Below are 57,671 nucleotides of genomic sequence, written 5' to 3' on the forward strand. Positions count from 1 at the left end.
ACGACAGTTGCAAGAGCTAAGAAGCCCGTACACAATCGTTTCCATGTCTTTTTCATAAATCTAATGCTCCTTTCATTTTAGGTAATAAAATAGCCGTCCAATAAGAACGGCTGGAAATAGAAAAGGAACGTCATTTTAGGCGTTCCATAGTCTATGAAATATTCAATTTTTTGTTGTTTCAATACGGATGTGCTGTACCATATCTTTGCATATCTAAGAAAACTTGCGTATCAAGGCTCATTCTTTAGTAGTAAATAAGTAGTAAATTGATGTGTTTGTTTTCTTGAAAATGCTGATAGATACTGTGTTTTAGCGGATAATCAGATTTTTATTGTGTTTTTATATAATAAAAAATGTAATTTTCTATCATATAAAAACAGCGTCACAGAAACGATTTAAATATCATTCCTGTGACGCTGTTTTTTATTATTGAAATTAAATCTCATATTTTGCTCTATGCAGCTGTCCGATTAGTTGCTTGAGCTGCTTGAATCACTGGAGCTCTTTGAATCGCTGGACTTCTTGGCAACCTGAACGCAGTTCTTTCCAAGCCATTCTTTTACTATATTCTTCAGTGCCGCATCTTTCAGATCCTGCTCTTCAAATGCTTTCTTGAGCGCATCTACATTAGAGCTGTATCCATAACTCTTGGCAATTGCTTTCAGCTCTTTATTGTAGTCTTTCTTGCTCATCTTGATGTTCTCTTTGTCTGCGATCGCTTCTGTTACCATGTTCTGCTTCATCGTATCTTTAACAGCAGCTTTTACCTGTTTGTTGAATTCTTCTTCTGTCATACCCATCTGCTGCTCAAGGAACTTGCTATAATCCATGTTGTAAGCTTTTGCATACTGTTTGTACTGGCTGATCCATGCGTTTTCCATCTTCTTCTGTTCTTTCTCGTCATACTTTTTCACTTTTGTATTAGACAGAACTTTCTCCCATGCGCCACTCTCAACAGATTCTGTATATGTATCCTGTGCTTCCTGCTCCAGTTTTTTCTTTACTTCTTTCTTATACTCTGCAACTGTCTTGGATTTACTTGAAACTTTCTTAACAAATGCATCGTTCAGTTCCGGTGTCTTGGACTCTGTGATTGCTTTTACCTTAATTGTAAAACTAACTTTCTTACCTGCAAGCTCTTCGGAATAGTTCTTTGGGAATTTTCCATTCCATACGAACTTGTCCCCAACTTTGTGTCCGATGATACTGTCTTCAAATCCCTCGATAAATGTGTTAGATCCGATCTTTAACTTCTGGTTATTTGCAGATCCGTTGTCGAATTTCTTGCCATTCATCTTACCAACGAAGTCGATTGTAACGGTGTCACCTTTCTTAACTGCACGATTCTTGATCGTCTTTGTCTTCGCATTAGACTCCCGGACAGAATCAATGAAACTTGTCACGTCCTTATCCGTTACATCGTCAGCTTTGTCTACCTCATCAATTTCCACACCCTTGTATTGTGAAATCTTCAAGTTGTCATTCTCGATTCCTTTACTGCTCTGACATCCTGACAACAGAAGAGATGCCGTCATAATTCCTGTTAATAATACTGCTGCTTTCTTTTTCATAGTTCACCTCGAAAATATATTTACGCATTCGCACATGCGAACCCATAGCCTTATTATGTTATACCACATTCTCCCCCTTATGCCTACCCTTTTCACATTTATTTCACAGAACACGCTATGTTGGCGGGCATTATCCTGTCGAATTAAAGCACCGGAGACAACAGCCTGCAGAACTGCTCTTTGAAGCGGATCAAAAGCGTTCTCTGCTCGTAAGATTTCTTTGTCACAAGAGAGCTTTTTGTCATATCATTTTCAAATGCGTCTTCCAACTGTTTTGTTGTCCTTGCACTATAGATTACTGCATTTACTTCAAAATTCAGTGCAAAGCTACGGATATCCATATTGGCAGTTCCCATGCAGGTGACAAGGCCGTCGATACACAGGCATTTGCTATGCAGGAATCCATTGTCATAAGTAAAACATCGCACGCCCGCCTCCACCATCTCACCGATATAAGAATAAGTCGCCCAGTATACAAATGGGTGATCCGGCTTACACGGGATCATCACGCGCACGTCAATTCCGGATTTTGCTGCGATAATAAGCGCGTCCCGGATATCATCATCTGGTATGAAATACGGCGTTTGTATAAAAATATTTTTTCTTGCCATATGGATCAGGCGCAAATAATTGTTACGGATCTCCTGACTATGCGAGTCCGGTCCGCTGGAAATGATCTGCACCGGATCACGCCCGTTCCGGATATAAGTCGGCAGTTCAAACAAATGATCCTCCAGAAAAATATTATCTCTCGCTGCATAATTCCAGTCCAGTGCAAAACGGACTGCAAGCGAAGTGACCGCCGCTCCTTCGATACAAATGTGGGTATCTCTCCAGTATCCGAATTTCTCATCTTTTCCCAGATACTCTCTTCCAATATTAAATCCGCCGACAAAGCCGATTCTTCCATCGATCACTGCAATCTTCCGGTGGTTTCGGTAATTCACACGAAGCTGCAGTTTTCCTAATACTGCCGGGAAAAATTCTGCCACCTGAATGCCGGCTTTTTCCAGACGATCCCAATCGCTGTTCTTCATTCCACGACATCCCATACTGTCAAAAAGGACTCGGATCTCCACACCCTGTCTAGCTTTTCTTAAAAGTACTTCCTCAATTTCCTGCCAGAGTTCATCATTCCTGATGATATAATACTGCAAATGAATATAATTTCTCGCATGATCCATCTCGGATAACAGTGCATCAAATTTCTCCCTTCCGTCTGTATACACACGGATATCGTTATTATCGGTAAGCACCGCCTCCCCTTCATTCAGATTATAGAGAATCAGGCTCTTAAAACGCTCCAGTTCCGGATCACGGAGTTTCAACTTCCGCCGATAGATCGATTCTTCCTGCCTTCGCACCGCATGTTTGATCTCGCCCTCAATTTCTTTCATCTTGAACATCCGGTCTTTATGGAAATTCTGCCCTAATACAAGGTAGAGAATAAATCCAAGTCCCGGCAGAAAATAAAGCAGCAGAAGCCATGCCCATACGGTCGTCGGATCCCGTCTTTGAAAGAAAATAATCAGAATTGAAAATACGAGATTGATGATAAATAAATGATCCATCAGCCATAAATATGCTTCACTGATCATATGACCTGCCGCAATAAACATTCTAAACACCTCCCCTGTTGTGTAAGTTCCCTGCTAAAATCTCAAATCTCTTGCACTTGCGTCAAAAGAATGATACAATGTACTTCGTGAAAAACAGATTTTAGGAGGTTCGCTGTGAGTAAATTAACGATTGTCTTATTAGTGATCTTAGTCGTTTTAATCATTGCATGCATTGCATTATATTTCCTCGGGAAAAGAGCTGAGAAGAAGCAGGCCGAACAGCAGGAACAGTTAGATGCTGTTAAGCAGACCGTATCCATGCTGGTTATTGATAAAGGTCGTATTCGTCTCAAAGATGCAGGTTTCCCGCCGATCGTACTGGAGAACACGCCGAAGTATCTTCGCCGTTCCAAAGTACCGGTTGTTAAAGCAAAGGTTGGACCGAAGGTAATGACTCTGATGTGCGATGCTCAGGTTTATCCTACAATCCCTGTTAAGAAAGAAGTAAAAGCCACAGTCAGTGGTATTTACATTACAGGTGTCAAAGGACTTCGTGGTCCGCTTGAAACACCGGAAAAGAAAAAGGGATTCTTCGCAAGACTGAGAAACAAGTAAAATGAAAATGATTTTATAAAAAGGACAGGCTTTTACCGACCTGTCCTTTTTATTTTGCTTTTACACACATCTTAATCTCACTGTCGGCAACTTTATCGCCATTAATATCCAGCTCATAATTTATCCGGATATTGATCCGGTCGTCGGATTCTTCTACTTTCAGATCCTTTGTATATATGCCAAGGAGAAGCTCACCATACGGCGTCTCATACGGAGTCATATGGATCTTGTCTTTTTCAAATACCATATGCGTGCCTGAAAGACCGCTCTTTAATATCTCAAGCTGATCTTCCCCGGATATCCGTATCTTGTTCTTAATACTTCCCGGCATACCTTCCACAACTTCTTCATATATAATGTAATGCTTATTATTCTTGAGATAATAAGCAGCCGGGGTGATGACTTCGATTGGCTCGTTGTCATCCTCCCGACCGGAAAATTCATCATAATGAAGACCGGAAATTGTTAATAATACATCCTTCGTCATCATTCTTATCTCATTCTCTTACAGCGCAAGCTGTTTTGCAATGTCATACTGATACTGCGGGATACTCTTATGCATTCCAAGTGCTTCATCAATATCGAAATCAATGTACTCACCATGTTTGTAACCAACGACACGGTTTGACTTTCCTTCCAGCAAAAGGTCTACTGCTTTTGAACCCATAATAGAAGCATACACTCTGTCTTTACATGTCGGGCTTCCACCACGCTGCATGTGTCCCAGAACAGTTGCTCTTGTTTCCATACCGGTTGCTTCTTCGATTCTCTTCGCCATATTGATAGAATCTCCGATACCTTCTGCATTGATGATGATATAGTTCTTCTTGCCACGTTTTCTGCTCTCCTGAATGTCTTTGATGATTGCTGCTTCATCAAAGTCATGCTCTTCCGGCATCAGGATCTTCTCAGCTCCGTTGGCAATACCGCACCAGAGTGCCAGATATCCGGCATCTCTTCCCATAACCTCGATAATAGAACATCTCTCATGGGAAGTAGAAGTATCACGTACTTTATCAATTGCTTCCATTGCAGTATTAACTGCTGTATCAAATCCGATTGTATACTCGGTACATGCGATATCCAGGTCGATTGTTCCTGGGAGTCCGATCGTATTGATTCCTAAGTTTGCAAGCTTCTGTGCTCCTGCAAAGGAACCGTCTCCACCGATTACAACCAGTCCGTCAATTCCATATTTTTTGCAGATAGCTGCTGCTTTCTGCTGTCCTTCTTCTGTACGCATCTCTTTACAGCGTGCTGTCTGGAGAATTGTTCCTCCACGCTCGATAATGTCTGATACGTCTCTGGCTGACAGGTCAATAATTTCCTCGTTCATAAGACCCTGGTAACCTTTTCTGATTCCTCTGACTTTCAGGCCTTTACCCAATGCTGTTCTTACTACTGCACGGATTGCCGCATTCATTCCCGGTGCATCTCCACCACTGGTAAGAACACCAATCGTACGTATTGTTTTGTCTGCCATGATCATCCCTCCATCATTTATCCTTACTTATTTTAATATAATTTATCCATCCGTGCACCATTTTACATGAATTATCAAATGTTTTCAATGTTTTTTTCGATTACTTTCACGCAAGAGTCGCCAAGATAGTTCATAAGCCTGCTTAATAAGCCAGTTTCAACCTGTACATTCCGGTTCCTTCCAAGCCGTTTTACAACACGTTCTTTCTTGCAGTAAATGACAACTTCGTCTCTTCCGTCAGAGTTTCCGATCAGGTCATAGAGCATCTGTTCCTGTGCAAGAAATGTATCTTTGTCTGCATATTGGAGCCACAGTTCTTTGCGTGTCTGGGAAAATGGAACTACCGATTCGCAGATCAGTTTGCTCGGTGCGTCATCTTCTTCCGATACGCGTCCGCGGATAAATACTTTATTTTCTTCCTGCAGATATTCTTTGTATTTTTCATAATCTCTCGGAAATACGACTACTTCCACTGTTCCGAGCAGATCTTCCAGTGTCAGGATCGCCATCGTTTTATTGGTCTTCGTATACTTAATGGCAAGCGTCGCGATAATTCCTCCGATGATCTCTTTTGCGCCATCATGTACTTTCGCTGCACCGGTTTCTTTATCAAGCTGGAAGTCCAACGTCGTTTTGGAAATACTCTTTCTCCATTTTTCTTCGTATTCTTCCATCGGATGTCCAGTCAGATAAACACCCAGCACTTCTTTTTCAAATGCAAGCCTTGTCTCTTTTTCATATTCTCCGACCTTCGGCAATGGAATATCAAATTCTGCTTTCTGGTCATCGTCCACCATATCAAACAGCGAAAGCTGTCCTGCCATGGAATATTTGCGTTCCTGGTTCACCTGATCCACAATCTGCACATAAATGATCATGAACTGTTTTCTCGTGCCTCCAAGCCCGTCAAATGCACCGGATTTGATAAAACTTTCGATCGTACGTTTATTCACTTCTTTTCCGGAAAGGCGCTCGATAAAATCTTTCAGTGTCTTAAATTTTCCGCGTTCATTCCGCTCTCTTACGATTGATTCAATGACCGGACGACCGATACTCTTAATCGCCGCAAGGCCATAACGGATTTTTCCATCCTGTACCGAAAAGTTACCGACACCTTCATTGATATCCGGTGGCAGGATCTCGATTCCCATTTGACGACAGCTATAAATATATTCTGCAACCTTCGGCGGATTATCGATCATAGACGTCATAAGCGCCGCCATGAACTCTACCGAATAATAATATTTTAACCAGGCTGTCTGATAAGACACAACTGCGTAAGCCGCCGCATGTGACTTGTTAAATGCATATTTGGCGAAATCAATCATCTCATCATAGATCTTATTTGCCGTCTTCTCGTCAATTCCATTTGCGATACAGCCCGGCACACCGCCTTCTTCGTCTCCGTAGACAAATGCCTGCCGTTCTTTCTGCATCACGTCCCCTTTTTTCTTGGACATGGCACGGCGCAGAAGATCGCTTCGTCCCAGTGTAAATCCGGCAAGATCACGTACGATCTGCATAACCTGTTCCTGATATACGATACAGCCGTAAGTCGGCGCAAGGATCGGCTCCAGCTGCGGGCAGTCGTAAGTGATCGACTCCGGATGGTTCTTTCCCTTAATATACTGTGGAATGAAGTCCATCGGTCCCGGACGGTACAGCGAGATACCGGCGATAATGTCTTCCAGATTCTGTGGTTTCAGTTCCTTCATGAACCCTTTCATACCGCCACTTTCCAACTGGAATATACCATCTGTCTCGCCGCTTCCGATGTAATCCAGTACTTTTTTATCGTTATAATCAATCGCATTGATGTCAATCTCTTTGCCGGAACTCTTTTCTGCCAGGCGCACTGCATCCTGAATAACAGTCAGCGTCCGGAGACCGAGGAAATCCATTTTCAGAAGTCCCAGCTCTTCCAGCGTTGTCATTGTAAACTGTGTGACAACCGAACCATCCGAACCTACCGAAAGCGGCACGTATTCTTCTACTGCTTTCTGACTGATCACGACACCGGCTGCATGCATGGACGTATGTCTCGGAAGTCCTTCCAGACGCATGGACATATCGATCAGCTCTTTTACCTGCGGATCGTTATCGTAAGCTTTTTTGAAATCCGGACTGGACTGTAATGCTTTCCCCAGTGTAATATTCAGTTCTTTCGGGATCATTTTGGCGATTCCATCTACAAATGCATAAGGAAGGTCCATAACACGCCCTACATCACGGATAACGCCGCGCGCCGCCATTGTACCGAACGTTACGATCTGCACCACCCGGTCAGTTCCATATTTCCGCACAACATAATCAATGACTTCCTGTCTTCGTTCAAAGCAAAAGTCCACGTCAATATCCGGCATAGATACACGTTCCGGATTCAGGAAACGCTCAAACAGGAGCTGATACCGGAGCGGATCAATACTTGTAATACCTAGACAGTAGGATACAATACTTCCGGCTGCCGAACCTCGTCCCGGTCCAACACTGATGCCATGGTCTCTTGCATATTTGATAAAATCCCATACAATCAAGAAATAATCTACATAACCCATACGTTTAATAACGCCAAGCTCGTATTCCAGACGTTCACGGATCTTCGGATCATCTCCCGGATACCGTCTTTCCAGTCCTTCATAACATAATTTATTCAGATACTCCCAGGAAGTAAAACCATCCGGCACATCATATTTCGGCAGCTTCTTCTCACCAAATACAATCTCCACATTGCAGCGGTCCGCAATCTTCTGTGTATTATCGATTGCTTCCTGTGCATATGGAAATAATTTTCGCATCTCTTCTTCGGACTTGATGTAATACTGCCCGCCTTCATAACGCATACGGTCTTCATCTGCCAACTTCTTGCCAGTCTGGATACAGAGCAGGATGTCATGTGGCTTCACATCGTCTGCGTAAGTATAGTGGATATCATTCGTTGCCACCAGTTCAATTCCTGTCTCCTGCGACATACGAAGCAGCGACTGGTTTACCAGTTTCTGCTCCTCCATTCCGTGATCCTGCAGTTCCAGAAAGAAATTTCCTTCTCCGAAAATATCTTTGTACCGGCACGCTACAGCCTTTGCCTCACCATACATTCCCCGGAGAATATTCTTCTGCACTTCTCCTGCAAGGCAAGCACTCAAAGCAATGATTCCCTCATGGTATTGCTCCAATAGTTCCATATCGACACGCGGTTTATAATAGTAGCCTTCTGTAAATCCTCTGGATACGATCTTCATTAAGTTGTAATAACCGGTCTCATTTTCTGCCAGAAGTACGAGATGATAATATCTGTCATCATTATTGCCAACTGCCTCTTTATCAAAACGGGAGCCGGGCGCAACATACACTTCACATCCAAGGATTGGCTTGATCCCTGCTGCCTTTGCCGCACGATAAAAATCGATCACGCCGAACATAACTCCATGATCCGTGATCGCCACACTGTTCATTCCCAGTTCCTTCACTCTGGAAACACATTCTTTGATTTTATTGGAACCATCCAGCAGACTGAACTCCGTATGGACATGCAGATGCGCAAAACTCATAATCTATTCCGACTCCTTTTTATTTTATAATTTATGTATTCTTATATTTCTTCATTTTGTTAAGATACCATACGAATTGTTCCATAAAACCACTCATGTGCCTGCACATAGTGGTTTCAGGCTTTTGCCCCTGGTATCTCGAATATTATACCACATTTCCACCCATGATAGCGTTTTTTGTTATCCCGAACTAAATTTTTCATAATCATAATCTGCATAACATTAGTGCACGTTGTAACGTCAGCTTTCTCTGAAGCCTATACACGCAAGAAGGCAGATAGCATATCCTGCCATCTGCCTTCTCATATCTCTTTGCGACCTGATTCTAATTAGTTGTTCATCATGAATTTGATCAGTCTGTCTGTATCTTCCGGCTCATAAGCGATGATCTCAAGCTCCGGGATCTCTCCGCCGGAGAAGATGTTTGCCATAGAAACATACTGAGATAATTTAGATTTCAGGTTCAGTCTGTCTCCTTCTCCTGTTACTAATTCAACTCTTCCTGAACAATCGTCAACTGTCTTAAAAAATGCGTCGATGTCTTTGATATTCTGTACTTTCATTCTATTGCTCTCCTTCCATTATTCACGCTTGATAAGCTCTTTTCTTTTTCTCACGCTACTAATTATACCTTATTTTTTTAGGATTTCAAGAACCTATTTTTTCGAAAGTTCAATTCCATTCTCCTTAATTTGTATCTTATGCTCTTTAAATAATCTGCCAACTGCTCTTTTGAATGCATTTTTACTAATTCCAAAAGTTTCCTTGATTTTTTCAGGATCAGATTTGTCAGTAAATGGAATACTTCCACCATTTTTTTCTACATAGTCCAGAATCATGACTGCATCATCATCCATCTGCTCAAACGCTTTCTTTCTGACACTTAGATCTAGTTTTCCGTCTTCGTGCACTTTTGTTACGCGACACTCGACTTCCATGCCGACTTTCAGATTGCCGTACGCTTCTCTCTTCGGGATCAGCGCAGAATATTTATCATCTACTGCGACAAACGCGCCAAAGTTATCACTGATCTCGTAAATGCGTCCTTTCACTTCTGCGTCTTTCTCGTATGGCGCATCTGTGCGGAGCTTATCATACACTTTCATCGTTGCGCACAGTCTTCCGCTCTTGTCCACATACAGAGCGACTAATACTTTGTCTTTCTTGGAGACTTTTGCTGTCTGCTCGCGGAACGGAAGCAGGAGGTCTTTTTCCAGACCCCAGTCCAGAAATGCACCGATTCTCGCTGTGTCAGCGACTTCCAGTACCTTCACTTCTCCCATCATCAGCTTTGGTATGCGGGTGGTTGCAATGATACGGTCGGATGAATCTTTGTATAAGAATACTTCGATCGGATCTCCGACTTCAATACCGGCAGGCACTTCTTTCTTCGGAAGCAGAACCTTCTCATCTTTTGTTCCGAGATATACACCGAAATCTACGATTTTTACTACCATTAAACTTCTTCTTTTTCCTAATTCATTCTGTAAATTCATCTTTTTCTCCTATTAGCTGAATTCAACGGTCGCAAAGATCCGATCCGACTCATCACAAAGCTCCACTACCGTTCTTGTTTCCTCTGCTGCCACTTTCGGCACAATGATATCTCCATACACTGCCGAATTTTTATATTCTACACGAACCTGCCTGATATCCCCGGTATGTTCGATATATTCCATTGCCATCTGTACATACTGACAGTTATTCACATGTTCGTTCGTATCGATATGATATTTTCGCACTGCAAACGGCTCTTTTTTCACCGCACTCTCTGGAAGTTTTATCTTCCTTGGCTGATAATCCATCTCCAGTGGCTCTCCGCTTCCGTACGGCTCTACTTCTTCTGCGGACGGCCGCACCGGGCGTCCTTTTTTCATATCCATATATGCCCAGACAGAATTGGCATATGCAAGTTTCTTTCCTTCTGCATCTGTCATGCAGAAATTACGCTTTCCCAACATGCTTTTAAATTCTGTCGCCCATGTCGCTATATTAATCTCCTGCGCAAGCCGCGGATATTCTTCGATCACGACCTGCCAGTAAGTTAGTACCCAGGCTCTGTTATGTTCCGCAAAATAGTCCACGCCAAGTCCGATACTTTCCGACTGGAATGTACTGCAGTCCTGGAAATAGTTGATAATCCCCGGTAAGGTAATACGGCCGGTATGATCGACTTCGCTGAACCGCACCTTGCTGTCAAATGTATAATGATTATTCTGCTGCACTTGCCACATAGCTCCTTTCCATTGTGATCACTGCATGATACCGGTCATTTTTTTCCCGGAGTCTGCGAGCAAACTCTTCTCTTAAGTCATTTTGTTTCTCTTTATCATATTCGTAAGGAATCACCATATCAAAGATCAGGTTCTTATGATCCCTACCTCCTACTACCCTGAAATCATGGATGCTGACACGCTTGTCCATCTCTTTTATAATCTCTTCGGCATCTTTTTTGATCGCCAGCACTTTTTTATCTTCTGTTTCAACCGGATCCATATGGATCACAAGGAAAAGTCCCATCTTCTCCATGGCTTCTCGCTCAATCCGGTCAATGACGGTATGAGATTCTTCAATATCCACATTATTCGGCACTTCCGCATGGATTGATGCCATACTCTTTGCCGGTCCGTAATTATGTACGATCAAATCGTGGCTGCCAACTACACCGTCATATTTTTCCACAAAATTCGTGATCTGTAAATAGACTTTCGGATCTACTGCCTGACCGATCAATGGCTCCAGCGTATCTTTTGCGATACCGACACCTGCCCACATAACGACAAGGGATACACCCAGACCTATAAATCCGTCGATATTATACCCGGTCAGCTTTAAAAATACAACTGAAAATATCGTTGCCGATGTCGTAATGACATCGCCGATCGCATCTGCCGACACCGCCATCATCACTTTGGAATCTATCCTTTTTCCCAATTTCTTATTAAAATAGCTCATCCACAACTTGACCGCAACGGACAGGATCAATACGACGACCGAAAATAACTGGAATCGCATTTCCTGTGGATGTCTTATTTTAGAAATGGCATCTTTAAAAAATGTAAATCCGACTTCCAGCACAAGAAATGCGACGACCAGCGCCGCAATATATTCCACTCTTCCATGTCCGAACGGATGCTCTTCATCTGCCGGTCTCTCTGCAATCTTCACTCCAACCAGACTGATGATGGATGAACCTGCATCCGACAGGTTATTAAATGCATCTGCCATAATGGAAATACTGTGCAGGAAAAATCCAATACACCATTTCAGTCCGAATAAAAAAAGATTGCAAAAGATGCCCGTGACACTCGCCAGCACTCCATATGCTGTCCGCACAGACACCTTTTCCACATCTTCATAATTTTCTACAAAATGTCTAATCAGAAACTCTGTCATGACATTTCCTCCTCTATCTGTCTGCCAGCCACCGGTTCAGCTTCTCACCGAAAAAATAGCTTTTTAACCGGAACTTTTCCGGCTTCGTCACCAGTTCATACGCATCTGCATCCAGCATTTCTCTTAAGTTCTCTCTGCCTTTTTCATCCGGTGTTACACAGACCGCCTCTGTAAAACACATGCTCGGATACAACACACACCACCAGTTATGCCCTGTGGCTTTCCCAAGTCTTATCTCTAATGCCCGGTACCATCCCTTCGGGAAGCAGATATTTCCATAGTATTTCTCCGGGAAATAGACATCTGTCAGCACTGCCTTCGCACGGTAATTTACACCCGCTTTTTTAAGCACCCGGTTTACTTCCTGCTCAAATTCCGGCAAATACTCCCTCACAAGTCGCTCTGCCTCTGCTCTTGATACTTCCTGTTCCATGCTGTCAGCATCTGCAGATGTATCTTTATTTCCATCGCTTTTCAGTAACCGGCTTCTGTATACAAGCACGGCATCCCGGACCTGCCTTTTCACTTTCTGGTCTTCGTTGCTGTCGCTGTTCGCCAGAACATGAAATCTCAATACTTCTTTTGCAAGTTTTTCCTGCGTCTTATCAATTGCTCTCTGCGCCCTGATTTCTTCACAGTCACACAACACATAAAATAAAAGACATGCGGCGCAGACGCTCAGTATAACACAGACTGCCTTCTGAATTCTATAAGTTTTTATATTTATATATCTCACCTGTTCTATGTACTCCTTTCTTTTATTGGGAGTCTTCACATTTCACAGGAATTTATACAAATATTTTCAAATCCTTTTAAACTTTTTTTGTGTGAATAACATTGATCACGGTTGCAACCTGATTGTCGATATGTTCGCACATGATGCGGGTTGCTTCTTCTTTATTTCTCTTTGAAATATTATCGATCAGTTCTTCATGCTCTGCGATAAGCTGCGGATATGCTTCTTCTTTTTTCAGATATTCCACCCGGTAACGATACATCTGCTCACGCAGATTGTTAAGCAGCAGAATCAGCTTCTGATTATCTGTTGCCGTATAAATAACATCGTGAAATGCCACATCCGCTTCCGCGATCTTTGTTACATCCTGATCATCCAGTGTATCTTTAAATCGCTCTGCTACCCGTTTCAGTTCCTCGATCTCTTCCTCTGTGATCTTCTCACACGCAAGCTGTACGGATAATTCTTCCAGCGCTTTTCTTACTTCCAGTACATCGCGCAGACTCTTCTCTGTAATGTCTGCAACTTCGGCACCTTTTCGCGGCACCATATTTACCAGACCTTCCAGCTCCAGCTTTCTAAGCGCCTCACGGATCGGTGTACGGCTGACGCCAAGCTTATTTGCGAGCTGGATCTCCATCAGACGCTCGCCCGGTTTCAGCTCTCCGCGCAGAATTGCCTGTCTTAATGTATTAAATACAACATCACGCAGAGGCAGATATTCATTCATTGTCACATTAAATTTCGGTTCTTTCATCTTTTTCTCCTTGCATTGTGTATATTCGTCACATAAACCTGTTTTGTCAGTCTCGCATCCCGGATCGCATCGGCAGCTTTTCTTGCCGTTGCTTTCTCTTCAAAGATTCCAAATACAGTTGGTCCGCTTCCGCTCATCATAGCGTTCAGCGCGCCCTCTTTTATCATCATTTTCTTAATCTGGTCGATCACCGGATAAGCATCCACAGTTACACGCTCCAGTACATTGCCCATGCTGCCTGCAACTTTCTTCAGATCTCCGGCTTTTAATCCTGCTAAAATACCGTCGATATCCGGATGATCTTCGATTTCGTGAGAATCCAGTTTCTCATAGACCATCTTCGTCGATACACTTATTGCCGGTTTTGCAATAAGAACATAGCATTTCGGCATCGGGGATAATGGCGTCAGAATCTCTCCGATTCCTTCTGCCAGCACGGTTCCGCGCATAATACAGTACGGAACATCTGCACCGAGCTTAACACCTCGTTCCATCAGTTCTTTCTGACTCAGGCCAAGTGAAAACATCCGGTTCATTCCAAAAAGAACTGCTGCCGCATTTGAGCTTCCGCCTGCCATGCCTGCTGCCACCGGAATGTGTTTATCCAATTGTATGGAAACACCTTCTTCTATATGAAATTCGTCCATCAGCATCTGTGCAGCCTGATAAGCCAGATTATTCTCATTTACCGGAAGATAATAGAGATTCGTCTCAAGTCTGATCCCCGGTGTCTTACTCTTCTTCATAATAATACGGTCATAGAGATAAACGGTCTGCATAACCATACGCACGTCATGGTAGCCATTCTCCCGTCTTCCCAGCACATCCAGACCAAGATTAATTTTTCCAAGTGCTTTCAGTTCTAATCTGTCCATCTTTTGTTCTCCTTGTACTTTTTACCCTATACCTTGTATCTTGTATACAATTTACCTACAGTATACTTAAACTTTCCTTAAAAATCAATATTTTATCCCCAGATTTCAGTCCATTCTTTTCACAGTCATTCATCTCGAGAATCCTCTCTCCGGTTGTGCCGTAACGCTTTGCGAGATCCCAGAGTGTATCTCCTTCTTTTACGATGTAGCCTACGATTCCCGGCTGTTTTTCCAGTTTTTCTGCATCAAACGGGAGGCAGATCATTTCCTGCGGGCAGCGTATTTTCACTTCTTCTTTCAGGAATCCATGAAATGCAAGTACTGCTTTTACTTCTACTTCTGCATTTCCAAGCAGTCCGACATTTAACTGTTCGATGCACCACGTCAGATCCACCTGCATCCGATCATTCGTCTCATTACTTTCCAGAAATGCAGTAAACGGAACCATTCCCTGCCATACATCAAACGGGATTTCATCGTCTGATTTGATATAAAGAAACTGGATATGCAATACACCTTCCACTTCGATTCCTTTCTCTGTAATCTGTGTACTCTCCACTTCCACTCTTCCTGTGCTGTGGCAAATCTGTAAAATATCTTCTTTAATCTCCGGAAGTGTCAGCTTCTCTGTCACTTTACATTTGGTATGATTCTGCATCAGTAATTTTTCGCACGGACAGTCCTTATATTTGATCTCACACTCACCATCCAGCGCATAGGCATCCTCCAGCACATCCATTTCTACTTCTTCATAAACGATCAGCCGCATATCCAGCGTTGCTTCCACGCCAAGAATTCTTACTTCTCCTTCCTCGTCCATGCGCGATTCCACTGCCACATCTGTAAATACCGGATACAATTGGTGATACATGGAATCTTTTGCTCCATAACACGGAATCTTTCCTTCATATGCCACCGTCTGCTCTATCCAGTCCAGCCTTCCATCCGGCGATTCATAAAAACAGAACACAAGCATTTCACCCTGCAACAGAAGTACTTCCTCCCCAATCCTTGTGTCCAGTTTTCCCGGAGTGACTTCGGTCCACAGTAATGTGCCGATATTTTCTTTTGTCCCGCCAATCTGTACTTCTTCTTTGATCCGGTATGTATCACGCTTCATCGTATGCATTTTCAGAAGTGTCTCCTGTCTCTTCTTTCTGCACAGTCCATCTGCGTATTCGCTGCCTTCTTCCCCCCGTCTTCCTTCTCTGTAAATATCGCTTGTCAGATGTTCTTCTTTCTGCTGTTCCGAACAAACCTGTAATTCTACGAGTGCTTTGATTCCGAGCTTTCTTGAATGGATCACCGTTACGGTAAGTTCCGTCTGTGAACTCTTGATAAACAAACTGCCCTCCGGCACTTTCTCTGCATAAACCAGCTCCTCAAATGGAAATCTTCCTTCCAGAGATGACAGCCGTTTCTCAGAGTCATCCGTCACATAAAGCATGCGAAACTGTATCTTTCCGCTGATCCGTATGTAATTGTCCACAATTTTCTGCTCTTCGATGCGCAATGTACCTTCATTCAGGATCACACGCTGCACATCACTTTTGGCATCCGGCACGTTATAGTCCTGATCCACATAAAACTGATCTACAATCGTTTTTCCCTGGCTGTATCCCCTAAATTCCTGCGTCTCGCATGTCAGAGTTTCATAATCTTTTTGCTCCATTTTGACAACCTCACTTTCCTGTTATTTGCTGTTGCACCATAAAAATATCCATCATATATTTATGATACCCACGGATTGTTCCGTGCTGCGCATATGGCTGCAGACCTGCCCCCCTGGTATCATTCAAATACCACCATCTTCCCGCCTGCTTTCATTTTCACCACGCAGTACGGATAGGTCTCCTTCTTTTTTCTTACGGTTCCTCTTTTCGGACCGACAAGCTCTGTCTGAAAGAAAATTGTATTGGAAGTTTCTTCTATCTTTACAACCTTCACCCGGTAACCGTCCTGCCTTTTTCTTCCATACCCGCAGAACAGATACAGACTGCCCTGATCTTCGTATGTCAGGGTAAATGGTTCCTGTTTCTTTTCTTCAATCCATTTCTTACATTCTTCCGGTATTTCCTCTCTCCGGACATTTTCATATACGGCTTTTCTTTTCTGCGTGTCATCCACTTTCCGGATTGAACAGCCACACAATATCCACAAACAGAGAACAAGTCCTGCACACAACAACCACTTCCGCATACACTCACCCTGCAATTTCTCTTTAATATCATACACAGTGAACCTATGAAAAATACCAATTTTAGTGTATACTTATAAAAGTGTTGCCACAAAAATGTGCTTTTGTACATTCACACAAACAGCTGAATTTTATTGAAACAGACTAAGGAGTACTTAATTATGAAACAATACAGACGACAGGCGGGTGTTCTTCTGCATCCGACATCACTTCCTTCTCCATATGGGATCGGAGATCTTGGACATACGGCATACCGTTTTGTTGATTTTCTGGAAGCCGCCGGACAGAAACTCTGGCAGATCCTTCCACTGACACATACAGGTTTCGGAGATTCTCCGTATCAGAGTTTCTCTGCCTTCGCCGGGCAGCCGCTTCTTATAAGCCCAGATCATTTGAAAGAGCTGGGACTTTTATTCGACCATGAACTGAAAGATGCACCTGCCGGAGACAGCGCACAGGTAGACTACGGAACGGTCATTCCGTGGAAACACAGCATTTTCCGCCTTGCATACAACCGTTTTTACGAAAGAGACGAGGGCGATCCGCTAAAGCAGGATTTCGCACGCTTCTGTCAGGAGGAAGCTTTCTGGCTGGAGGATTATGCGCTTTTCCTCGCCTGCAAAGACGCCAATGACGGAAGGAGCTGGCTGGACTGGCCGGATATGTACCGCAGCCCATCCCCGGAATACAAAGAGGAATTAAAACAGCTTTTGCAGAAAGAAGCCGGATATTACAAATTTCTGCAGTTTATCTTCTTCACAGAATGGGGCAGACTGAAAGCATATGCAAATGAGAAAGGCATCCAGATCATCGGCGATATCCCGATCTTCGTATCCATGGACAGTGCAGATGTCTGGGCAAATAAAGAACTATTCTACCTGGACGAGAAAGGGTATCCGCTCTCTGTTGCGGGAGTTCCGCCGGATTATTTTTCTGCAGCCGGGCAGCTCTGGGGCAATCCGCTCTATGCATGGGATGCACATAAGAACAGCGATTTCTCCTGGTGGATCTCGCGTATCCGCACACAGCTTAAGAATCTGGACATCCTGCGTATCGACCATTTCCGTGGCTTTGACGCATGCTGGTCTGTCCCTTACGGCGAACCGACTGCCGTCAACGGACACTGGGCGAAGGTGCCGGGCTGGGATCTCTTTGGTGCGATCTCCCAGGCACTCGGCGACGATCTGCCGATCATTGCAGAAGATCTCGGTATCATTACGGATGAGGTAAATGCGCTTCGTGAACATTTCGGATTCCCGGGCATGAAGGTTCTGCAGTTTGCTTTTGATTCTACCGATGAAAATGCATACCTGCCGCACCGTTTTGAATCTCCGGTCTGCGTCTGCTACACCGGAACACACGACAATGCTACAACACTTTCCTGGTACGAGACATTACCGGAACATTGCCGCAAAAAAGTCTGTGCTTACACCGGAACAACCGATGAGAAGAATATCGGTTATGGTCTGATAAAGGCAGCGCTTTCCAGCATTGCCACTTATGCGATCTATCCGCTGCAGGATCTTTTATTCTGCGGAGATGAAGGACGCATGAATACGCCGGGAAAAGCCGCCGGCAACTGGAGCTGGCGTTTCCGTGCACAAGATCTGAAACCGGAATACGCAGATACCCTTCGTGAACTTACCTTATTATATGGACGCTTTGATTAAGCGCCCCAGGCAAAGAAAGGATATACAAATGTTTAGATTTATTTTGGTAGTCATTACTTTATTTTTATATCTGATCCTCGGAATCCCGGTACTGGGTATCGAATGGATCATCAGCAAATTTAATCAGGAAGCTGCCGATTATCAATGTCTGCGCATGGTGCAGGCTGCATTCCGATTTATGCTTAAGATTGCAGGAACTGAGATCACTGTAATCGGCGAAGAAAGGATCCCGGATGAGCCGGTACTTTTCATTGGCAATCACAGAAGTTATTTTGACATTCTTCTGACTTACTCCCGATGCAAACGCCGCACCGGATACATTGCCAAAAAGGAAATGATGAGCTATCCTCTGCTCCGCACATGGATGAAGCGCCTTTATTGCCTCTTCCTTGACCGTGACAACCCGAAAGAGGGACTAAAGACCATCCTCAAAGCAATTGAATACGTAAAAAGCGGAATCTCCATCTGCATTTTCCCGGAAGGTACGAGAAATACCGGCGAAGAGTTAAGTGTTCTTCCATTCCACAGCGGTTCTTTTAAAATTGCTGAGAAAAGTGGTTGTCCAATCGTACCGATCAGCATGAATAACACAATCTCGATCTTCGAGAAACAGTTCCCGCGCATTAAGAAGACCCACGTCATCATCGAATATGGCAAGCCGATCTATGCAAAAGATCTGGACCGTGAACAGAAAAAACAGCTCTCACAGAACTGTCAGAAGATTATTGAAGATACCATTAAGAAGAACCAGGCATTACTCTAATGCCTGGCTTTTCTTTTTTCTTTTACTTTTTTCTCTGTAAGTGCTATAATGGAACGGAATTTATAAAAAAGGAGACAAATGGGACCATGAACAGACAAGATCTTACGTTATTGACGGACTTTTATGAGCTGACAATGATGCAGGGATACTATGAGGAGAAACAGAACGAAACCGTTATTTTCGACGTTTTCTTCCGCCAGAATCCTTGCAGCAACGGATATTCTGTATGTGCCGGATTAGAGCAGGTGATCGATTATGTGAAGAACCTGAATTTTACTTACGAGGATGTGGACTACTTAAGAAGTCTGCACATTTTCAGTGAGGATTTTCTGCACTACTTAAGCGGTTTTCATTTCAGTGGTGATATCTATGCAATTCCGGAAGGAACCGTTGTATTTCCAAAAGAGCCACTGTTAAAAGTGATCGCTCCGATCATGGAGGCACAGCTTGTAGAGACTGCGATCCTGAACATCATCAATCATCAGTCACTGATCGCTACGAAGACTTCCCGAATTGTCTTTGCGGCAGACGGCGACGGTATTATGGAATTTGGTCTGAGACGTGCACAAGGACCGGATGCCGGACTTTATGGTGCGAGAGCTGCTATGATCGGCGGCTGCGTCGGCACATCCAATGTTCTTGCAGGACAGCTTTTTGATGTTCCGGTCATGGGTACACATGCACATAGCTGGATCATGAGCTTCAAGGATGAATATACTGCATTTAAGAACTATGCGAAAATGTATCCGGATAACTGCACATTACTTGTCGATACGTATGATACTCTCAAATCCGGTGTACCGAATGCGATTCGTGTATTCCGGGAATTTAAAGAGTCTGGTCATCCCCTCAAAAAATACGGAATCCGTCTTGACAGTGGCGACCTTGCATACCTTTCTAAAGAAGCACGCAAGATGTTGGATGCTGCCGGATTCGAAGATGCAACCATCTGCGCATCCAATGATTTGGATGAGTTCCTTCTCCACGATCTGAAGATGCAAAAAGCAGCCATCGATTCCTGGGGTGTCGGTACAAATCTGATCACTTCCAAGGACTGCCCGTCTTTCGGCGGTGTATATAAGCTGGCTGCCATAAAGAATCAGGACGGAGAATTTATTCCGAAGATTAAGATTTCTGAAAATACAGAAAAAATCACAAATCCTGGTAACAAAACCATTTATCGTATCTATGATAAAGAAACAGGAAAACTCAAAGCTGATCTGATCTGTTTTGCCGGCGAAGAATATGACACCAATGAAGATCTGTTATTATTTGATCCAATCGAGACATGGAAGAAGACCAGGCTTCCGGGTGGCACATACACAATGCGTGAGATTCTCGTTCCGGTCTTCATAAATGGTGAATGTGTCTACAACTCTCCTTCTGTTATGGAGATTGCAGCTTACTGCAAGCAAGAGAAGGATACACTCTGGGATGAGACCAAACGTCTCTTCTACCCACATCGTATCCATGTGGATTTATCACAGAAATTATACGATGTGAAAAAATCGCTGCTTGATCAGATGAGCATATCTGACTAAGTAAGGAGAATTTATTTTATGAAAATTATAGTATTAGCCGGAGGACTCAGTCCTGAACGCGATGTATCACTTATTTCCGGAGCAGGAATCTGTAAAACACTACGCGAAAGTGGGCATCAGGCTTATCTGCTGGACGTTTATTTTGGACTACCTTATGATGCGGATAAACTGGACGAAGTCTTCGATCTTCCGGACGCCGGACTTGGTATTGCAGAAGGTATCAAAACAACGATGCCGGATCTCGATGCTTTGAAAAAGTCCCGACCTGATCAGTCCGACTGCTATCTTGGACCGAACGTCATCGAGCTGTGCCGTATGGCAGATATTACTTTTATGGCTCTGCACGGTTCTGTCGGTGAGAACGGAAAGTTGCAGGCTACTTTTGATATCCTCGGCATCCGTTATACCGGTCCGAATTCTCTGGGTTGTTCCCTTTCTATGAATAAACTGGTTGCCAAACAGATTTTTAAAATGAGTCGTGTAGCAACTCCGCGAGGAACTTCCCTGAATCGCCAAACAAAGGATACCCCGCTTGACGAGCTGGGATATTATCTTCCACTGGTTATCAAACCATGCTCCGGCGGTTCCAGCATCGGTGTATTTATCGTTCACACCGAAGAAGAATATCTTGATGCGATCCATCAGTCTTTTGATGTCCATCAGGAAGAAGAAGTTGTAATTGAACCTTATATCAAAGGAAGAGAATTTGCCTGTGGTATTCTCGCCGGCAAAGCACTTCCGATCGTAGAGATCATTCCTAAAGACGGTGTGTTCAACTACGAGAACAAATACCAGGCAGGCGGCGCACAGGAAATCTGCCCTCCGGTCTCTCTCGATGAGAAGACACAGAAGAAAATGAAGCGCATGGCAGAGAAGGCATTTCGCACTTTACGCATGGATGTGTATGCACGCGCTGACTTTATCGTTGACGATACAGACGGTAAGTTCTATTGTCTGGAAATGAACGGACTTCCGGGTATGACTCCGGCGAGTCTGATTCCGAAGGCTGCGAAGGCTGCCGGTTTGGAATATGGTGATCTGTGCGAGCAGATCATTGATGAATCAATCAAAGCACGCTACCAATAAGGAGGAATTTATTCTATGAAAAACCTTACTTTGGAAAATATCACCAAGGCCTGTAAAGGAACTTATCACGGCGATACATCCAAACTTTCCCAGGAAGTAGCAGGTGTCGTAATCGACAGTCGTAAAGTCGAGAAAGATTACCTTTTTGTCGCTATTGACGGAGAAAATGTAAATGCACATAAATTTATCCCGGATACAATCGAGAAGGGCGCAATGTGTGTCGTTTCCCATGAAGATCTTGGCGAAACCGATTACCCGTATATTCTGGTAGAATCTACCGGTCAGGCACTTTTAGACATTGCGAAACTGTACCGTGATTCTTTCGATGTAAAGGTTGTCGGAATTACAGGAAGTGTCGGAAAGACAAGTACAAAAGAGATGATCGCATCTGTACTTTCCCAGAAATACAATGTTCATAAAACATTAGGAAATTTCAATAACGAATGGGGACTTCCGATCACAATTTTTGAAATGAACGAGGAGAACCAGGTTGCTATTCTGGAAATGGGAGTCAACCACTTCGGCGAGATGCGCAGACTTTCTTCTGTTGCAAGTCCGGATGTATGTGTGATCACGAACATCGGTGTTGCCCACTTGGAATTTTTCAAGACAAGAGAAGGTATCTTCCAGGAGAAATCCCAGATGATCCAGGATATGAAAAATGGCGGAACCATCATTTTCAACGGAGATGATGATATTTTACGTGAATCCGGTCCGATCAAAGGTGTAGAGCCTGTATTCTTCGGAACCGGTGACAACAGTGATTTCCGCGCAACAGATATTAAACCGCTCGGACTTAAAGGAACTTCATGCACGCTCCACATGCCAAACGGAACTTCTTTTGACTGCGTTGTTCCGCTTCCGGGTATCCACATGGTATCCAATGCGCTGGCAGGTGCCGCTGTCGGATACAGCCTTGATCTGACAAATGAAGAAATCAAAGCCGGTATCGAGAATCTCCCGTCTATTCCGGGAAGAAACCACATCATCATTACCGATAAGCTGACGATCTTAGATGACTGCTACAATGCAAATCCGATTTCTACAAAGGCATCCATTGATGTTCTCGATATGGCAATCGGACGTAAAGTTGCTGTCCTTGGAAATATGGGTGAACTTGGTGCAAATGAAAAAGAACTGCACCACGAGACAGGCGCATATGCCGCTGAAAAAGGTGTCGATGTTGTATGCGCGATCGGAGACCTTGCGAAAGAAATTGCAAACGGTGCTTCCGTAAACGGTACAGAAGTACACTGGTTTGAAACAAAAGCGGATTTCCTTGCAGAGATGAAAAATATTATGAAAGAGGGAGACAATGTCCTTGTCAAAGCTTCTCATGGAATGCATTTTCCTGAACTGGTAGAAGCTCTGGAAGCATTGTAGGAGTGTAAAATCCATGGAATATCAGATATTAGCACTGGACCTCGACGGTACGCTGACCAACTCGAAGAAAGAGATCTCCAGACCTACTCTGGAAGCTCTGATCGATATTCAGGAGCAGGGCAAGAAAGTCGTGCTTGCCAGCGGACGTCCGACCAAGGGAGTTCTTCCACTTGCGAAGCAACTACATCTGGAAGACTACGGAAGCTATATTCTCTCTTTTAACGGTGCCAGAATTACCGATTGCAGAAGTATGCAGGCGATCTATAATAAGACTCTTCCGGGAGATATTGTAGAACCTCTTCTGCAGATTTTAAGAAAATATGACGGGCTGGATATTTTGTCTTATACAGCAGATAATATCCTCTCCGGAATCAAACCGAACAAATATACCGAACTGGAATCCCGGATCAATCACATGCCGATCATCGAGACGGATGATTTTGCGGCATGTATTAAAGAACCGGCGAACAAGTTTCTTGTAACAGGAGAACCGGAGATCATTGCAAAGGCGCAGAAGGAAGTGACGGATTATTTCCGTTCTTACCTCTACATCTACTGCTCCGATCCGTTCTTCCTGGAAATCATGCCTCCGCAGGTGGATAAGGCACATTCTCTCCTGAAGCTGTTATCCAGCATCGGTCTTACTTCAGATCAGATGATCTGCTGCGGCGATGGTTACAATGACATTACGATGATCGAGACCGCCGGCCTTGGCGTTGCCATGGCGAATGCACAGCCGTTGGTGCGCGAACGCGCCGATTACATCACCAAGTCCAACGACGAGGATGGCGTACTGCATGTTATTAATGAATTTTTGCGGTAGGGATACGCCTGAAGTATTTCCTTAAGTAGAATTGCTTTTCGCTTCTCCCGCCGAGGATGAATTTTCATGCATATATAAAAAATAAGGGAGCTGGGCTCCGCGGATATATTGTGTATCCGTGAAGTCAGCTCCCTTGTTGCTTTCCTTTGTTCTGGAGATATGCTCTTGGCTTGTTGGGGTATCCCTTTTAGCTTTTCTTTACCCTGAGGGATACGCTCTTGGCTTGTTGTGTATCTCTTTTTCTCTTATACTTCTTCCAATGGATACTTCTTTGTATCCCTCCGTCCTGTCACAACTTGCTTGGGGATATATCGCGCTTTTTCGATGTATCCCCTTTTATCTTCTCCGTCCTTTAAAGATATAACACACATATTTACTTCACAAGCTTGAAATCTTCTTTCTCCACAATTTCTTTCCTGTAATTGTCAAAGTATTTTCCCCAATCAGCCTTGCTGTCACCTGCATGCTTCTCGCTATACTCCTTCTCCAGCTTCTCTCTATATTTGATCTGTGGAAGAAGTTTCTGATATACCGTCTTCTCATACTTCCAATAATCTTCCGGTGAATCAAACTGTGCAATAATCTCATCAACTTGTTTCTGGCTGGATTCATCCAGTTTCTTACCTTCATACTCAGCACGCATATCACTTACATAATCTTCCACTTCTTTGTCTGTCGCCTTACAGCCTGCCTTCATTGCCTCTGTACATAATGCTGCGTTTTCTTTTTCATATTTATAAGCTTCCTTTTCTGCTTCTTCTTCGCTCATGCCTTTAGCCTTATAATATGCAATTGCTTTTTCCATATCAGTTTTTGTAATTTCTGAATAATTTCCCTTCGCATATAAGTTTTTTGCGGAAGCCTCTTCTGGATTCTTATATTCTTTTTCCAGTACTTTGCCAAAATCCGATAATGAGACCTTGCCATTTGCCTGGGAATTATTCTGCACAACACTTCCGGCAAGCGCCAGACATCCAGCAACTACGACTACTGCACTCATAACTTTTCCTTTTTTACTCATAATCTTTCTCTCCCGCGTCCATTAAATATCTGTGATTGTTTCATTGCTTTTCAGAATCCCTGCTATTACGACTTTCTTCTTTTTCTTTTCGGCTTTCTTCTTTCACTTTTTTTATTTTGTCATCCAAAAACAACCCCGAACCTATCACCGCAGTAAGCGAAAACCATTTTAATGCGCATAATAACATATCCTGTGTTCCATATTTTCTTATTTCAAGAGATACCATTACCATCACTGTAACACATACAATAAAATGAACAATATAAAGTATTAATGGACTTTCTTTCATAGATATTCCTCCAACCTCACTCGTTATCCTTATCATGCCGACATTCTATAGTCTGATATTATCATCCCAGTTTATTTTCGTCAATATATATCTAGTTTTTCTATGTATTGTTTTTCCTTTTATTAAATATAGAATATATTTATAAATATCATTATGTCAAATTTGGAAGTATACAAATAAACAAAGCATGTAAAACATATTATAAGAATCCCGCTATTAATTATTCTGAAATATGTGATGAGCTTGGTAATCCCGAAGAAATCGTAGCTGACTATTATTCAAACTGTGATTCTTCTTATCTGACCAAGAATCTTCGTTTTGCCTGCTATATCCGCAGAATGTTCGTTGCAGTTCTCATTGCGGTCATTATCGTAACGGGCGTGCGCAGCTTTTATTTGCATGAATTATACGTTCAAAGTCAAAATGAAATTCCAACTCATGTTATAGAATCTATCGAATAAAAGGAGTTTAACTTATTATGAAAAAAAATTAACATTTATTCTTATCTTTTCTTTAATGCTGTTTCCAATGAATGTATTCGCTTCTTCTGGTACATTCACATACGGATTGGGCACTTCCAAATGTATTTCCTCAAGTGTATCTGCCAAATCTAATGTAAATATTTGGAAAATCACAAGCAGTTCGTCTGGCAAATCAAAGAACACCGCCAGTGCTACAGCTACTGCAAAGCATTATTACAATAACTCCGTAGTTGACACCGTAACTCGCACAGTGAAACTGATATGTAGTTCAACCGGAAAATTTTCTTAAGGTTTATTTAATTTTTTATTAATATTTATTGTATATGCAATGCAAAAATAGTTGTTTTCTTAAGGTTTATTCTTTATAATAGTTAGCAACGGAAGGGATTGACACTATTATGCGGGCACAGAATAATTTCAAAAAGGGCGCTGTAGAGATGCTCTTACTTCATATTTTAAAAGAACAGGGAGATTGTTACGGATATCAGTTTTCCAAACTGATCAAAGAATTGTCGGACGATTATCTGACGGTTCCGGAGGGATCGCTTTATCCCGCCCTGTACAAACTTATCGAAAAGGGATATATCTCCGATTATAAAAAACCTGCCGGGAAGCGGATGATCCGTGTTTACTATCATCTGGAAGCATCCGGCGAAGAGCGACTTGCTTATCTGAAAAATGAATTTTACGAGACGAATCGTTCTATCGAGAAGATTCTTGATTATGATTTTCCGGTAGAATCTTAAAGCCACAAGTTCTACTCAAGCTGGTCAAAAGCAATATTTGTGAAAATATGCGACGTATGATATGATAAATCCTTCCATGCGACTGTATACCGACTACAACAGTCCATACATGTATGCACGCCCAATTCTCAATCCATCCAGCTTTACCTGGACCAGCAGCAATAAAGATATCGCTACTGTCAATAAGAACGGAATTGTGAAGAAAGGCTCCAAAACCGGTAAGGTGAAGATCACTGCTAAATTGAAAACCGGTACGAAGGTAAGTTTCTCCAAGACACTTACAGTGAAATAAACTGCAATAACATAATTTACTATATCAAAAACGACGGTCGTAAGTGGCTGTCGTTTTCTATTATTAAAAAGCACATCCTAACGCTTCTCATCTTCGCGTCAGAATGTGCTTCTTATTTTTTACAATCTCAAATTTTCTATCCAGGCATTTTATATTATGCTTCTGCTGTTTCTCCGTCTTCAGCTTCTTCATCATCTGCTGATGCATGAACTTCTGTTACACTTACAATCAGTGCTTCCGGATCCGTAGATAATGTAATCTCCGGATTCTTGGCAATATCCAGATCTTTTACTTTGATTGTATCACCTGCATGCATATCGCCTACATTGACTTCAATCTTATCTACAAGGTCTTTCGGTAATGCCTTAAATGCTACTTCTTCCAGATGTTCTTCCAATACACCTGTTGTTACTTTCTCGGCATCAACCAATACGATCTCAGCTACAGAGTGAACTGCTTCGTTGCTTACCAATGCCTGAAAATCTACTTCGTTGATCTGTTTTTTAATCGGATCAAACTGAATATCCTTAATCAGTACATTATGCTTTGTTCCGTCAACATCAAGCATAACCTGACTTCCTTTATTGTTCTTCTTCAGAAGGCTTTCTACTTCTTTTTTGTCCATTTTTACCGGAACAGATTCTTTCATCTCGCGGCCAAATACATTGCCCGTAACAAATCCTTCTCTTCTTAATTTCTTTGCTTTGATGTCCATGCTTCTTTTTTCAGCTTTTAAAGTATTCATTTATCTTTTCCTCCAAAAATCTGATATGCTTAGCATCCTTCGACTTTGTCTTACAATACAAAGAGGTGTGTTAAGTAGGTTTTCTTGTTACGATCTTATTATATCTCTTCTATAACAAACAGATTAACCAAATATACACTTTTTTTGAGGTGTTTTTTTGTGATTTTTTCAATTTTTCTAAATTATATAGCAATAAAGCCGGCGCCACCGGAAACGGGAAGCGCCAGCCATGAAGTTCTCTATCTCTGTTAAATTGCTCTTGTGTATTTCTCAAGCCATGCTTTCTCTTCGTCATTCAGATATGGCGAAATCACTTCGTATACTCTCGCATGATAATCATTGAGCAGCTTCTTGTCTTCTGCTGTCATGATATCCGGGTTGATGGCATCTAAGTCCATCGGAATCAGTGTAATCGCTTCAAAATACATGAACTGTCCATATTCGTTCAGAGTTCCTTTCTTTGTCAGAAGTTCGTTTTCCAGACGGATACCGTGGGAACCTTCAATATAGATTCCCGGCTCATCTGTGATGATCATGCCTTCTGCAAGCGGCTCAGTCTCGCCCGGGCGGTATTTCCAGCGGAATCCAGTCGGTCCTTCGTGGATATTAAGCAGATAACCAACTCCATGTCCTGTTCCGTGATTGAAGTTCAAATCTCTGTCCCAGAAAGGCTTTCTTGCAAGGATATCCAGAACCATACCTGTAGATCCCTCTAAGAATTTCGCATTGCTAAGCTGCAAGTTACTGATCGCAACCAATGTAAAATGGTCTTTCATGATCTGCGGCACTTCGCCTAATGCATAAGTTCTTGTTACATCTGTAGATCCTTCATAAAATCCGGCGCCTGTATCTGTTAAGAACAGCTGTCCCTCTTTCAGCTCAACGTCTGTCTCCGGAGATGATGTATAATGCACAATTGCTCCATGCTCTCCAAAGGAAGAGATTGGCTCAAAGCTCGGGCGGATGAAATTGCCCATCTCTGCACGGAACTCATCCAGCTTGTCTGACGCACTCATCTCTGTGATCTTCATCTTTCCAACATTCTCTTTCAGCCATTTCATAAATCTGACATGAGCTACACTGTCTTTGATCTGGGCTTTGCGGATGTTCTTGATCTCTACCGGGTTCTTCATTGCTTTCATAAGAATTGCCGGATTTCTCTGCTCAATTGTTTTCACATTTTCCGGAATATTATTGAAAATTGCATAGTTCAGTTTGCCTGGATCAACCATCACAACTGTATCTTCCGCAAACTTTTTCACATCTTCATAAATGTCATTGTACGGATGAAGTTTCACACCATCTGCCGCCAGTTTTACTTTCAGCGCATCATCCAGTTTACGTTCATCAATATAAAGCTCTACGCCGTCCATTGTAACGATCGCATAAGATAATACCATCGGGAAGAAATCAATATCATTTCCACGGATATTGAGTGTCCAGCAGATATCATCCAGTGTTGTCATTACATGTGTATTCGCTCCTGCATCCTTCATCTCTTTACGGATTCTTGCAAGTTTGTCAGCAACCGTCTCTCCTGCATATTTCACATCCAGATCAAATGCCGGTTCTTCTGACATTGCCGGGCGGTCACTCCAGATCTCGTCGATCAGGTCTTCCTGGTAATTCACATGTGCGTCTTTCTTTGCTGCAATGTCTGCATAGCCCTGACCTTCTCCGACAGATACTACTCTTCCGTCAAATCCAAGTGTTTCTCCAGCCTGTAATACTTCCTCGATGTAAGCATTCATCTCCGGTACACCTGGTTCTCCCATCTTCATCAGTTCCACTGTAGATCCCTCCAGCTGCTTTGCAGCCTGGATGAAATAACGTCCGTCTGTCCACAGTCTTGCCTCTGTCTTTGTGATGACTGCTGTCCCTGCGGAACCAGAAAATCCTGTGATGAACTTTCTCGCCTTGAAATGTTCCCCAACATATTCACTTTGATGGAAATCAGCGGTTGGCACTACATAAACATCAATCTTCTTCTCCTCCATCTGTTTGCGAAGTGCTTCGAGTCTCTCTGGTACTGTCATTTGTTGTTCCTTCTTTCTTATTAGATTTGTTACCCCTCTGCAATTACCATACCAATCCGTAATGCAGTCTTTTGGAAACTGTTTATAGTTTACAATAATCCTCCAATATTTGTCAAAAAATATTTTGTTATGTTATTATAAATATAACAAAAATAATCATAGTATAACTATTGATTTTCGTCATTTTGTCAGATACACTAGATATGATACCAGGGTTCAAAAGTCTAAATCCATATGAGCTTGCTCATATATGGATGACAAACTTTGGAACCCGCCACGATATGCGAACAGAATTTTTTCACTGAGGATAATTTACAATGAACATACCGATAAAGAAATCATGTTTTTACAGTGCAGTCATTATTATTCTCTCACAGCTTAGCATCAGCTTGTTCACCCGGAACTTTCAGCTATCTGTTGCTGTGATTTTTTTGTCTGCCATGACATTTCTGATCCAGGATTTTCCACTGATTCCGGTGACAGTGCTTTCAGCAGTCGGCGTCTGTTCACTCCGTATGCTGCTTGCATGGATCGTAACAGATACTACAGCACCGATTTCCCGGTATTTTCCTGAAATGACATTCTATCTTTGCTACGGTTTTCTTCTATATATATATGTTAAAAATATAACATCATGGAAATCTTCCGGCAAAAGCTTTTTCAGAAGACTGACGCAGCGAAAAGATGTGAACACAACTGCATTTTCAGAATATCCGAACCGAAATCACACACTACTCGTTCTGACCGTAATTGACTATGTGGCAAACTTTCTGGAACTGCTTGTACGTCTGGATATTTCCGCATTTCATATCCGCCTGCAGACAGGTATTTTCCTGACAGCTTTTTTCCGCTCCTGTGTGGTCTGGCTGATTCTGACACTTTTTGCAAAATACCGGATGCTCCTTTTGCAAAAGGAACATGAAGAGCGTTATCAGCGCCTCGTTCTTCTCATTTCCAAACTGAATGGGGAAATGGTCTGGATGCAGAAAAATACTTTGCTTATTGAAGAGACAATGAATCATTCTTACAAATTATATCAGGAGCTGACGGAGGCCGATGTTCCGGCAGAATTATCTACTTCCGCTCTGGCAACTGCAAGAGATATCCACGAGATCAAGAAAGAATACCTTCTGATCATGCGTGGAATTTCCGAAGCACTGAACGAGGAAGTCGAACAGGACGGCATGTATCTGGAAGAGATTTTCACACTGCTTAAGACTTCCATGTTTACACTTGCTGATTCCATGGATAAGACACTGAATTTTAAATTTATCTGCAAAACAAATTTTTATACTTCAAAACATTATGAGCTGTTATCCATTTTCCGGAATCTTCTCATCAATGCACTGGAAGCTGCACAGGAACAGACTGTAACTCTTATGATTTCCATATTTTCCCAGGATGAAGCTGTCATTTTCAAAATTACAGATGACGGTCCGGGAATCCCGGTTGAATACAAAGATGAGATTTTTAATACCGGTTTCTCAACCAAAATTAATTTTGAAACCGGGGAAGTAAGCCGTGGAATCGGTCTTGGTCTTGTGAAAGATCTTGTCGAAAAACGTCTCGGCGGTTCAATCGAACTGGCATCCGTGCCGGGAAATACAACTTTTACAGTAAGCATACCAAAGAATCAAATTGAGGTGATCAAATCATGATGTCTTTTTATTTTATAGATGACGATAAAAACATTACAAACATTTTAAAACTGATCGTAAATACGCGTGGACTCGGTGTCTGTTGCGGAAGTGCGGAAAACGCAGCAGAGGCACTGGCAGATCTGCCTGTCATGCGCCCGGACATCGTTCTTGTCGATTTCCTTATGCCGGAGATGGACGGCATTTCTTTCATCAAGCAAGCGAAAAAAATTCTTCCGGACGCAGCCTATATTATGCTGTCACAGGTTTCTTCCAAGGATATGATTGCTTCTGCCTATGAAGCCGGTGTAGAATTTTTCATCCAGAAGCCAATCAACAGCGTAGAAGTGGAATCCATCATCCGCAAAGTCAGCGACGGTCTTTCCATGAAACGGATGGTTCAGCAGATGCATAATATTTTTACTCCTGACACAAACAAATCCTCTGTTTCCAAGTCAGCAAATGAGCAGCAGATTGAGGCAAATCTGCGCACGATCCTTACACGTCTCGGAATTATAGGCGATACCGGTAGCAAAGATATTATTACGATCGTCAAATACATGTGTATGCACCCGGAAAGCGTGGATACAATGACTGTCAGCGAACTGTGCAGTAAATTCTGTGATAACCCGAAGTCCATGGAGCAGCGTATCCGCCGTACTGCGTTTAACGGTCTTGTCAATCTGGCACATCTCGGTCTAGATGATTACTCAAACGAGATCTTCGTTGATTATTCCAGTACACTTTACAATTTTGAACAGGTGCGGAAAGAAATGGATTGTATTCGTCAAAAAACTGTCAGACATGGTAATTTGAAGATTCGTCATTTTCTGACTTCTCTCGCTTTTCGTTGTCAAAATGCACAATGATTTGTAATAATCGCGCTTATTTGTATGCATATTGTCACCTATTGAAACTTTTTGTAACCGTGCATATATATTATACCTATCAATAAACGGACGGACTTATAGAATTTTTAAATCAAAGAAAGTTGAGAGGTGTAACGTATGGTAACAGTTTTATCAGGTGTAGCTTTATTGGTCGCAACATTAGCAGTGTTTTCACTGTTCAGTCTTAAGATGCCGAAGGGATCGCTTGCAATGTCAGGTATGGCAGATGCAGCCGTTGCAACATTCCTTGTCGAGGCAATTCACAGCTATATCAGCGGAGATTTGTTTGGTATTTCATTTTTAAAACAGGTTGGAACCACATCCGGAAGCATGGGTGGTGTTGCAGCGGCAATCATGGTTCCAATCTGTATGGGAGCTAACCCGTTATACGGGGTAGTAGCCGGTGTAGCCGTTGCAGGTTACGGAATCCTTCCTGGATTTATCGCAGGATATATCGTAGGATTTGTTGCACCGATTATTGAAAAGAAACTTCCGGAAGGTGTGAACGTAATCGTTGGTGCTCTTGCCGTCGCTCCAATCGCACGTATTATCGTTGTAAGTGTAGAACCGGGTGTGAACATCTTATTATCACGAATCGGTCTTACAATTTCAGCAGCAACCGATCAGTCCCCGATCGTTATGGGATTCTTGCTCGGTGGTATTATGAAAATGATCTGTACATCACCGTTAAGTTCTATGGCACTGACAGCCATGTTAGGGCTGACAGGACTTCCAATGGGTATTGCCGCAGTTGCATGCTTTGGTGGTTCTTTCACAAACGGTATGATATTCCACAAATTGAAACTTGGTAACAGAGGTAACGTAATCGGCGTTATGTTAGAGCCTTTAACACAGGCCCCGATCGTAACTGCCAATCCAATTCCTATCTATTGTTCGAATTTCTTTGGCGGCGGACTTGCAGGTATCTCAGCGGCGGTGTTCCACATTGTGAATAATGCGCCTGGTACAGCTTCTCCAATTCCTGGACTTCTTGCACCGTTTGCATTTAATGCGCCGGGAACTGTTGTAATCTCTCTTGCATTTGCAGCAGCAGGCGGTTTACTTGCAGGATTTATAGGCGGAACAGTTTTCAAACACATCCGCGAGAAGAAAGGAATACTTGTAAAAGAAATTATCGCAGAAACTACAGAAGCTGTTGAATCTGAGGAAGCGCTTGAGCCGAGCGTATAAAAAAGCCCCCTTATTTTAACAACAAAATATAGAAAATATCCCCATTGTGGCACCACACACAATGGGGATATTTTTATTGTTATTTTCTGCGCTTATTATGTCCCGTTCAAGAAGCTACGCAAGCAGACGGAACAGCTTCTTAAGATCGATTGGTTTTGATATTTCAAATTCATCTACCTGCATAATGATTCTCTCTTTCTAAGGAAAAATATATTTTGTTTATGATACCATAGAATATATGGCTTTTCTACCTCATTTTAGTAACATAACTGTTAAAAACAGGGGTTTCTAATTCTGTTGCATTTTAGCTCTGTATGTAATAGAATAGATGTAATGTCCAGCAAGTCTTTCATCCGCTCATGAGCAATCTCATGTGGATTCAGGCTTCCAAATTTGGGTATCATTATATAAATATAAAATACATTATTTATTCAAAAATTTCAGAAAGGATTTCGTAAAATGGAATTATTAAAAGCTATTCTGATTCTCGTGATTGGATTTGTATTACTTATCAAAGGAGCGGATTTTTTTGTCGAAGGAAGTTCTTCTGTCGCTAAGAAATTCCATGTTCCTGCCATGCTCATCGGTATGACGATCGTTGCTATGGGAACCAGTCTTCCGGAATGTGCAGTCAGCGTGACTGCGTCACTTGCAAATAACAACAGCCTTGCCGTCAGCAATGTCATCGGATCGAACATTTTCAATTTGATGGTTGTCTGTGGCGCCTGCGCATTATTTTCTCCTCTGACGATCCGCCAGGATACACTGAAGAAGGAATTTCCGCTCTCTATCATCTGTGCGGCACTGATGCTTGTACTCGGCTATATCGGCATGACACTCGGACACATTGACGGAATTATCTTCCTGGTTCTTTTTGTCGGCTATCTGCTCTGGATGATCCAGTCTGCAAAGAAAGCCCGTGCAGCAGTTCTCTCGGATCCGGCACAGTCAGGCCAGGTAGAACAGGCTGAATTTGTAGAAGAAAATATTGCAATCCTGCCAACATGGAAGAGTCTTGTCTTTATTATCGGAGGTATGATCGCAATCAAATTTGGCGGAGATTTCGTTGTTGATGGTGCATCGTCCATTGCTTCCAGCATGGGACTCAGCCAGACACTGATCGGACTTACGATCGTAGCTATGGGAACCAGTCTTCCGGAACTTGTCACCTCACTGGTCGCCGCTAAAAAAGGCGAAGTTGATATGGCACTTGGCAATGTCATCGGATCAGATATTTTCAATATTTTATTCGTACTCGGAATTGCAACTGTGATCAGCCCGATCTCATTCCTGATGGAAAATGTCATCGACATTATCCTGCTCATTATTATGAGCGTGATCGTTCTTGCATTTGCATGGACCAAGCAGCAGATCAACCGCAAAGAAGGTATCCTTATGCTTCTGATGTATGCAGCTTATATGGTTTATATCTGTGTGCGCTAAATACTATTGGGTCATTTAATAATACAACTTTATAATATAGTTGCCATAATTTATTAATAACACTTCTATAACGATAATACCCCACAGCCTGTATCCATTCTGTTAATAAATCGGTACAAGCTGTGGGGATTTTTTTCTTTTATTATGATGCCATGATCATTATTCATAATCTGGCTACTACATCCAATTTTACACATATCTAAAGAAGGGCATCCTTATTCGGACTACCCTTTTTTAAACTGTTTCGTATATTAAATATTCAACAGATTGCTGAATACTTTCAGTGCTCCGTCTGTCTCGTGTGCAAGTACACGTTTTGCGAGGACTTTTCCGAGCTGTACGCCTTCCTGGTCAAAACTGTTAAGGTTCCATACAAATCCCTGGAACATTACTTTATTCTCATAATGAGCAAGCAGCGCACCTAATGTCTTCGGATCAAGCTTCTCTCCGATGATAATGCTTGACGGACGTCCGCCTTCGAAGTTCTTATTGCGGTTTTCGTCAGATTTGCCACATGCAAATGCGACAATCTGTGCTGCAACGTTTGCACATAATTTCTGCTGGCTTGTGCTGTCCTGAATCACAACATCTGTGCCAATCTGGCTGTTCTTGAATCCGATAAACTGAAGCGGTACAATATCTGTTCCCTGGTGCAGAAGCTGGTAGAAAGAATGCTGTCCGTTTGTTCCAGGCTCACCGAAGATCACCGGTCCTGTCACATAATCTACCGGCTCTCCGAAACGGTTTACAGATTTACCATTGGATTCCATATCCAGCTGCTGTAAATGTGCCGGAAAACGGCTTAAAGCCTGTGAATAAGGCAGTACTGCTGTTGCCGGATAACCAAGGATGTTTCTCTCATATACTCCGATCATAGCATCCAGAAGTGCCGCATTCTTACGCACATCTTTGTTCGTTGCAGATTTGTCTGCTGCCGCTGCTCCTTCCAGGAACTGTGCAAATACTTCCGGTCCGAATGCCAGTGAAAGTACAGCTCCACCAACTGCCGATGTAGAAGAATAACGTCCTCCGATATAGTCATCCATGAAGAATGCTGCAAGGTAATCATCACTCTTTGCAAGCGGTGATGTCTCGCTTGTTACAGCGATCATATGCTTACTTGCATCCAGCCCTGCGTTCTTTAATGCATCTTTTACAAAAGATTCATTGGTCAGGGTCTCTAATGTTGTTCCAGACTTGGATACCAGTACGAAAATAGAATGTGCAACATCAATGGAATTAAGAACTGCTGCCGCATCATCCGGGTCTACGTTACTGATAAATTTAGCTTCCATTTTAAACAGACCGTTTTTCTTTGCCCAGTTTTCAAGTGCCAGATACATTGCGCGTGGTCCTAGATCACTTCCGCCGATACCGATCTGTACGACAGTTGTAAACTTCTCGCCGGCTCCGTTTACAATCTCTCCTGCATGTACTTTGTTTGCAAAATCAGCAATCTTCTCCTGCTGTTCTACATAGAATGCTCGTTTATCTACACCGTCTGCCACTACTTTATCTCCAAGCTGTCCACGTGTCAGATGATGAAGTACAAGACGGTTCTCTCCTGTATTGATTACTTCTCCGTTGTAAAGTGCTTCAAATTTATCAACAAGCTGTGCTTCATCTGCCAGTTTGGCAAGTGCATCGATCACAGTATCATCTACTTCTTTTGCAGCATAATTATAGTCAAGTCCCTCTGTCATAGAAACGCTGTAATTTTTCACACGCTCTGCTCCCTGCTCACCGGACATTGCTTCTGCAAGATTCACACGTTTTACATTTGCAAGCTCCTGATAAGAAGCCAGGGTATCTGTGTTCTTCCAATTTATCATAGTGATAGATTCCTCCTTTATTCTTACTTGTTCTCTATCTTTTACCTTTCTAGCATACCATACCGAATCTAACTTTTCAAACCTCCCATGAAAATGGTAAAAATTCTGTGATTTCCTCTCAAAATCCTCAGAATATGCTATACTTTTAAACGAACTCAGCGACTTATGAAGGAGCCTTATTTACTATGATGACAGAATTAGAAAAATACTATAATAAATTTAATGAAGAGAAGCGTCTGAATAGCCGGCACGGGCAGGTAGAATTTACAACTTCCATGAAATATATCCATGCCTATTTGCCGGATGATCCTCATGCGAAAATATTGGATGTCGGCGCAGGAACCGGACGTTACAGTGTCGCACTCGCCGAAGAAGGCTACGATGTTACGGCTGTCGAGCTTGTAAAATACAATCTTGGGATTTTAAAGCAGAAAAACAGTACCGTCAAAGCTTATCAGGGAAATGCCCTGAAGCTTTCACGATTCCCGGACAAAGAATTTGACATGGTACTTGTCTTTGGGCCGATGTATCATCTGCTCACGACAGAAGAGAAAGTACAGGCTTTGAAAGAAGCGAAACGTGTTCTGAAAGATGATGGTGTCATGCTTGTTGCATACTGCATGAATGAATACAGTATCCTGACTTACGGGTTCAGGCAGAATCACATTCTCGAATGTCTGGAAAATGGCAAGATCAGCAAAGATTTCCGTGTACAGCCGGAAGCGGAAGATCTCTATGATTATGTACGGCTTGAAGATATGGATGCCTATAATAAAGCCGCCGGTCTGAAACGGATTAAGGTCATTTCAGCCGACGGTCCTTCGGATTATATGCGTCCGGTATTAAATGCAATGGATGAAGCCACATTTGAAGCATTTATCCGTTATCATCTGACCATATGTGAACGTCCGGAGCTTGTTGGTGCCGGATCGCATACTGTAGATATTCTCAGTAAATAATATCGAAATGCATCCCGGTACAATCGTTTAAGCCGGTTCCGTCCTATACATTTTCTGATATCTTGTCAATAAATTCAAGAATGCACCCGGTAACACATGGATTTATGATGCTCCCGGAATTTCTGATGTAATTTATTGGCGGCTGTAAATGCCACTCGCTCGGATTCATAGTTGTGACTTCTTCCGGAAAGCACAAGTGCAACTTTTAATTTTAAACGATTCATTTCTGGTAAAATTTATACGAACATAGTTTCGTCATCTATGGTATAATAAAACCACTACCATTAGTAAGGGAAAGGGGAGCTTACATGAAACTTATTATTTGCGTTGATGACAACAATGGCATGATGTTCAACCGGCGTCGTCAGTCGAAGGACCGCGAAGTGCGTCATGACATTCTTGCCTATACGATGCCGGAACGGATCTGGATGAATGAATACAGTCTTGAACAGTTTGAAACGGACGATACCTCCCGGATCCAGGTTGCAAATAATTTTCTGATCCAGGCAGATGACAACGACTATTGTTTTATTGAAAACGGACAATATTTGATTGATGAATCGAGACTGGATGAGATTGTTCTGTATCACTGGAATCGTGTTTACCCGGCTGATTATTATTTTGACATTGATCTGCACGGCTGGACTCTGGCAGACCAGAAGGAGTTCAAGGGATTTTCACACGATAAAATAACGAGAGAGATATGGACACGATGAAAAAATTAAAATTATTACTTGCAAATATTATACTTGCCGGTGTGCTGGTACTCGGTGGCTGTGCAGATGCCGGGGAGAGTTCGCAGTCATCATCTTCTAAAGAAACAACCGCGCAGGAATCCGGTTCATCTGAAGATCAAAATACGAATGCCGAAGACAGTTCGGATGATACATCTGCACAGGCGGATTCCGGTAATACTGCCGGCTCTGACACTGCGGGCAAGACAAAAGCTGCCGCTTCTAAAGCAAAAGCTTCGACTGTAAGTACTTCTAAGATACCGAAGTACTCCGGTTCGCCTTATATCAAGGTTCATAACAATGTACCGTTTTTTAAGAAGTCGGACCTGACGAAAAAAGTCTTTGAGAAGTACAGCAAATTAGATGCGCTCGGCCGCTGCCGCACTGCTTATGCCAATATCTGCAAAGCAACCATGCCAACGGAAAAGCGCGGACGGATCGGTATGGTCAAACCTTCCGGCTGGCACACCGTGAAGTACAACAACGTAGACGGCAAATACCTCTACAACCGCTGTCATCTGATCGGTTATCAGCTCACCGCCGAAAATGCGAACGAACGGAATCTCATGACCGGGACCCGATATCTGAACGTAGATGGCATGCTGCCTTTTGAAAATATGGTTGCTGACTATGTAAAAGAGACAAACAACCATGTTCTGTACCGGGTAACGCCGATGTATACGGATGATAACTTACTGGCTGACGGTGTACTGATGGAAGCGGAATCTGTTGAGGACAAAGGCAAAGGCATTTCCTACTGCGTATATGTGTATAACGTACAGCCGGGAATCAAGATTAATTATGAGACTGGCGACAGCTCTGCGAAAGACGCTTCAAACGAGATGTCTTCCGGCAGCTCGAGTAAATCTTCCGGAAATACTTATCATTCTTCCAGGAAGCATACTTCCACACAGATCCGTACCGGACAGAGTTCCGCAAAAGGAACTTACATCATTAACGAGAACACGAACAAATTTCACAAACCGGACTGCCGGAGCGTGAAGATGATGAAAGATAAGAATAAGAAAACATATACCGGGAAACGCTCTGAGCTCATCAATTCGGGGTATGAGCCGTGCAAGAACTGTAACCCGTGATACTGTCACGGGTGGCTTTTCCGAATATTATAAAAATTATAAAACCGCATTACAGCAGCGATTAAACTTGCTGCAATGCGGTTTTTTACTTTCCTTTTTTTTATCTAATCGTTACCGGGTGCAAACTATCAGGATTTTGCTGTATTTTATGCTCGTTATATCCACTCTTCATTTCCGCCTGTTACTGCAAGGGAAATCAAAGCATCCATTTTCTCTACTTCATCTTCGCCCTGGATTACCTGTAATAATTTTGCCGTTTCTTCTATTACAGGCATCGGCTCATCCGGGCCGATCTCCATATCCGGCTGCTCACCGCATGCCGGACAGACCATCTGTGGTCTTACCGTAAGTGATAAGAAACGGTTCCCACACTCTTCACATTCATAATAGCCACACATCTGTGTGCCATCAGGTACATAATACATCTTTTATCCCCCTTTAAAAATACTTCTGTCTTTTGCTGATTTTTCTATCTTCTGTCAGAATCAAGCGCAAACTCTGTAATCACATTAATTGCAATAGCTGTAAGAATTCCTCATGTGGTCTGTCTGCATTCTTCTCATACCATGCAATCGCTCCGGGATCTCCACTCCGGTCCGAAAATGCCGGAAATAAAAAGCCAAACTGCGGCTCGCCCATCTCGTAATCTCCACTGACCGGCGCAAATACACCTGTCAGGAACGGATATACTTCTTCGGATTCCCACTGTTCTGTCTTGTCGTTGCCTTTTCTCGGCACATCATAGCAGCCATAAAACAGATAAAATCCATATTCCCTGTTTTGGTTAAGCTTCTCTCCCAGGATTTCGTAAAATGTTTCCAGAAGTCCGTCATTTTTGAGTTCACACTCTTTCAATGCCATCAGAAGCTGCCAAATACTTTCCGGCTTTTTTTCCGTCTTCGGAAATACATATTCTTTTAATTGCCTGTTTGTATCTGCAAACGGGATTGCCTTTGCAAGCTTCAAATTTTTTCCCTGATCCGCTTTTGATAATTTCAAGAAATGAATATTAAATGTACCATCCACATATCCTTCTTCATCAAAATACGCTCCTACAACTCTCGAAAAACAGTTACGGCTTATTGTCATGCGACGCGTCAGCTCCAGCATATCCTCCCGGTTTATTCTTCTCGTTTTTAACTCTTCTGCCATCTGTCTTTTTCCCCTTATATTCTCTATTCTTTATTATAAACGTAGCCTTTCTGCCTCGCAATCCTGTTTTTGCAAAAAAAGTTCTCCTATGATTTTTATTCGATCATAGAAGAACCTTTTAAATTCAATTCTTTTTCCTTTTTATTGCGGGGTTATAAATTTTTGTTACATTTCTTTATAGGAATCTTTACATTTTTTCAAGTTTTGTTTTAAAAAACTGAATCAAAGGTCCGTTGAAACATGCATTGATCACTGTACCAATTCCTGCAACAGCCCAGATTCCTGCTCCTGATGCGCTTGCAAATGCAATTCCAACAATTACTACAACCACATCTGAAAGTACTCTTGCTTTATGAAATGGGATTTTCTGATGTGTCAGCTTTTCAATAATGATTGCCACACTGTCATATGGTGCAATTCCCATATCCGCAACCATATATAATGCAACTCCCATTGATGCCATTAACTGGGCGAGTACAAGCGCAATTATACGAAGCGGAAGAGACATCTCTATCTGTACTACATCCTGTACCAGCCAACAAACAAAATCTGCGATATATCCGACAAAAATCATATTAATGATAGTTCCTGCACCAATGCAGTGCCTTGCCTGGAAAAATACTATTACAAGAATCACTGCATTCATCAATAACTGCCATGTTCCAAAACTCCAGCCGATAAATCCACTGATTCCAAGATTCATTGCACTGAAAGGATCTACGCCAAACCCGGACAAACGAAGGAAAGACACACACAGACCAATAAACAAGATTCCTAAAATCATCATCCCAGCCCGTTTTGTTATTTTCATTGTTCTTCTTTCCTCCTACTCCTTTTTCCCTTTTAACATATATATTCTTGATTCAAAATCCGTACACGGGACAGCATCTCCCGGCACTTCTCCTGCTGTTACATCAGAAGTGATAAGTCCAAAGTTCATCAGCTCATCTCCATAATTTTCTGTATGATTCCAGACATTTTCATAAAGCATATCCGGATTCAGTCCCTGTAAACGGACACGACTATACGGTTGATTAACTCCATTTAACACACGGTAATAACCTACAATCGCAAGTGTACGATCTTCATTGGTCACCATCCAGACGGTTTCATTTCCATCAAACGGACTCTTCAATCTGTAAAATGTTCCGAACTGCAACACTTCTCTGTATTCTTTCATAAATACAATCTGTTCTTTTACTTCTTTGATTTCTTCCTCTGTTAATTTATTCAGATCCAGCTCATATCCAAAGGTTCCAAAATATGCAACATTCGCACGGGTATGTAATGGAGTGTTACGAAATACCTGATGATTCGGAACAACCGATACGTGACTTCCCATACTGCTGAGTGGATAACACATAGAAGTCCCATATTGAATCTTCAGACGTTCAATTGCATCTGAATCGTCGCTTGTCCATCCCTGCGGAGCATAATATAACATGCCAGGATCAAACCTTCCGCCACCACTCGCGCAGGATTCAAATAATACTTCCGGAAATGCCATTGTCAGACGTTCATATAAATCATATACGCCTAAAATATAACGGTGAAATATCTCTCCCTGCCTGTCTGCCGGAAGTTTTACACTGTAACACTCTGTAATGCTGCGATTCATATCCCATTTGATATAAGATATCTTAGCTTCTGACAATAATTTTTCCATCATATTATAAATGCAATCCACAACTTCTTTTCTTGAAAAATCCAGTACATACTGATATCTTCCATGAGAAGTATTTCTTCCCGGGGTCTGAATGATCCAGTCCGGATGTGTACGATATAAATCTGAATCTTTGTTTACCATTTCCGGTTCAAACCAGAGACCGAATTTCATCCCCAGATTCTCAATTCTTTCAGATAAGCCTTTTATCCCATTTGGTAAAAGATCCGGATTTGCTACCCAGTCACCAAGACCGGCTCTGTCATTTCTTCTTGCGCCAAACCATCCGTCATCCAGTACAAATAACTCAACTCCGCATTCTTTAGCTTTTCCGGCAATCTCAACAAGCCGATCTTCCGTAAAGTCAAAATAAGTTGCTTCCCAATTATTATTCAAAATTGGTCTGGTCCGGTCTCTCCAATATCCTCTTGCCAGCCTTTTGGCATATAATTTCTGAAAAGTCTGACTCATTCCATTCAGTCCCTGATCACTATATACAAGCATTGCTTCAGGCGTCTGAAAACTCTCCATAGGTTCTAATTTCCAATCAAATCCTGTCGGATTAATACCTGCTGTAATTCTTGTAACATCATGGGTATCCACTTCTGCCTGTATCCGAAAATTTCCACTGTATATGAGGCTAACACCAATGGCTTCTCCTACATTTTCATCTGTATTCTCTCGTTTCAATACCATAAATGGATTATGCTCATGAGAGGAATTTCCACGCATACTATCGATTGCTGTAATTCCCTGTTCTAAAACTCTGTTTTTCACATAACGCTCTCTTGACCATGCACCGGATAACTGCATCCATATATAATCCTTGTCCGGAAGATCCAGACTTAAGCTCATCATATTTAATATATGTAAATTCTGATTTCCACTATTTTTTAAACGTGCACTTCTTGCTATTGCACTGTATTGTTCAAAAATAGTATATAACAACTCCAGCTGAGCACCTGTCAAAGAATCTTTCAGGAAAACACGCAGTGTCTGTGCTTCTTCTTCTGCTTCTGTGTAAGTTGCCGGAAGTCCGGAAAGTTTCGGTTTCCCGGATGAGATCTCATATCCATCATACTGAAATTCACTGATTCTGCTTCCATTTTCCTGCAATAACTCTATTGCCGGATGTCTGTAATCTGTTGTCCCATAAACCGGATATTCCTGTCTGATATGTTCCAACGAAAAACTACGATCCCACTCATAAATATAAGATGTCATTGGTCGTCCACATTTTTCCACCAAATAGGAGAAATCTGCCTTATCATGAATTCGTTTACCAAAATACAGTTGTCCTAAATGCCCATTATCTAATACGCATAAAATATAGCTGATTTTGTCATTATATAAATGAAATGTTTTTGTTTCCTCATGGAAAATAATTTTTCTCATAAACTACCTCTTTTATTTTTATATTTAAATTATGCATCCTGCTTTCTGGCATGCATTTCGTTTACTTTTCTTGTAACTTCTTCCATCTTCTCACCTTTTAAAATATAATATTTTTTGTAAATACCAAAACTAACAATTGCGAGAATAATCGGAATGATAATCATCAATACGCGGATTCCTAATACGGTTCCTGCACTTTGGGCTGTTGCTTTTGCATTGTATCCTACAATCTGAAGTCCGATTCCGGTTAAGCCACCTGCAGCAGCTGTTGCTGCCTTCATAAGAAATGTCTGTGCAGAACAAGTTACACTTTCATTACGTACTCCGAATTTTACTTCTCCATAATCAATTACATCTGCCATACAGCAAGTTGTTACACCAAGTGAAAGTCCTGAACCAAAGAACAGCAGTGCACAGCAGATTACAACCAATACCTTGCTCTGCGGAGCAACATATCCTGCTATTCCAAGAAGGATGAAACCCGCAATCGGAAGTCCACATGCAAATGCATACACTTTTTCACGGCTGATCTTGCTGGCGATTTTCGGGAAAAATACAAGTCCGGCCATTTCAGCGATGATCGCAAATCCAAAAATAGAATACAAATATTCATCATGGCAAACGCATTTGAAATAATAAACAGCAAAACTTTTTGCAATCTGTGTACAAAGATTAAATGTCAGAAGCAAACCTATAAAAGCAAGCAGCTGATCATTTTTCACAATTACGTGAAATGCCTGTTTCAAACTTGTTTTTTCTGCTGATGCACCAACTGTAGATTCTTCTTTTACATTGAATACTGTAATACCGATCGTAATGATAAATACGACTGCGATAATAATAGCAAATAAAGTGTATCCTTTTTCTGCATAAAGATTACTTTCTCCTGCAAGCTTATTCAGATGATTAATAATATAAAGACCAAATGTTGCTACTGAGAATCCTGCAAGACTTGCAAAAAATCTCGGAATGACAGATACTTTTTCACGTTCATGCGGATCATTGGTCAAGTTTGGAAGCCATGACCAATATGGAACATCCATAATGGTATAAGTCATTCCGTATAAAATATACATTACAGATACATATATATACAAGGCAGTTCCTGATAAATGAAAGCTATGGAACAGTAAAACAAATACAACAGAATTCACTAAAGTTCCGATCACCAGCCAGATTCTAAATTTACCAAACCGAGTATGTGTATTATCTACAATCATTCCCATCATCGGATCATTGATTGCATCCCAGATTCTTGCTACAAAAAACAGTACTCCGACGAATGCCGGTGCCAGATACAAAGTATCTGTAAAATAAAGCATTAAAAATGCTCCTACCAGATTACAGATGGCATCTTTTCCAATAGCTCCAATACCAAAACATAATTTTTCTCTCGTAGATGCGTATTTATACTGCGAATTTCTCTGATTTTCTTTTTGAGTCGCCATAATTCTCCTCCTCTAATATTCCTTTATTTATTTGTTATCTGAGTGAGGAATCTTGTGCACTTGTTCCTTTTTTCCATAATGCAAGTATAACGCGAAAAAAAAGACATCCGTTATACCATTTTGTTAAGAATAATATCCCAAATGTTAGGTATATGATGTCTTTCAGAACATTTTATCTATTGCTTTCTTTATTTTTCTCAATATCTTTTACATAAATCGTTTTATGTTTTTGATATTCTTCCAATTCATTTTGTGCAGAAATCAGTCTTGTTCTCGCCTTCTTACGGTTACTGTTCCGATATACACTTGGTGTCATTCCTATTTTCTGTTTGAATACTTTTCCAAATGCCAGCGAATTGCGATACCCACAGGAAACTGCAATGTCTTCAATCGACTGTTCCGTAAGTACGAGCTGTTCTTTTCCTCTCGAGATCCGAAATTCTGTCAGAAAATCTTTTGGCGAAATTCCAAGGCTGTTCATAAAAATTGTATATAAATAACTTCGGTTTAATGCCAGATATTCTGCTATATCTGCAACTGTGATACCTTGCGAATAAGAATTTTTAATATAATCAATCGCTTCCTGTACATGCATGCTTTCTTTTGTATTATCTGCATATTCTTTAATTTCAATGCCTCGTGCCAGCACCGAAAAAAACTGGTACAACTTTCCCTGGAGATAATACAGATTTTCTGCTGTTGACTGGGTATGACGAAGCATTTCAAAAACGATTTCTTTTAATTCATCTCCATATTCACATTCACAGGTCAGCTGTCGCCCGTTTAGTCCCAAATCCCGCACGAATCTGGAAGCTTCTGTCCCCCCAAATCCGACCCATAGATATGCCCACGGTTCTTCCTTGTCTGCCTGATAAAACGTCAGACTTTCCGGTTCAATTAAAAATGCCTGTCCTTCTGACAGATGATACTTGTTTTCCCCCACCTGATAGATGCCTTTCCCTTTCATTACATAATGTAATATATAATTAGGCCTGGAGGCCGGTCCATAGCTATGCAGAGGTTCACATTCTGCATAGCCACAAAAACTTAAATGAAAATCTTTAAATTTGGGTTTTAATAATTGCAATACATAAGAATCTTCCATAATAACGTCCTCTTTTTACAAACACAAAATAACTGGATGTTCTTTTCATTTTTACAAACTGATAACACCGGAATGTTCTCTCCATTTTTTCCGATATTCGCTCGGTGACATCCGGTAACGCTCTTTGAATGCACGGTTAAACGTCCGCTGGCTTTCAAATCCGCTGTCCAGGCAGATTTCTATGATTGAATCCCGGGTATTTTCCAGTCGCGAACATGCATAGCGGATTCTCGCATCATTTACATACTGATTAAAATTGCTGTGAAATGTTCCCGAAAACACACGGGAAATCGCATATTTACTTACGCACAGATCCTGTGCCATCTTATCCAACGTTATATTTTCCCTGAAATGTCCGGAAATATATGCTACTGTCTGATAGATCAAATCATCACTTCCAACCTTGGATTTTTCATCCAGATCCAGAAGCGGTACACATCTTGCAAGCACGATCTGTAAATACGCTTGCAGAATCGTGAACTCCCATTCCTGCGTCAACATCATGCGGTACAGCGCATGAATAACCTCTTCTCCCAGTTCGCTCCTTTTGATCACTGGCATGACAGGTGCATATTTCTGTAACTCTTCACCGAAGAATCCGATACTTCCTGCCGCTATATTTACAAGATAAATTTTATGTGCATCTGCGCCAAATACCTGATAATGGTGGATGATATCCGGAAATATAATTCCCATGTCTCCTGTTTCCAGATGATAAAGCTCCTGTCCGACACCCAGCTCCAGCGTTCCTTCCGTCACATAAACAAGCTCCAGCGTATTGTGAAGATGCGGCGCAACGTGACGTGCCCTCTTCTGCACTGCCTGGATATTCTGTTTTGTATTTTTATATTGTAAATGCATAATCTCTTGTCCGCCTCTTTTATTTTCTGCTTTGCTTTACTCTGTATCCAAGGTTATCACTTTGATATTTGAAATGCAATATTTGTCTACTTTTTTGTCCGATTTGGCAAGCATTATCTGTATTTTCATCTTATAATGACCATGTAATCAAGAGAAAGGAGTGAATCGATATGATGAAAAGAATTAAAAATTACTTGCACGAGGTTATGGATTTCTATGGTGCTAATTATTTATATCTCGCAGCAATGTACCGTCACTAAAAAAGGACCTGCGGACTGCATGGTCCTTTTTTCATACTTATTTTTATACTTACTTTCAGCTTATAATCTTAAGCCTTTTATTTTCTGCGGCTCGTCCTCGTGATTGCATGAGGTGTGCTGTACCAGACTTTCTTATATTTTTTAGTATTCTCTTTTAAAATCGCCTTCATCAGCTGACAAATATGTTCAACCTGGTCTTCCATCTTGTTGTCAACCGTACCGTAGATCTCTCCTGTCATGATCTTCCGATTCATTTCCGGGCTATTGTTAATTCCAAGGATTACCGGCATCTGCAAATGATGTTTTTTATAATAATCGTAGACGCCCAGTGCCATATCATCATTGTTGCATATAACAGCTTCCGCGTTGTTAATTATTTCTTTATCCAGTTTTGCAAATTTTGTTGTCGCCAGTTCTCTCTTCCAGTCCGCTGACAGATTTGCTCTCTGATTCATAGGCATATCTTCGCTCGACTCAAGAAATCCATTTGTCCGGCGAATGGCATCAAAATGTGTTTCCTCTCCTTCTACAAGCACATAGTCCAATCTCCCGTTTTTGTTCCGGTCAATCTTTCCTTTCTGTTCCTCCCAGATTTTCTTTAACATTTCTCCCTGCATGGCTCCGGCTGCTTTTGCATCTGTTCCTACATACCAGACTTTTTTTACAATTTTCAGATCCTTATCATCTGCTTCACGGTTAAATAATATGACCGGAATGTCTGCATCTTCCGCATCATTGATCATGCTTGCCGCAGAAGACGGCTCTACCAGATTGACAAGAATTACATCATACTTCTGTGCATACATGCGCTGTAGCTGCTTTTCCTGCTTCCGGCTGCTTCCTTTTGCATCGTAAATCTCGTAGGAAACTTTCTTTCCTTCTATTTTCATCTGTTCCATCTTATCCTGCAGATCCTTTATATAACTCTCCATAAAAGTATCATCCAGATCATACGCTGCAATTCCTACATGCACGTACCGGTCTTCCTTTTGCGGCATTTTCCATAGGATAGTAAGAATGACCAGGAACATGAAAAGTCCCACTAGTATCAGATTGTATTTATCCATTTTTGATTTCATTTTTGCTCCTTATCCGGCAAATAATGCATCATATTTACCGCTTTCCATCGTCTCTCTGTCAAGCTTTACCGGCTTCAGAGTGATCGTTTTCATCTTCATGCTTTCGTATCCGAGTTTATATGTATTTTCCAGCAGGATCTCCTTTTTCTTCCCGTTTTTTACCTGCTCCAGAACCGATGTCTTTACCGGAAGCCGGTACGCTTTTTCTTTACTCTCTGTAAAGGAAGCGTAATACTTAAATTCTTTTTGCATTCTATCTGTCACAGCAAGAACATCCTTATAAACATAGCCATCTGCTTGTTTCTCCAGATAGTTTTCCGGATAGACAAGCACGACACCTTTTGAATTATTTTTCTTTTCTTCTTTTATCAGCTTTTTCAGTTCTTCTGCTGACATCTGTTCTTTGTACCAGACATCTAATTTCACCTGATGATCGTATGCATAATCGCGGATTCCATCCTGTAATGCCGACAGATCTTCCGGTTCATTTTTGGGAAAAACAACTGTCATTCTGCTTCTTTTTTCTATTTTGCTGTGCTTCGTCATAAGCCCGGTTGATACCAGTGCGATAAGCAGAAGCAGCAGTATCAGAACTGCATGTTTTTTTCTACTCTGTCTCATCCGTTTCCTCCATCTTCGGAATTGTAATTGTCGCAGTTGTTCCTTCGTCCAGCTCACTCGTGATCGTGATTCCATATTCCTCACCATAGATCAGCTGGATCCGCTCATTTACATTCCGCACACCGATTCCGGATCCACGCTTGCTGGATACCACTTTATTGTGCATAATATAATCTATTTTTTCCTGCGTCATTCCAAGACCATTGTCTGCTACATCTATTCCTATATTTCCGTCCTTGTCATAAATGTGGATCTCAATCTCGCCGTCCTCATACATGCCTTCCATTCCGTGATAGATTGCATTTTCCAGAAGTGGCTGTATCGATAACTTCGGACAAAGGTATTTCAATAACGCCGGATCTGCTTTTACTTTAAATTCAAATTTATCCTTGAAGCGGATATTCTGGATTGCGAGATAGCTGGTCGCATGCTCCAATTCCTTTTCCAGAGGGATCATATCTTTTCCCTGGCTTAAGGAAGTCCGGAAAAATTTTGCAAGCAATGAAACCATCTCGCCGGCGCCTTCATATTCTTCACTGCGGATCATCCAGATGATCGAATCTAATGTATTATATAAGAAATGCGGGTTGATCTGGGACTGCAGAAGCTTCTTCTCCATCTTCTGCTTCTCTCTTTCATTCTCACGGATTTCTTCCATCTGCTTCTGTAATTTATCTGCCATAATATTGAAATGTGCACTTAAATTTTTCAGCTCACCGATTCCTTCTTCTTCTGCTTTTACTTCATAATTTCCTTTTCCAAATTCCTGCATCGTCCGAAGCAGACGGTAAACCGGATTCGTAAAACTGCGAAAAAGCAGAATATCAAGGAAGATCAGAATCACACCAACGAGCAAAAGTGTAAACCATGCCAAGGAATAGAGATTCCGGGTTTCCAGATCCAGACTGGACATGGAACTTACAAGCACAACATTCCAGCCGGTATAACCGATCTGCTGCCGCATGAGCATCCATCTTTCTCCGTCTGCCCTGTATATTTTGTAATTTTTACTCGCAAGTGCCTCCTTTATCGTCTTCTCCTTATAAAGGCCGGAAACAATCTGTTTTTCAAATGGGTGATATAATAATTGGTTATCTGCATCTAAAAGATAACAATATGCGGACTTCTGATTTTTATAATGCTGCAAAACAGAATCCATCGAATCCGTATAATAATCCAGCAGAAGAACTCCTGATTTCATACTTCCATGATCGATATATTCTACATAGCGGCTGATTTCGTAAATATAGCAGGACTCTCCATTCAGCAGTAATTTCTTCTGTCCATAATTTATCGTCTCTATGTTTTCTTTCGCCTGACGGAACCATGTCGTTTCGCGAATCTCTTCTTTCTGCATATTTTCCAGATTCTCAGAATGCCATAAATCTCTGCCGTTCGCATCATACAATGCTGCCGCATAAATCGTGTCTGTTTCCCGGTTGATACGCTGCTGCATTTCTTCGCTGAACAATCTACTACTCACATCATATTCCTTGATCTCCTGATAATATATAGAATTTGTCAGATCATTCATGTTGTCAATTTCTTTTTCCAGGCTCTGTGCCAGTGCATTTTTTTGTTTTCCTGTTTTCTCAATCGCATCTTTCTGAAAATATGTAGAAAAATAATAGGAAAATAACAGCATGCAACTAATAATACAAACTGCAATAGATGCCGACATCACAACCGGAAATACAAGTCGGATGCTTATTTTTCTATTTTTCATGTTCCGCTCCTTCCAGTTTCCTGTACTTCGCCGGTGACATACCGCAGTTTTTCTTAAATACATAGCTGAAATAATTCGGCTCCGGATAACCTACCATTGCACCGATCGCATGGCTCTTATAATCCGTCTGCAAAAGCAGTTTCTTCGCTTCTTCCATTCTGCGGCTGATCAAATAATTCAAAAATGTGCCGCCCGTCTCCTGCTTGAATATTTTTGAAAAATAGGATGTGCTGACATGCAGTTCGCCGCATACGGATTCTACGCTGAGATCCGGATTCTGGAAATTCTCTTCTACAATCTTTCTCGCATTTTCCGCCAGAATTACATTATTATCTATCTGCTTTTTCTGGATCAGCGAACGGATGAGCTGACAGTAATTCATCAGCCAGTGATCCAGTTCTTCTCCTGTACTTAAGGAAAGGATCTTCACTGCCATCTTCTTGGAACCGGCAAATTCTGTATCGGATGTGATTTGATATTTCTTATAAAATCTTGCAAATGAAAAGGATATCTCCAGAATGACAATCTGATATTCATTCAGGTTATAATGCCCCTTATGCAGCCATGCAAGTAATTCTTCCACCTGATTTTTCAGTTCTTCTTCCGAACAGTGTGTAATGCTTTTTCCAATCATTTCTACCTGTGTGTTCCAGTCATCTTCCACTTCCTGAAGAGGCATAATATCATTGTAATAAGTATAACTTTCTTCCGGAAGGACGAGGTTATAATCCAGCGCCTCCACCGCCTGTTCGTATAACACCGGCATATCTTTCAAGCGTTCTGCATTTCCACTGATCCCACAGGAAATCCTGCTGCCAAAAATACGCTCGATCAGCACAGCCGTCTCGTCGATCGTCCGGGTGATTTTCCCGATATCGTGTTTTTTGTTACTGCCAAGGATAAATATTTCTTTATCACTCATACCAAATTCATACACATTTGCAATCTTTTCCAGCGCTTCCTTTAATGTTTCTTTGATCGACAGTTCACTTAAGATATCCTTTTCCTCGCCTTTTTGCACTTTGACTACTACTACTGAATAAACAAAATCTGAAAAATCAAGCTTTAAACTTTTGATCTGTTGTTCCCGCTCTTCTACATCCATTGGCTCGGTAACAAGACGGGTGAAAAACTGCTGCCTTAAAAGTGGGAGACTCTCTGCATAGGCATGTTCCAGCCGGGCGCGGTTTATTTTCTCATCGTATTCCCTGTCCAGTTCTTCATGCATATCTGTCAGAAGCTTTCGCATCTCATCATAGTTGATCGGCTTCATAATATATTCCGACACGCCATAGCTAATTGCAAGGCGGGCATATTCAAAATCATCCCATCCGGAAAATAGAATGATCTTCGTATTCATGTAATTTTCATGTATGTTCTTCGCCAGTTCCAGACCATCCATAAACGGCATCTTGATATCACTGATCACCAGATCCGGGTGATATTCTTCCATGAGTTCCAGCGCTTCTTTTCCGTTCTGTGCCGTTCCCGCAACTGAAAATCCAAGTCCCTCCCAGTCAATACCTCTTTCCATTCCATGAAGGATCTGCTGTTCATCATCTGCTAAAATAATTTGAAATGTCCTCATTGTCACACTCCTCATATTCATCTTATATAACCAATGGCTTTTCCTCATATTATAACACAAGACAAGCCGATTTTATCCCTCTAAAATCGACTTGTCTTATTTGTTCACTATGATTATTTTATCTATTCTTCAACCACAGAACCAGTGATCTTTGCTACGACTTTTTTCATAAATTCATCACTTAATTTGTATTTACTCTTAAATACAACATATGCAAGAATAACTCCAATAGTCGGTACAACACACATTAAAATACGGATGGAATTCTGTGTTGCAAATGACTGAACAGCATTCGGAACATATCCTGTAAGTTCCAGAACAAATCCAATTGCCAGTGATGTAAATGCAGCCGTCAGCTTAACGATCAATGTCTGCAGGGAGAATACAACTCCTTCATTTCTGTTTCCGAGCACATACTCGCCATAATCTACGACGTCAGCAAGGAATACAGTTGCACATCCAAGTTCCAGACCGGTTCCTGTCTTAACAATTACACCTGCGATTGCAGTCAGTGGAATATTTGTCGGGCATACAAAGCCAACAACTAACAGAAGAATTAATCCGATCGGCGGAAGTACACATGCCATTAAGAATGCTTTCTTTCTGGATAAAATTTTTGTAACTTTCGGGAAGATCAGAAGACCTACTACCTCAGCAACAGATGCACTGATCATAAATGCAGATAACATTCCTGCATCGTTACATACATAACTGAAATAGTATGTTGCAACTCCCATGATAGCCTGAATTGCTACGTTATATAAGAGGATCAGGAGAACTGCCCATCTTAACTGGTCATTTTTCTTAATGACTGTGAAAATATCTTTGAATTTCATCTTATCTTTCTTATCGACATCATGCTGGATCTTTGGAAGATTCAGTACACATACTGCCATTGTAAAGATAAATGTTGCTGCAATGATTAATGCAAATCTGTGGTATCCTGTGTAATCTCCACCAAGGCCTTTGATGATCTGTACACCAAATCCTGCGATGATCAGTGACTGACCGATACTTGCGAAAATACGTGGTAATACAGATACTTTCTCACGTTCCTGCGGATCAGAAGTCAGGTTCGGAATAACTGACCAGTATGGAATATCCATGATTGTATAAGTCATTCCCCACAGAACGTAAATAACGGATGCGAATACGCAAAGGCTTACACCTGATAAATGGAAGTCTGTAAATACGATCACAAATACGAATGCATTGATCAGAGTTCCGATTACAAGCCACGGTACGAATTTACCGAAACGGCTTCTTGTGTTATCAACGATCATTCCCATGAACAGGTCGTTAAACGCATCCCAGATCTTTGCTACAAAAAACATAGTTCCGATGAATGCCGGTGCTACTTTAATAATATCTGTAAAATAGATCATGGAAAATGTTGCGATCATTCCATAAATCAAATCCTTACCCAATGCCCCAAACGCAAAGGAGTATTTTACTCTTCCAGGAATCTTACCCTGGTAAACTACACTACTTTTACTGTTGTTGTTCTCCATTCCCTTTATCTCCTTCTTGTGCTTTTCTTTACATGCACTTATCTTTAATGTGACTAAAGTTTAACATTCGAAAGGAAATATAAACATTTGATATTCTACTCAAAAAATATGAATTTCTATTTTTCCTCGTTCTTGCCACATGAAACCCGGTATGCTACAATGCTTTCAAGCAAGTTGGAAAACGGTCTGTTTTCCGCAAACTTATATCTACGGCACAAAGTCTTTATTGAATTATGGCAATCGAAAGGGGATGTAAAAAAACTCGATTGAGTTTTTTCACATCTCCCTTTTTAAAAATCGATAAATATTTTTACATACATGAGAGTTTTTCCCAGGATTGCAAAATCCACTCTTTCTTCGCACATTCGATTGTATATGTCAGCTCTTTCTTGCAGCCGGTTTCTCTGCGCCTTTTTTCTTCCTGCATAAATATCTCCTGAATTTTCTCCCACTTCAGATTACCGTCTCCGAGTGCAAAATGCGCATCTCTATCACCATGATTATCATGTACATGGATGTGCGTAAGATAAGGATTTAATCCCTGTGCCCATTCTTCTACCGGCTGGGCTGAATAGCAGTTGGCATGTCCGATATCCAGACACAAGCCAAAATTATCTGCCTCTACCTGATCTGCAACCGCTTTTAACGACTCCCATTTTGGATCTAATACATTTTCCAATGCAACTTCTATGTCTGAACGTCCTTCCAGAAACTGGTTCATAAATTCTGCAACACGCTCTGCCCATCCTTCCAGAAAATAAACCTGTGGATAATAACAACTATGATATACAATCTTCTCTGCGCCCAGCTCTCTTGCAGCTTCATAGGACTGATCGAAGCGAAGTCTTGTCACCTGACGGATCTGGCTGTCATACGCCGCCGGATTCAGATCCAGAAACGGACCATGCAGCGTAAGATGTGCGGTGCCCATTACGTGAAACCTCTCTTTATATTCCGGCAAATGTTCTTCCCAGTGATCCAGAACATCTGCAATGGAAAAATCGATACTCTCCACGCCCATTCCTGTCTGTTCTATTATTTCTTGCATCTCATTATCTGCGATCAGGTGACTTGCGTATATCATAGTTAATCCTTTCTTCTGTTATATTTTTTTGAAAAGTCCCTGCTATTATGATCCCGGCTGATTATTTCGCAGTGTTATTTTACTCTCACAGTTTTCACTTCACTCCATCTGGAATGATATTTTTTCCCTTTGACTGTTTTATAAGTACAGGCTTTCACATAATATTTTCTGCCTTTTTTTAATCCGGTAATTTTCTTTTTTGTTGTCTTATTACTCGGTATCACCAGTTTCTTCTCCGTGCCTTTTGCGAAATTCTTATTTGTGCTATATGCAATCTCATACCCTGTTGTCTGTATACTTTGTTTCTGCACTTTCACTGTAAATGCTTTCTTTCCGGCAGATATTTTCACAATCTTTGTACCTTGCGGCTTAATGATAAAGGACAGTTTCTTCGTGAATCTGTACTTATTATATCCATTCACTTTTACCGTATAAGTACCAACATACTGTCTTCCTGCAGAATATTTTAATTTATAGTCGCTGTCTTTCTCAAGTACTTTTCTCTTTCTGTCTTTTACGATAACTTCCGGTGTAATCTTTTTACCGGTATACACATAATTTTTCTTTTGTAAATATATGGATTTTATAAACGGAATTTTCTGATCTCCTACACTGTCTACGTAATCTCCACAACCACTGCAATAAATTTCATAACTACATTTTCCATCCTTTTTCAGTGTAGCCATTACAATATCATCCGCAACATAAACTCTTCCCATATACATATGATCGCAAATGACATCCTGTATTACGTCCGGATCAAAAGCTTCTTCATCCACACCCGTAGAAGACATGATGGTTACAAAATCCAGTTTCGGGCAGTTTTTAAATGCATATTTTTCAATTATTCTTACAGATGATGGAATCCATACCCGACTTAAATTTGGCAAATTTTCAAAAGCTCTTGCTCCAATCTTTGTTATATTATCCTTTCCTTTCACTGATTTGATTTCCACTTTCTCAATCTGATCCGCAATTCCATTCCACGGTCTGTCTTCCGGATTTTTATAATCTGGAATCTCTCCTTTCCCGGAAATCACAAGCGCAGTCTCCACCTGTTCCTTTTCATCGACTACATCCTTTTGTTCTTCCAAATACCATTTTAATGTTCCAACTTCTCCACTTATTTTGTCTGATGCATATGCAACCATCCCCAATTTTCCTGACATGAATATCAATACAAGGAACAATATTGCAGAAAGTATAACTGTAGTTACATGTTGTTTCCAATGTTTCTTTTTCATACGCGTCTCCTTTCTGTTGATTGCTTCTACTCCCCTAGTATATTATCTACAATAAGTATAAAGGATATCTCTCATTCATACAACTATCCAAAGGTCATAAAAACCTCCAGAGTAATATTTCTTACCTTTGCATAGCTTAATGTGTAATCTTCATTTTTGAAAAGATCCTTACCATTTATACAAGCATTAGATATGTAGCGGATGGAATTTTTTATATAACTTAACGCGATCACAAAAATTTGACAATATTCTTCCTGTTCATTTATTAACGATTGTGCTACAATCTTTGTTTGGAAGGTATTTCTATATAAGAAAAATGAAGGAGGTTTTTATTATGACAATACCAGAAAGAATCTCCGCTCTTCGTAAATTAATGGAAGAACGTGGTTACGACGTTTACATGATTCCAACCGATGATTTTCATCAGAGCGAATATGTGGGCGATCATTTTAAAGTAAGGGAATACATGACAGGTTTCACTGGCTCTGCCGGAACTGCCATTTTCACAAAAGACCAGGCTGGTCTGTGGACTGACGGAAGATATTTCCTGCAGGCTGAGCAGCAGTTAAACGGCACAGGTGTGAAGCTTTATAAAATGGGCGAGCCTGGTGTACCGACAGAAGAAGAATTTATCGCTTCGGTACTTCCGGAGAATGGAACACTTGGCTTCGACGGACGTGTTATCGCTATCGAAGAAGGTACTGCACTAGAAGCAGCCGTTGCAGCTAAAAATGGTAAGATCAACTATTCTGAAGATCTGGTAGATAAGGTGTGGACAGACCGTCCGGCACTTTCTGAAAAACCGGCATTTGCTCTTGGCGAAGAATACACCGGTGAGAGCACAGAAAGCAAACTTGCTCGTGTTCGCAAGGCTATGAAAAAAGCCGGCGCTGATGTGCATATCATCGCAGCTCTTGATGATGTATGCTGGATCACAAACCTGCGTGGAGATGACGTAGATTTCTTCCCGCTGCTTCTTTCTTATGCCATTGTAACAATGGATGAGATGAAGCTTTACATTGACGAGCGCAAGCTGAATGATGATATGAAAGCGGCTCTTGCAAAGAATAACATTACACTGCATCCGTACAATGCAATTTATGAGGATATCAAGAACTTAAGCGCTGATTCTACTGTTCTTGTTGATCCAAACAGATTAAACTATGCATTGTTCAACAACATTCCGGACGGAGCAAAAGTTGTACAGCAGGTAAATCCGACAATTGCTATGAAAGCAAAGAAAAATGATGTCGAGATCAAAAATATCATTAATGCACATAAAAAAGATGCCGTAGCCATGACGAAGTTCATGTACTGGCTGAAAACTAACATTGGTAAGATTGAAATCACAGAGTTAAGCGCTGCTGCCAAACTGGAAACTTTCCGTAAAGAGCAGGAAGGTTATCTGTGGCAGAGTTTTGAGCCGATCTGCGCATCCGGCGAACATGGTGCGATCGTGCATTATGAGCCGACTCAGGAAACAGATATCCCGCTTACTGAGAACGGATTATTCCTGACAGATACAGGTGGCGGATAT

53 protein-coding genes (1 of these 53 running past the window's edge) are annotated in these 57,671 nt (G+C 41.6%); 18 read left to right on the forward strand and 35 right to left on the reverse strand.

Features of this window, described 5'->3' with window-relative positions:
• Positions 1-470 precede the first annotated feature (470 nt).
• Together tig and cls are read right to left on the reverse strand one after the other, a co-directional pair.
• Entirely contained in the window at positions 471-1,571 is a 1,101-nt protein-coding gene (tig, locus tag DXC04_RS12760; RefSeq protein WP_118661080.1) for a trigger factor, read from the reverse strand.
• A 143-nt stretch (positions 1,572-1,714) separates the two neighbouring features.
• Entirely contained in the window at positions 1,715-3,142 is a 1,428-nt protein-coding gene (gene cls, locus DXC04_RS12765) for a cardiolipin synthase (RefSeq protein ID WP_442873164.1), read from the reverse strand.
• 162 nt (positions 3,143-3,304) lie between these two features.
• Here cls and DXC04_RS12770 point away from each other — a divergent pair, with 162 nt between their 5' ends.
• Positions 3,305-3,745 (forward strand): hypothetical protein, encoded by a 441-nt coding sequence (locus tag DXC04_RS12770; RefSeq protein ID WP_021859686.1) that lies wholly within the window; start codon positions 3,305-3,307, stop codon positions 3,743-3,745.
• 49 nt (positions 3,746-3,794) lie between these two features.
• On the opposite strand, the gene DXC04_RS12775 is transcribed toward DXC04_RS12770, so the two are convergent.
• The 12 genes from DXC04_RS12775 to DXC04_RS12830 all read right to left on the reverse strand — a co-directional run bounded on the left by DXC04_RS12775 (position 3,795) and on the right by DXC04_RS12830 (position 16,739).
• Positions 3,795-4,232 carry a DUF1934 domain-containing protein gene (locus DXC04_RS12775; RefSeq protein WP_021859685.1) on the reverse strand — a complete coding sequence of 146 codons (438 nt, stop codon included), beginning with the start codon at positions 4,230-4,232 and terminating at the stop codon, positions 3,795-3,797.
• Between the two features lie 18 nt (positions 4,233-4,250).
• Positions 4,251-5,228: a 6-phosphofructokinase gene (gene pfkA, locus DXC04_RS12780; protein WP_021859684.1), complete on the reverse strand. Its 978-nt coding sequence runs from the start codon at positions 5,226-5,228 to the stop codon at positions 4,251-4,253.
• 74 nt (positions 5,229-5,302) lie between these two features.
• On the reverse strand, positions 5,303-8,776 hold the full coding sequence (locus tag DXC04_RS12785) for a DNA polymerase III subunit alpha (RefSeq protein ID WP_118661079.1): 3,474 nt from the start codon (positions 8,774-8,776) through the stop codon (positions 5,303-5,305).
• A 329-nt stretch (positions 8,777-9,105) separates the two neighbouring features.
• Entirely contained in the window at positions 9,106-9,339 is a 234-nt protein-coding gene (locus DXC04_RS12790; protein WP_021859682.1) for a hypothetical protein, read from the reverse strand.
• A gap of 93 nt (positions 9,340-9,432) precedes the next feature.
• Positions 9,433-10,272 (reverse strand): CvfB family protein, encoded by an 840-nt coding sequence (locus DXC04_RS12795; protein WP_021859681.1) that lies wholly within the window; start codon positions 10,270-10,272, stop codon positions 9,433-9,435.
• Positions 10,273-10,284: 12 nt separating this feature from the next.
• Positions 10,285-11,001 (reverse strand): acyl-[acyl-carrier-protein] thioesterase, encoded by a 717-nt coding sequence (locus DXC04_RS12800; RefSeq protein ID WP_118519952.1) that lies wholly within the window; start codon positions 10,999-11,001, stop codon positions 10,285-10,287.
• Positions 10,988-12,172: a cation diffusion facilitator family transporter gene (locus DXC04_RS12805; RefSeq protein WP_118661078.1), complete on the reverse strand. Its 1,185-nt coding sequence runs from the start codon at positions 12,170-12,172 to the stop codon at positions 10,988-10,990. The genes DXC04_RS12800 and DXC04_RS12805 overlap by 14 nt, the downstream gene beginning before the upstream one ends.
• Before the next feature lie 13 nt (positions 12,173-12,185).
• The gene (locus DXC04_RS12810) at positions 12,186-12,908 is read right to left on the reverse strand and encodes a stage II sporulation protein R (RefSeq protein WP_243112147.1); all 723 of its coding nucleotides are present in this window, start codon (positions 12,906-12,908) and stop codon (positions 12,186-12,188) included.
• Positions 12,909-12,984: 76 nt separating this feature from the next.
• On the reverse strand, positions 12,985-13,665 hold the full coding sequence (locus DXC04_RS12815) for a GntR family transcriptional regulator (protein ID WP_021859677.1): 681 nt from the start codon (positions 13,663-13,665) through the stop codon (positions 12,985-12,987).
• On the reverse strand, positions 13,662-14,540 hold the full coding sequence (gene ispE / locus DXC04_RS12820; RefSeq protein ID WP_117537039.1) for a 4-(cytidine 5'-diphospho)-2-C-methyl-D-erythritol kinase: 879 nt from the start codon (positions 14,538-14,540) through the stop codon (positions 13,662-13,664). The genes DXC04_RS12815 and ispE overlap by 4 nt, the downstream gene beginning before the upstream one ends.
• 55 nt (positions 14,541-14,595) lie before the next feature.
• A complete protein-coding gene (locus DXC04_RS12825; protein ID WP_021859675.1) occupies positions 14,596-16,212 on the reverse strand; it encodes a DUF3794 and LysM peptidoglycan-binding domain-containing protein in 1,617 nt (538 codons plus the stop codon).
• A gap of 119 nt (positions 16,213-16,331) precedes the next feature.
• Complete coding sequence (locus tag DXC04_RS12830; protein WP_118661077.1) at positions 16,332-16,739, reverse strand: protease complex subunit PrcB family protein; 408 nt, start codon at positions 16,737-16,739, stop codon at positions 16,332-16,334.
• Between the two features lie 132 nt (positions 16,740-16,871).
• Here DXC04_RS12830 and malQ point away from each other — a divergent pair, with 132 nt between their 5' ends.
• The 6 genes from malQ (at position 16,872) to DXC04_RS12860 (ending at position 24,003) form a co-directional block, all read left to right on the forward strand.
• On the forward strand, positions 16,872-18,407 hold the full coding sequence (gene malQ, locus DXC04_RS12835; protein ID WP_226977195.1) for a 4-alpha-glucanotransferase: 1,536 nt from the start codon (positions 16,872-16,874) through the stop codon (positions 18,405-18,407).
• A gap of 28 nt (positions 18,408-18,435) precedes the next feature.
• Entirely contained in the window at positions 18,436-19,170 is a 735-nt protein-coding gene (locus DXC04_RS12840; protein WP_118287991.1) for a lysophospholipid acyltransferase family protein, read from the forward strand.
• A gap of 86 nt (positions 19,171-19,256) precedes the next feature.
• Entirely contained in the window at positions 19,257-20,711 is a 1,455-nt protein-coding gene (locus DXC04_RS12845; protein WP_118661075.1) for a nicotinate phosphoribosyltransferase, read from the forward strand.
• An 18-nt stretch (positions 20,712-20,729) separates the two neighbouring features.
• Positions 20,730-21,797: a D-alanine--D-alanine ligase family protein gene (locus DXC04_RS12850; RefSeq protein ID WP_118661074.1), complete on the forward strand. Its 1,068-nt coding sequence runs from the start codon at positions 20,730-20,732 to the stop codon at positions 21,795-21,797.
• Positions 21,798-21,812: 15 nt separating this feature from the next.
• Positions 21,813-23,180: a UDP-N-acetylmuramoyl-tripeptide--D-alanyl-D-alanine ligase gene (locus tag DXC04_RS12855; protein WP_118661073.1), complete on the forward strand. Its 1,368-nt coding sequence runs from the start codon at positions 21,813-21,815 to the stop codon at positions 23,178-23,180.
• 13 nt (positions 23,181-23,193) lie between these two features.
• Positions 23,194-24,003 (forward strand): Cof-type HAD-IIB family hydrolase, encoded by an 810-nt coding sequence (locus tag DXC04_RS12860; protein WP_118661072.1) that lies wholly within the window; start codon positions 23,194-23,196, stop codon positions 24,001-24,003.
• A 373-nt stretch (positions 24,004-24,376) separates the two neighbouring features.
• Here the strand turns inward: DXC04_RS12860 and DXC04_RS12865 are convergent, their stop codons facing one another.
• Both DXC04_RS12865 and DXC04_RS12870 read right to left on the reverse strand, forming a co-directional pair.
• Complete coding sequence (locus DXC04_RS12865; protein WP_118661071.1) at positions 24,377-25,024, reverse strand: hypothetical protein; 648 nt, start codon at positions 25,022-25,024, stop codon at positions 24,377-24,379.
• 40 nt (positions 25,025-25,064) lie between these two features.
• Complete coding sequence (locus DXC04_RS12870; protein ID WP_118661070.1) at positions 25,065-25,313, reverse strand: hypothetical protein; 249 nt, start codon at positions 25,311-25,313, stop codon at positions 25,065-25,067.
• A 107-nt stretch (positions 25,314-25,420) separates the two neighbouring features.
• Here DXC04_RS12870 and DXC04_RS16310 point away from each other — a divergent pair, with 107 nt between their 5' ends.
• The gene (locus tag DXC04_RS16310) at positions 25,421-25,774 is read left to right on the forward strand and encodes a DUF6120 family protein (protein ID WP_442873198.1); all 354 of its coding nucleotides are present in this window, start codon (positions 25,421-25,423) and stop codon (positions 25,772-25,774) included.
• 15 nt (positions 25,775-25,789) lie between these two features.
• On the opposite strand, the gene DXC04_RS15600 is transcribed toward DXC04_RS16310, so the two are convergent.
• Positions 25,790-25,966, reverse strand: a complete 177-nt coding sequence (locus DXC04_RS15600; RefSeq protein ID WP_158580491.1) for a hypothetical protein — start codon at positions 25,964-25,966, stop codon at positions 25,790-25,792.
• Between the two features lie 227 nt (positions 25,967-26,193).
• Between DXC04_RS15600 and DXC04_RS12875 the strand changes: the two genes are divergently transcribed.
• Together DXC04_RS12875 and DXC04_RS12880 are read left to right on the forward strand one after the other, a co-directional pair.
• Complete coding sequence (locus tag DXC04_RS12875; protein ID WP_021859663.1) at positions 26,194-26,541, forward strand: PadR family transcriptional regulator; 348 nt, start codon at positions 26,194-26,196, stop codon at positions 26,539-26,541.
• Between the two features lie 76 nt (positions 26,542-26,617).
• Positions 26,618-26,833 carry an Ig-like domain-containing protein gene (locus DXC04_RS12880; RefSeq protein ID WP_158580489.1) on the forward strand — a complete coding sequence of 72 codons (216 nt, stop codon included), beginning with the start codon at positions 26,618-26,620 and terminating at the stop codon, positions 26,831-26,833.
• A gap of 154 nt (positions 26,834-26,987) precedes the next feature.
• Here DXC04_RS12880 and DXC04_RS12885 read toward each other — a convergent pair whose 3' ends face one another.
• Both DXC04_RS12885 and DXC04_RS12890 read right to left on the reverse strand, forming a co-directional pair.
• The gene (locus DXC04_RS12885) at positions 26,988-27,578 is read right to left on the reverse strand and encodes a 50S ribosomal protein L25 (protein ID WP_021859660.1); all 591 of its coding nucleotides are present in this window, start codon (positions 27,576-27,578) and stop codon (positions 26,988-26,990) included.
• A gap of 248 nt (positions 27,579-27,826) precedes the next feature.
• Entirely contained in the window at positions 27,827-29,614 is a 1,788-nt protein-coding gene (locus DXC04_RS12890; protein ID WP_118661068.1) for an aminopeptidase P family N-terminal domain-containing protein, read from the reverse strand.
• 317 nt (positions 29,615-29,931) lie between these two features.
• Here DXC04_RS12890 and DXC04_RS12895 point away from each other — a divergent pair, with 317 nt between their 5' ends.
• The 4 genes from DXC04_RS12895 to DXC04_RS12910 all read left to right on the forward strand — a co-directional run bounded on the left by DXC04_RS12895 (position 29,932) and on the right by DXC04_RS12910 (position 34,775).
• The gene (locus DXC04_RS12895) at positions 29,932-31,272 is read left to right on the forward strand and encodes an ATP-binding protein (protein ID WP_118661067.1); all 1,341 of its coding nucleotides are present in this window, start codon (positions 29,932-29,934) and stop codon (positions 31,270-31,272) included.
• Complete coding sequence (locus DXC04_RS12900) at positions 31,269-32,120, forward strand: response regulator (RefSeq protein ID WP_021859657.1); 852 nt, start codon at positions 31,269-31,271, stop codon at positions 32,118-32,120. Before DXC04_RS12895 ends, DXC04_RS12900 begins: the two co-directional genes overlap by 4 nt.
• 138 nt (positions 32,121-32,258) lie before the next feature.
• Positions 32,259-33,332 carry a PTS sugar transporter subunit IIC gene (locus DXC04_RS12905; RefSeq protein ID WP_021859656.1) on the forward strand — a complete coding sequence of 358 codons (1,074 nt, stop codon included), beginning with the start codon at positions 32,259-32,261 and terminating at the stop codon, positions 33,330-33,332.
• 459 nt (positions 33,333-33,791) lie between these two features.
• A complete protein-coding gene (locus DXC04_RS12910; protein ID WP_118661066.1) occupies positions 33,792-34,775 on the forward strand; it encodes a calcium/sodium antiporter in 984 nt (327 codons plus the stop codon).
• A 251-nt stretch (positions 34,776-35,026) separates the two neighbouring features.
• On the opposite strand, the gene DXC04_RS12915 is transcribed toward DXC04_RS12910, so the two are convergent.
• A complete protein-coding gene (locus tag DXC04_RS12915; RefSeq protein WP_021859654.1) occupies positions 35,027-36,607 on the reverse strand; it encodes a glucose-6-phosphate isomerase in 1,581 nt (526 codons plus the stop codon).
• Positions 36,608-36,792: 185 nt separating this feature from the next.
• On the opposite strand from DXC04_RS12915, the gene DXC04_RS12920 reads away from it, so the two are divergent.
• Positions 36,793-37,566, forward strand: a complete 774-nt coding sequence (locus tag DXC04_RS12920; protein ID WP_021859653.1) for a class I SAM-dependent methyltransferase — start codon at positions 36,793-36,795, stop codon at positions 37,564-37,566.
• Between the two features lie 74 nt (positions 37,567-37,640).
• On the opposite strand, the gene DXC04_RS15605 is transcribed toward DXC04_RS12920, so the two are convergent.
• Complete coding sequence (locus tag DXC04_RS15605; protein WP_158580487.1) at positions 37,641-37,790, reverse strand: hypothetical protein; 150 nt, start codon at positions 37,788-37,790, stop codon at positions 37,641-37,643.
• A gap of 84 nt (positions 37,791-37,874) precedes the next feature.
• On the opposite strand from DXC04_RS15605, the gene DXC04_RS12925 reads away from it, so the two are divergent.
• Positions 37,875-38,282, forward strand: coding sequence for a ribonuclease Z (locus tag DXC04_RS12925; RefSeq protein ID WP_117537052.1), 408 nt, complete (start codon positions 37,875-37,877; stop codon positions 38,280-38,282).
• Positions 38,279-39,397: a DNA/RNA non-specific endonuclease gene (locus DXC04_RS12930; RefSeq protein ID WP_118661065.1), complete on the forward strand. Its 1,119-nt coding sequence runs from the start codon at positions 38,279-38,281 to the stop codon at positions 39,395-39,397. The genes DXC04_RS12925 and DXC04_RS12930 overlap by 4 nt, the downstream gene beginning before the upstream one ends.
• Positions 39,398-39,552: 155 nt before the next feature.
• Here DXC04_RS12930 and DXC04_RS12935 read toward each other — a convergent pair whose 3' ends face one another.
• The 14 genes from DXC04_RS12935 to DXC04_RS13000 form a co-directional block, all read right to left on the reverse strand.
• Entirely contained in the window at positions 39,553-39,822 is a 270-nt protein-coding gene (locus DXC04_RS12935; protein WP_021859650.1) for a hypothetical protein, read from the reverse strand.
• A gap of 79 nt (positions 39,823-39,901) precedes the next feature.
• Positions 39,902-40,549, reverse strand: coding sequence for a DUF4317 family protein (locus DXC04_RS12940; RefSeq protein WP_118661064.1), 648 nt, complete (start codon positions 40,547-40,549; stop codon positions 39,902-39,904).
• Between the two features lie 187 nt (positions 40,550-40,736).
• Entirely contained in the window at positions 40,737-41,360 is a 624-nt protein-coding gene (locus DXC04_RS12945) for a YczE/YyaS/YitT family protein (RefSeq protein WP_118288011.1), read from the reverse strand.
• A 15-nt stretch (positions 41,361-41,375) separates the two neighbouring features.
• Positions 41,376-43,607: an alpha-galactosidase gene (locus DXC04_RS12950; RefSeq protein ID WP_118661063.1), complete on the reverse strand. Its 2,232-nt coding sequence runs from the start codon at positions 43,605-43,607 to the stop codon at positions 41,376-41,378.
• A 29-nt stretch (positions 43,608-43,636) separates the two neighbouring features.
• Positions 43,637-45,055 carry a melibiose:sodium transporter MelB gene (gene melB / locus DXC04_RS12955; RefSeq protein WP_118661062.1) on the reverse strand — a complete coding sequence of 473 codons (1,419 nt, stop codon included), beginning with the start codon at positions 45,053-45,055 and terminating at the stop codon, positions 43,637-43,639.
• Between the two features lie 172 nt (positions 45,056-45,227).
• On the reverse strand, positions 45,228-46,160 hold the full coding sequence (locus tag DXC04_RS12960) for an AraC family transcriptional regulator (RefSeq protein ID WP_021860075.1): 933 nt from the start codon (positions 46,158-46,160) through the stop codon (positions 45,228-45,230).
• Positions 46,161-46,211: 51 nt separating this feature from the next.
• Positions 46,212-47,021, reverse strand: coding sequence for a helix-turn-helix transcriptional regulator (locus tag DXC04_RS12965; RefSeq protein WP_118661061.1), 810 nt, complete (start codon positions 47,019-47,021; stop codon positions 46,212-46,214).
• 337 nt (positions 47,022-47,358) lie between these two features.
• The gene (locus tag DXC04_RS12970; RefSeq protein WP_118661060.1) at positions 47,359-48,360 is read right to left on the reverse strand and encodes a galactose ABC transporter substrate-binding protein; all 1,002 of its coding nucleotides are present in this window, start codon (positions 48,358-48,360) and stop codon (positions 47,359-47,361) included.
• Between the two features lie 9 nt (positions 48,361-48,369).
• Positions 48,370-48,981 carry a hypothetical protein gene (locus DXC04_RS12975; RefSeq protein ID WP_118661059.1) on the reverse strand — a complete coding sequence of 204 codons (612 nt, stop codon included), beginning with the start codon at positions 48,979-48,981 and terminating at the stop codon, positions 48,370-48,372.
• Positions 48,968-50,707 (reverse strand): cache domain-containing sensor histidine kinase, encoded by a 1,740-nt coding sequence (locus tag DXC04_RS12980; RefSeq protein ID WP_118661058.1) that lies wholly within the window; start codon positions 50,705-50,707, stop codon positions 48,968-48,970. The genes DXC04_RS12975 and DXC04_RS12980 overlap by 14 nt, the downstream gene beginning before the upstream one ends.
• Positions 50,697-52,295: a response regulator transcription factor gene (locus tag DXC04_RS12985; RefSeq protein ID WP_118661057.1), complete on the reverse strand. Its 1,599-nt coding sequence runs from the start codon at positions 52,293-52,295 to the stop codon at positions 50,697-50,699. Before DXC04_RS12985 ends, DXC04_RS12980 begins: the two co-directional genes overlap by 11 nt.
• Positions 52,296-52,417: 122 nt before the next feature.
• Positions 52,418-53,806, reverse strand: coding sequence for a melibiose:sodium transporter MelB (gene melB, locus DXC04_RS12990; protein ID WP_118661056.1), 1,389 nt, complete (start codon positions 53,804-53,806; stop codon positions 52,418-52,420).
• 310 nt (positions 53,807-54,116) lie between these two features.
• On the reverse strand, positions 54,117-54,890 hold the full coding sequence (locus tag DXC04_RS12995) for a sugar phosphate isomerase/epimerase family protein (protein WP_118661055.1): 774 nt from the start codon (positions 54,888-54,890) through the stop codon (positions 54,117-54,119).
• A gap of 74 nt (positions 54,891-54,964) precedes the next feature.
• Positions 54,965-56,134: a leucine-rich repeat protein gene (locus tag DXC04_RS13000; RefSeq protein ID WP_118661054.1), complete on the reverse strand. Its 1,170-nt coding sequence runs from the start codon at positions 56,132-56,134 to the stop codon at positions 54,965-54,967.
• A 334-nt stretch (positions 56,135-56,468) separates the two neighbouring features.
• Between DXC04_RS13000 and DXC04_RS13005 the strand changes: the two genes are divergently transcribed.
• Positions 56,469-57,671 carry the 5' portion of an aminopeptidase P family N-terminal domain-containing protein gene (locus tag DXC04_RS13005; RefSeq protein ID WP_118519978.1) on the forward strand. It continues 585 nt past the right edge of the window, so only the first 1,203 of its 1,788 coding nucleotides appear in the window; its start codon is at positions 56,469-56,471; its stop codon lies beyond the right edge, outside the window.

The sequence above is a fragment of the Dorea sp. OM07-5 genome, from assembly GCF_003481355.1.
GTDB lineage: Bacteria > Bacillota > Clostridia > Lachnospirales > Lachnospiraceae > Dorea_D > Dorea_D hominis.

Bases quoted from the DNA above. Each gene is read 5' to 3' on its own strand.
- tig (WP_118661080.1), bottom strand. From the start codon at position 1,571: ATGAAAAAGAAAGCAGCAGTATTATTAACAGGAATTATGACGGCATCT.
- cls (WP_442873164.1), bottom strand. From the start codon at position 3,142: ATGGATCATTTATTTATCATCAATCTCGTATTTTCAATTCTGATTATT.
- DXC04_RS12775 (WP_021859685.1), bottom strand. From the start codon at position 4,232: ATGACGAAGGATGTATTATTAACAATTTCCGGTCTTCATTATGATGAA.
- pfkA (WP_021859684.1), bottom strand. From the start codon at position 5,228: ATGGCAGACAAAACAATACGTACGATTGGTGTTCTTACCAGTGGTGGA.
- DXC04_RS12785 (WP_118661079.1), bottom strand. From the start codon at position 8,776: ATGAGTTTTGCGCATCTGCATGTCCATACGGAGTTCAGTCTGCTGGAT.
- DXC04_RS12790 (WP_021859682.1), bottom strand. From the start codon at position 9,339: ATGAAAGTACAGAATATCAAAGACATCGACGCATTTTTTAAGACAGTT.
- DXC04_RS12795 (WP_021859681.1), bottom strand. From the start codon at position 10,272: ATGAATTTACAGAATGAATTAGGAAAAAGAAGAAGTTTAATGGTAGTA.
- DXC04_RS12805 (WP_118661078.1), bottom strand. From the start codon at position 12,172: ATGACAGAGTTTCTGATTAGACATTTTGTAGAAAATTATGAAGATGTG.
- DXC04_RS12815 (WP_021859677.1), bottom strand. From the start codon at position 13,665: ATGAAAGAACCGAAATTTAATGTGACAATGAATGAATATCTGCCTCTG.
- ispE (WP_117537039.1), bottom strand. From the start codon at position 14,540: ATGGACAGATTAGAACTGAAAGCACTTGGAAAAATTAATCTTGGTCTG.
- DXC04_RS12825 (WP_021859675.1), bottom strand. From the start codon at position 16,212: ATGGAGCAAAAAGATTATGAAACTCTGACATGCGAGACGCAGGAATTT.
- DXC04_RS12830 (WP_118661077.1), bottom strand. From the start codon at position 16,739: ATGCGGAAGTGGTTGTTGTGTGCAGGACTTGTTCTCTGTTTGTGGATA.
- DXC04_RS12840 (WP_118287991.1), top strand. From the start codon at position 18,436: ATGTTTAGATTTATTTTGGTAGTCATTACTTTATTTTTATATCTGATC.
- DXC04_RS12845 (WP_118661075.1), top strand. From the start codon at position 19,257: ATGAACAGACAAGATCTTACGTTATTGACGGACTTTTATGAGCTGACA.
- DXC04_RS12850 (WP_118661074.1), top strand. From the start codon at position 20,730: ATGAAAATTATAGTATTAGCCGGAGGACTCAGTCCTGAACGCGATGTA.
- DXC04_RS12855 (WP_118661073.1), top strand. From the start codon at position 21,813: ATGAAAAACCTTACTTTGGAAAATATCACCAAGGCCTGTAAAGGAACT.
- DXC04_RS12860 (WP_118661072.1), top strand. From the start codon at position 23,194: ATGGAATATCAGATATTAGCACTGGACCTCGACGGTACGCTGACCAAC.
- DXC04_RS12865 (WP_118661071.1), bottom strand. From the start codon at position 25,024: ATGAGTAAAAAAGGAAAAGTTATGAGTGCAGTAGTCGTAGTTGCTGGA.
- DXC04_RS12870 (WP_118661070.1), bottom strand. From the start codon at position 25,313: ATGAAAGAAAGTCCATTAATACTTTATATTGTTCATTTTATTGTATGT.
- DXC04_RS12875 (WP_021859663.1), top strand. From the start codon at position 26,194: ATGCGGGCACAGAATAATTTCAAAAAGGGCGCTGTAGAGATGCTCTTA.
- DXC04_RS12880 (WP_158580489.1), top strand. From the start codon at position 26,618: ATGCGACTGTATACCGACTACAACAGTCCATACATGTATGCACGCCCA.
- DXC04_RS12885 (WP_021859660.1), bottom strand. From the start codon at position 27,578: ATGAATACTTTAAAAGCTGAAAAAAGAAGCATGGACATCAAAGCAAAG.
- DXC04_RS12890 (WP_118661068.1), bottom strand. From the start codon at position 29,614: ATGACAGTACCAGAGAGACTCGAAGCACTTCGCAAACAGATGGAGGAG.
- DXC04_RS12895 (WP_118661067.1), top strand. From the start codon at position 29,932: ATGAACATACCGATAAAGAAATCATGTTTTTACAGTGCAGTCATTATT.
- DXC04_RS12900 (WP_021859657.1), top strand. From the start codon at position 31,269: ATGATGTCTTTTTATTTTATAGATGACGATAAAAACATTACAAACATT.
- DXC04_RS12905 (WP_021859656.1), top strand. From the start codon at position 32,259: ATGGTAACAGTTTTATCAGGTGTAGCTTTATTGGTCGCAACATTAGCA.
- DXC04_RS12910 (WP_118661066.1), top strand. From the start codon at position 33,792: ATGGAATTATTAAAAGCTATTCTGATTCTCGTGATTGGATTTGTATTA.
- DXC04_RS12915 (WP_021859654.1), bottom strand. From the start codon at position 36,607: ATGATAAATTGGAAGAACACAGATACCCTGGCTTCTTATCAGGAGCTT.
- DXC04_RS12920 (WP_021859653.1), top strand. From the start codon at position 36,793: ATGATGACAGAATTAGAAAAATACTATAATAAATTTAATGAAGAGAAG.
- DXC04_RS15605 (WP_158580487.1), bottom strand. From the start codon at position 37,790: ATGAATCGTTTAAAATTAAAAGTTGCACTTGTGCTTTCCGGAAGAAGT.
- DXC04_RS12925 (WP_117537052.1), top strand. From the start codon at position 37,875: ATGAAACTTATTATTTGCGTTGATGACAACAATGGCATGATGTTCAAC.
- DXC04_RS12930 (WP_118661065.1), top strand. From the start codon at position 38,279: ATGAAAAAATTAAAATTATTACTTGCAAATATTATACTTGCCGGTGTG.
- DXC04_RS12935 (WP_021859650.1), bottom strand. From the start codon at position 39,822: ATGTATTATGTACCTGATGGCACACAGATGTGTGGCTATTATGAATGT.
- DXC04_RS12940 (WP_118661064.1), bottom strand. From the start codon at position 40,549: ATGGCAGAAGAGTTAAAAACGAGAAGAATAAACCGGGAGGATATGCTG.
- DXC04_RS12945 (WP_118288011.1), bottom strand. From the start codon at position 41,360: ATGAAAATAACAAAACGGGCTGGGATGATGATTTTAGGAATCTTGTTT.
- DXC04_RS12950 (WP_118661063.1), bottom strand. From the start codon at position 43,607: ATGAGAAAAATTATTTTCCATGAGGAAACAAAAACATTTCATTTATAT.
- melB (WP_118661062.1), bottom strand. From the start codon at position 45,055: ATGGCGACTCAAAAAGAAAATCAGAGAAATTCGCAGTATAAATACGCA.
- DXC04_RS12960 (WP_021860075.1), bottom strand. From the start codon at position 46,160: ATGGAAGATTCTTATGTATTGCAATTATTAAAACCCAAATTTAAAGAT.
- DXC04_RS12965 (WP_118661061.1), bottom strand. From the start codon at position 47,021: ATGCATTTACAATATAAAAATACAAAACAGAATATCCAGGCAGTGCAG.
- DXC04_RS12970 (WP_118661060.1), bottom strand. From the start codon at position 48,360: ATGAAATCAAAAATGGATAAATACAATCTGATACTAGTGGGACTTTTC.
- DXC04_RS12975 (WP_118661059.1), bottom strand. From the start codon at position 48,981: ATGAGACAGAGTAGAAAAAAACATGCAGTTCTGATACTGCTGCTTCTG.
- DXC04_RS12980 (WP_118661058.1), bottom strand. From the start codon at position 50,707: ATGAAAAATAGAAAAATAAGCATCCGACTTGTATTTCCGGTTGTGATG.
- DXC04_RS12985 (WP_118661057.1), bottom strand. From the start codon at position 52,295: ATGAGGACATTTCAAATTATTTTAGCAGATGATGAACAGCAGATCCTT.
- melB (WP_118661056.1), bottom strand. From the start codon at position 53,806: ATGGAGAACAACAACAGTAAAAGTAGTGTAGTTTACCAGGGTAAGATT.
- DXC04_RS12995 (WP_118661055.1), bottom strand. From the start codon at position 54,890: ATGATATACGCAAGTCACCTGATCGCAGATAATGAGATGCAAGAAATA.
- DXC04_RS13000 (WP_118661054.1), bottom strand. From the start codon at position 56,134: ATGAAAAAGAAACATTGGAAACAACATGTAACTACAGTTATACTTTCT.